Origin of the sequence: Sphingomonas sp. IBVSS2 (genome assembly GCF_002127225.1) — a bacterium.
Taxonomy (GTDB): domain Bacteria; phylum Pseudomonadota; class Alphaproteobacteria; order Sphingomonadales; family Sphingomonadaceae; genus Sphingomonas.
The window spans coordinates 615,438-672,560 of record NZ_NFUR01000002.1 but is presented as its reverse complement, the minus strand read 5'-3'; the positions used below and the strand labels follow the sequence as shown (position 1 = coordinate 672,560).

Genomic DNA, 57,123 nt, shown 5'->3' with positions numbered 1-57,123 from the left:
CTGATCGGGCTGCGGACCGGCCAGTCGATCCTGTGGCCCGATCGCCACCTCACCGTGCTGCAGGTGCACCGGCCCGGGCCGTGCTGATCCCGGCTCAGACCAGCAATTCGGCCGCCGGCGGATGCCCCAGGAACGCGCTGGGGCTCGCGCTGGCCCCATAGGCCCCGGAGGCGAACACCGCGATCCTGTCCCCCACCTCGGCACGGGGCAGCGCCACGCGGTCGGCCAGCCGGTCCAGCGGCGTGCAGAGCGGGCCGACGATCGTCACCACTTCCTCGGCCGGATCCTGCATCCGGTGCGCCACCGCCACGGGATAGTTGCGGCGCACCACCGTGCCGAAATTGCCGGTGGCGGCGAGGTGATGGTTCAAGCCGCCCTCGACCACCAGGAAGGTCTCCCCCTGGCTCTCCTTCCGGTCGACCACGCGGGCAAGGTACACGCCCGCCTCGCCCACCAGCCAGCGGCCGAGCTCCACGGCATATTCGGTGTCCAGCCCCCGGATCGCCTCGCCCAGCGCCGCGCCCACCGCCGCCACGTCGAGCGGCGCGTCGCCGGGGAAATAGGGGATGCCGAAGCCGCCCCCCAGGTTGACCAGCGGCGGCCGCGCACCGGCCTCGTCCGCCAGCCGCGCGGCGAGCGCCACCGTGGCCGCCTGGGTCTCGATCACCGAGGCGGCATCCAGCGCCTGCGATCCGGCGAAGATGTGGAAACCGCGCCATTCCGCACCGGCCTCGATCACCCGCCGCACCAGCGCCGCCGCCCGGCGCGCATCCACGCCGAAGGGCGAGGCACGCCCGCCCATCTTCATCCCCGATCCGCGCAGCTCGAAATCCGGGTTCACCCGCACCGCGAGCCGCGGCGTCACGCCCAGCCGGGCCCCGATCGCGAATGCGCGCTCGGCCTCGGCCTCCGATTCGAGATTGAGCGTCACCCCCGCGCCCAGCGCGGCTTCCAGCTCGGAATCGCGCTTGCCGGGCCCGGCGAAGCTGATGTCCGCCGCCGCCATGACGTCACGCGCCCGGGCCAGTTCGCCCGCCGAGGCCACGTCCATCCCGTCCACCAGCGGCGCGATGCGTTCGAGCAGCGGCGGGAAGGGGTTGGCCTTGATGGCATAATGAACGCCGATATTGCCGGGCAGCGCCGCGCGCAGGCGGGCGATGCGCGCCGCCACCACCGTGAAGTCATAGACATAGGCCGGGGTCTGGGCGTCCGGCCATGGCAGTTCGCGCAATGCCGCAAATTCGGGCGGGATCGGGCCATGCGGTTTCGCGGTAACGGTCATTTGTCCCCCAAATTCGCCCTGAGCGCCGCCCGGTCCAGTTTGCCATTGGCGTTGCGCGGGAGCTCCGGGCGCCAGTCGTAGCGCGCCGGCTGCATGAAGCTCGGCAGTTCGCGCCGCAGCCGCTCGCGCAGCGCGGCCTCGCGGCTGCCGTCGCCGCGCGCGATCACCATGATCGCCTGGCCCAGCCTTTCGTCCGCCACGCCGAATGCCGCAGCCTCGCCGGTCTCGCCGCCCGAGAGCACGGCTTCCTCGATCTCGGTGGGGCTGATCCGGTTGCCGGCCGATTTGATCATCTCGTCGTCGCGGCCGACGAAGCGGAGCAACCCGTCCTCGCCCAGCCGCACCGTGTCGCCCGACCACACCGCCATGCCGCCGCTCTCGGCAAAGGCGGGCGCGGGGCGGAAGCGCTGCGCCGTCCGCTCGGGGTCGCGCCAATAGCCCTGGGCGACCAGCGGACCCGCATGGACCAGTTCGCCCTGGGAGGCCGGTGCGCCGTCCGGACCGACCACGAGGATCTCGGCGAACGGAATCGCCGTGCCGATGGCATCGGGATGCGCGTCGACCAGCCGGGGATGGAGATAGGTCGATCGGAACGCCTCGGTCAGCCCGTACATCGGATAGAGGTCGGCATTGGGGAAACGCGCCCGCAGGTCGCGCACCATCCTCAGGGTAAGTGCGCCACCCGAATTGGTTAGGCGACGAAGCTTCGATGCAGTCTCAACCGGCCATTCCGCCTCGAGCAGCTGCACCCATAGCGGCGGGACCCCGGCCAGGCTGGTGATGCCGAAGCGTTCGACTGCCTTTATGACGTCGCGCGCAGTCAGGTAATCGAGCGGCACCACCCGGGCGCCTGCAGCCCAGGTGGAGAAGAGCTGGTTCTGCCCATAGTCGAAGCTGAGTGGCAGCACTCCGAGCACGCGATCCTCAGATTCTATCTCAAGATAATGGGCTACACTTATGGCTCCCAGCCATAAATTGGCGTGACTCAGCATCACGCCCTTCGGCCTGCCGGTCGATCCGGAGGTATAGAGGATCGCCGCGAGCGCATCGGGGCCAGCTTCGGAGGGCGGAAGCGTCCGCTCCGAGATCAACACGCCCTCGTCCACCGCCCGGCAGTCGGCGCCAATATCGCCAACTTCGAGGGCGGCAAGACGCGCCTGTTGGGAAACCAGCGCCCGCGCGCCCGAATCGGCGAGGATATGTGCCACCTGGGCCCGTTTGAGCACCGGGTTCACGGGCACGTGCACCAGCCCCGCCCGCGCCGCCGCCAGCGGCATCAGGCAGGCGGTCCGCGTCTTGGGCAGCCAGCTGGCCACCCGCTCGCCCGGCTCCAGCCCCAGCGCGCGGAGAGCATGGGCCATGCCGCCCACGGCCGCCTCCAGCTGGGCATAGGTGAGCGTGCCCGCCTTGTCCTCCAGCGCCACGGCCTCGGGCTTACCGCGCGACGGCAGGGCATCGAGAGGCCGGGGAACGGGGTCGAGCGGTATCACCCGCACACCCTTATACTTGGCAGCGCCCGCGCCAACCCTTACGGGAGCGAAAAACCGGCAGGGGAAGTGCATTGCAGCCCGATGGGTCGCTCCAAGTCGAAGATACCGTCCGCGGCGTGCTCCGCGACGTGCTGGGCCTGAGCGCGGAGCGCGTGGCCGATTTCCGCGCGGACACGCCGCTTTTCGGGGCGCTGCCCGAGCTCGATTCGCTTGCCGTGGCGGGTGTCCTCACCGAGCTGGAGGACCGGCTCGGCATCCTGATCGAGGATGACGAGGTGGATGGCGAGATGCTCGAGAGCTTCGGTGCCCTCACCCGCTTCGCGGCGGCCAAGGCGCTCCGGTGATCGATCACTACGACTGGGCCGGCGGGCGCGAGGCGATGCTGCGCTTCGGCCCCGCCACCGGCCCGGTCGTGGTCGCGGCGCTGCCGCTGTTCGAGGAAGCCAACCGCACCCGCGCCTTCGTGGTGACGATCCTGCGCCTGCTTGCCGCACGCGGCATCGCGGGTGCCCTGCCCGATCTGCCGGGCCAGGGCGAGAGCCTGATGCCGACCGACAAATCCTCCATCCTCAAGATGCAGGACGCATTCGGCTTCGCCTGCGACAAGTTCGATCGCGAGGGACGCAACTGCTATGCGCTGGGCGTGCGCAGCGGCGCGCTGCTCGATGCGCTAGCGCCCGTCGCCGGTCGCTGGCATTTCGCGCCTATGCTCGGCGAGAAGCTCCTGCGCGAGCTGAAGCGGGCCGCGATCGCCGCCGACCCGCAGCGCCATGACCTGGATTCGCCCATCCTCGGAGGCGACGCGCCGATCGAGATCGCCGGCAATCTGCTTGCTCCGGCCCTGCTCGGCGAGCTTTCCACTGCGCGGCCCGCGCCGGACGCCCGGATAGTCCGCCTGGCCTCGGACACCGCCTATGCAGCGCGCAGAGTGGAAGGCACCCCGCTCTGGCGCCGTGCCGAGCCGGACAACGATCCCGCGCTCGCCGTCCTGCTCGCCGACGATATCGCCGCCTGGGTCCGCACATGCGAAAGCTGATCGCGTTCCCCTGCGCCGGCGAGACATTGCTCGGCACGCTCGACGAAGCGGCCGAGACCACCGGCCTGCTCGTCGTTTCCGGCGGCAATGAGATCCGCATCGGCGCACATCGCGGCATGGCGTTGCTGGCCGAGCGTGTCGCTCGCGCCGACTATCCGGTCCTGCGCTTCGATCGGCGCGGGATCGGGGATTCTACCGGCGAGAATCGCGGGTTCGAGTCGAGTGCCGAAGACATCGCCGCCGCCGCCAGGGCCTTTCGCGAAACCGGCGTCGAGCGGATCGTCGCCTATGGGAATTGCGATGCCGCGACTGCCCTCGCCTTCTTCCACGCCCAGGCGGGCATCGATGCCCTGATCCTCGCCAACCCCTGGTCCATCGAGCCGAGCGACGAGATGCCGCCCGCCGCCGCGATCCGCGCCCGCTATGCGAGCAAGCTGCGCGACCCGAAGGAATGGCTGAGGCTGCTACGCGGCGGCGTTAATATCGCCAATCTGGTCAATGGCTTGCGCAAGATATCGCAGAAGCCATCCCAGGTGCCGGCGGATCTCTCTGCCCATATGGCCGTGGCGCTGGCCGAAACGCAGGTGCCGGTGACGATCCTGCTGGCCAGAGGCGACAATACCGCCATCGCCTTTGCCGATGCCTTCAGGGACCCGGTCTTCGACGCGGCGCGGGGGAAGGTAAGGATCGAGCAGCTCGACAGCGACAGCCACAGCTTCGCGAGCGCCGCCGACAAGCGCTGGCTGCTGGAGAAAGTGCTGGATCAACTCGCCGTCCCTGCGAAGGCCGGGATCTCAGGCGAGTAGGGCTTGCGACACGAGATCCCGGCGTTCGCCGGGATGACGGCTCCCTCACTCCGCCGCGTGCTGCACCACCGTCTCGAAATCCGCCTCGGCCAGGAAGCGCTCTGCGTCGAGCGCGGCCATGCAGCCGGTCCCGGCGGCGGTAACCGCCTGGCGATACTGCTTGTCCATCACGTCGCCACAGGCGAACACGCCGGGCACGCTCGTCTTGGTGGTGCCGGTCTCGACCCGGATGTAGCCATCGTCGTCGAGGTCGATATGGCCGCGGAACAGCTCCGTCGCCGGATGATGGCCGATCGCGACGAAGCCGCCATCGACTTCGATCTGCGACAGCTCGCCGGTCTCCATGTCCTTCAACTCGATCCCCACCAGCCCTTCGGGCTGGCCGCCGGCGATGAAGCGCTCGACCTTCTTGTTCCACAGCACGCTGATCCGCTCGTTGGCGAACAGGCGCTGCTGCAGGATCTTCTCGGCGCGGAACGAATCGCGACGGTGGATCACCGTCACGTCATGGCTGTGATTGGTGAGGTAGAGGGCCTCCTCAACCGCGGTGTTGCCGCCTCCGATCACCGCCACTTTCTTGCCGCGGAAGAAGAAGCCGTCGCAGGTTGCGCAGGCGCTCACGCCCTTGCCCTGGAGCAGCCGTTCCGAATCGAGGCCCAGCCATTTGGCCTGGGCGCCGGTGGCGATCACCAGCACGTCGCCCAGATAGACGGTGCCGCTGTCGCCGACCATGCGGAACGGCCGCTGCGAGACATCGACCTCGACGATCGTGTCCCACATCATCTGCGCGCCGACATGCTCGGCCTGGGCCTGCATCTCCTGCATCAGCCAGGGCCCCTGGATCACGTCGCGGAAGCCGGGATAATTCTCGACGTCCGTGGTGGTCATCAGCTGGCCGCCCGGCTGGATGCCCTGCACCACGATCGGCGACAGGCCGGCGCGCGCGCCATAGATGGCGGCGGTCAGGCCGGCAGGGCCGGAGCCGAGGATCAGCATGCGAGTCGAATGGGTGGCGGTCATCATGGTTTCCGAAATGGCTGAGCCCCGCATCTAGGGGCTCGGCGAGGGTCGAGGCAACATGGGTAGTGTCGCCCCGTCCGCAATGGCTGTGGACAACAGCTTTGGCTCGGCACCCGAAAGCCCCGCTAGCACCGGGCGACGCGGGAAAACGCGCGCGCCGGTGCCTGGCCTAGCTTCCGGCGACGCGATCCGGGTGCGCCGCTCTCCAGGCGTCGACGCGTTCCGACGCATTGCGCCGGATCGCCGCGTAGAAGATGCCATAGTCGCCGAGGTGATAACTGCCGAAAAGGACGCTCAAGACATCCTGGAAGCCGCGCGGCGCGGACCATGGGATATCGACGTTGAGCAACCCCGCCTCGCACGCCGCGCCGGTTAGATGCGGCGTCAGCGCCGTCAGGGTCCGGCCCGGCGCGTCGGCCCGCGCCTTCGGGAAGGGCAGGCTGCCGGGGTTGGCGGCGGCGGGGGCCGCGCCTTCGCGGCGCCAGGTCAACGGATTGACGCAGATCGCCGGCGGCTGGCCCTTGTCCTTTTCGCGGCCGCGCCACCAATAGGTCTTGTCGCGCACCAGGCGAAATGCGCCGGTCCGGCCCTTCTGGCTGGTGTTCCAGGACAGGATGCAGCCGGTCTGGCGCGCATCGTCGCAGATCGGCAGGCCGATCGTTCCGAAATCCGATGGCGCATAGGCCCCGACCACATAGGCGGCGACCAGCCGGGCCTGGAGCGGCGTACCCAGTATCTCCGCCTGAAGGAGCCGCACCGCGTGCATCGCGCCCTGGCTGTGCGCGGCGATCAGGAACGGCCGCCCGTGATTCTCATGCGCGATGAAATGGCGAAAGGCCCGCGCGACATCGGCATAGGCGAGCGCCACCGCCGGGCGGCTCTTCTCCAGCGCACGCAGCGAGGCCTGGCGATAGTGCGGCGCGAAGATGCGGCAACAGCCGTTGAACGCGCTGGCCTGGCCGAGGAGAACGGCGGGATCGAATTCGGACGGCACGGTATAGGCGACGTTCCAGACATCGCTCTGCTGATAAGTGGTCGGGTGGATGAAGAAGACATCGGCCGGCGCCGCGCCCTCCTCCACCGCGGCCATGCCCGGCGGCGTCGAGCGCTCCAGCCCGCCTCGGCCCGGAAACGCCAGCCAGGCATCGGCCCTGGCATAATCGGGTTCGGGCGGCACCTGCGCGGCATCGAAGGGCCGCGCCGGCGACCCGAAAGTCGCGATGACGGTGGCGACCGGACCCATGCCCAGCAACCCCAGCAGAACGATCGCCCCGCACCCCGCCAGGGCGAGCAGCCCCGCCCGCTTCAAGAGCAGCCTCCGACGCATCTAGAATTGCCGGCGCACGCTCATGCCGATCGTCCTGGGCCGCAGGGTGATGGCCGCCTCGATCCCGCTCACGACATTATGGTCGAGCAGCGGCGCCTTATCGAGCAGGTTGTTGACGAACAGATCGACCTGCCAGACGCCGGTATCGATCAACAGGCCGAGATTGACGACGTCATAGGCCTTTTGCCGCCGGGTGAAGTTGCTGGCCGCGACCGGACCGGCCGGCGTGTTGACGATGAAGCTGTCCTCGAACCCCCGCAGGCTCGAACTGCGATATTGATAGTCGGCCCGCGCCGTCGCGCTGACACCGCCGCCGAGCGCGACGCGATAGGCCATATTGGCGTTGGCGATCCATTTCGGCGTATCGAGGACCGGCTGGCCCACCTTGGCCGAGACCCCGGGCGCGCTCCTGGATATCTTGGCATCGGTATAGCTCGCGGCCGCGCCGAGCGTCAGGCCGCCCGTCGCGAACTGGGCGGCCAGCTCCGCGCCCTTGATCTCCGCGCCGCCGACATTGCCGCTGAACGAGAAGCCGCATCCCGGCAGGAAGACGTTCTGCTGGATGTTCTTCCAGTCGGTATAGAAGGCGGCGCCGTTCAGGGTCAGGCGGCGATCGAGGAACTGGTTCTTGCTCCCGACCTCATAGGTCCATAGCGAATCCGAGCGAAAGCTGACCGGCACCGCGGACAGGCCGAGATTGGCCAGATCGGCCTGGCACTGGCCTGGTGCCACCGCGAACGGGTTGCCGCCGCCGGGGCGGAAGCCCTTGGCCGCGCTGGCATAGATCAGATTGTCGCGGCTGGCGCGATAGGAGAGCCCGAACTTCGGGTTGACGCCGCTCTCGCGCGTGCTGGCCGCCCCGTGGGTATCCCCGCCGTTCAACACGCCGTCACCGCGCGTGTCGATCGTCTGCTTGAGATTGAAGTAGCGCAGGGCGGCAGTGGCATCCAGGCCGGGCAGGATCTCGAAGGTGAGATCGGCAAAGGCAGCGAACTGCGTCAGCTTGCTGACGGTATTGCCGTGATAGACCTTGTCGGTGCCGGTCCCGAGCAGCGCCCCGACTCCGATCGAAGTGACGGTCTGGTCGAGCGCGTCGCGCTGCCGTGCATAATAGAGGCCGGCGGTCCAGCGCAGCCGTGCCGCGGGATTGGCGGACGCCGCCCGCAGCTCCTGGCTGAACGTCCTGGTGCTGCTGTTCGACGCGTTGGGCGAGTTGACGCCGTACAGCGCCGGAACCAGCGTCGCGATGTAGAAGGAATAGTCCCGATCGAAGCGGACCGACCGATCGAAATAGGCGGTAAGCGAAGTGATATCGACGTCGCCCAGATGCTTGACCATGTTCAGCGAATAGACGCCGAGGTCGTCGTCGGTCGGCTGCGCGAGGCGGAACGAGCTCTGCAGATCGGGAAGATTGGTCCAGAAGATGCCGCTGTTCTTCTGGCGATAGGCTTGGCGGAACAGCGCCGGCGTGATGTCCAGCGACGGATCGGGCTGCCAGAGCAGCGCCGCCTTCACGGCCAGCACATGGTCCGAATTCTGGTCCCTGTCGGCCAGCGTGCTCAGCGAGGGGCGCACGAGCGGCGTCAGTGCGGCGGGCGGCGCCGTGGTGCTGGTTCGCACGTCGACGGCGGCGCCGTTCGCTACATTGTCGATAAAGCCGGCATTGTCGCGATACAGGGCTCCGGTGCGCAGCACGAGCTTGTCGGACAGCGGCAGGTTGAGCACCGCCTCGCCCTGATAGGAGATGCCGCCATGCGCGGTGCTGGAAATGCCCGCTGCGGTATCCAGCGTGGTGCTGCCCGGTTCCGGCGCGCGGCTGACATATTTGATCGCGCCCCCCATCGCGCTGCCGCCATAGAGCGTCCCCTGCGGCCCCTTGAGGATCTCCACCCGGCCGAAATCGAAGAACACGGGGTCGGCCGCGCCGCTAAAGGCGTTGGTCGCGCCGAGCAGCGAAATGTCGTCGAGATAGATGCCGACGGTGGGGCTGGGCGAAGTCGTGCTGACGCCGCGGATGCTGTACCGGCTCTGGCCCAGCTCGGCGCCCGAGAAGGACACGCCGGGCACCTTGCGCAGCACGTCCTTGAAGTCGCGGACATTGCCCTGGCGCAGTTCCGCCGCCGAAACGGCGTTCACCGAGAGCGGCGCATCCTGGAGGCGTTCGTTGCGCTTGCGGGCAGTGACCACGATCTCGTCGGGCGACGCGGCCCCCTCTTCCTGTGGCCTGGGCTGCTCCGGCAGCTGTGTCTGCGCCTGGGCCGATGCCAGCGGAATGGTGCTGCCGATCGTCGCAAGCGCTAGTGCCGTCCAGGCAGTGCCGTGGAGATGATGTCGCATTATGTCCTACCCTCCCTCCCAACCGGGCGTCCCCTGCCCTGCGCGCCGCGCCTTGTTGGGGGTCGCGTCGCCTCTATGGGAAATCAACCCGATCACTCTTCACGCCTTTTGACGAGACGTTGTTATGCGCGGACCCGGATCGCTTATGGCGCGCGCAGAAAATCGACCGGAAGCGCCGCGCCATATGCGCGATCGGTCCGATTTGGCAGGAACCGGCTTCCGTGCGAAGCTGGGGGTTGGCATGCCGCCAATCGAGGCAAGACCATGGCGACCGCAGAGCTGCAAGGAGCACAACCGCCGGGAAAAGTTCCGCACTATGTGAATGGGCGCTTCGAACAATTCCTCCGCGACGACGAGATCAGTGGCGTGGTGATCGACGGCCGCTCCCGCGGCCGGATCGACGAGCAGCTGGTCGGCGACGGCCGGCTGACCTTCAAGGTGCAGCTGACCGGCGCGGGACACTATCAGTTCAACGACGCGCCGGCCTCGGAGATCGCCGGGGAGTGCCTGGTGATCGCGCACCAGCCCCTGGGCGTCGTCAAGCGGCAGATCATTCTCGACGATACCGAGGAACGCTCGGTGACTCTGTTCCTTCCTCGCCTGGACAATGGCCGGATCGCGGGCTTCGAGGACGAGGCACGGGAAGTCCGGGCGGCCAGTGCGTTCCTGGCCCAGCGCCTGCTGTTCCGGCGCTACCAGCTGCCGCGCGCCGCCGCGCTCTGCGCCGCCGAGATCCTCGACGCCCGCCGCTCGCCCTGGACCCAGGAACGGTTCAAGCGCGCCAAGATCGACGAATTGACTTGCCTGCTGCTCGATTTCTTCATCAGCCAGTTCAACCATCCCGACAATCACGGCCTCACCGAGCGCGAAGTCCGCCGCGTGCAGCAGGTTCGCGCGATCATCGCCGAGCATCTCGACCAGCCGCTCGGCGTCGCGGAGCTGGCCAGGGCGGTCGGCACCAACCGGACCCGGCTGAACACCGCGTTCCGCGCCTATTATGGCGAGACGATCGGCCAGGCGCTGCAGAAGGAACGGATGGAAAGCGCCCGCTTCCTGCTGGGCGAGGACACGCTGTCGATCAGCGAGATCGCGGAGCGATGCGGCTATGGCCATCTCAGCAACTTCTCGCTCGCCTACAAGGCCTATTTCGGAATGAGCCCGTCGGTCGCGCGCGGCAGTGCTGCATAAGGTGCCGCATAAATAGTGCGCCCGGCATAATCGATCCGCCGCCGCCATAAGCGTGCCGCCGCCATTAGCGCCTAGGGTCGGTTCGTGCCTTCCCACAGGCGAAGGTCCGACGATTGGAGCCATCATGAACCCGGCCATGCTTCTGGATCGAGAGATCGCCCCGCTCGTGGCCGAGATGACGGCCTGGCGGCGGCACTTTCACCAGCATCCGGAGCTGGGCTTCGAGGAAGTGGAAACCGCTGCCTTCGTCGCCGAGCGGCTGCGCGCCTGGGGCATCGAAACCCATGTCGGGCTGGGCGGCACCGGCGTTGTGGGCGTGATCCGGGGCGATGCACCCGCTGCGGGTGCCGCCTTGCCGAGCATCGGGCTGCGCGCCGATATGGACGCGCTGCCGATCGAGGAGCGGGGCCAGGCGCCGCATCGCTCGGCCCGGCCCGGCCTGATGCATGCCTGCGGGCATGACGGCCACACCGCCATGCTGCTCGGAGCGGCGCGGATACTGGCCGGGCGGCGCGATTTCGCCGGGACGGTCAATCTGATCTTCCAGCCGGCAGAAGAGGGCCTGGGCGGCGCACGGGCGATGATCGACGCGGGCTTGTTCGAGCGCTTTCCCTGCGACGCGGTGTTCGCGCTGCACAATGCGCCGCCGCTGCCGCTGGGCACCGCGGCGGTGCATGCCGGGCCGGCCTGCGCCGGCGCCGCGCGCTTCCAGGTGGAGGTGCGCGGACGGGGCGGCCATGCGGCGACACCGCATCTCACGGCCAGCCCGATATCGGCGGCGGCAGCGCTCGTGCCGCTGATCGAGGCGATACCGGCGCGCCGGATCCAGGCAAGCGGCATGGCGGTGGTCACCATCGGCTCGATCAATGGGGGCGACGCGTTCAACGTCGTCCCCGATGTCGTGACCCTGACAGGAACCGCGCGCGCATTCGACGGCGCGACGATGCAGGCGCTGGAGGCGGAGCTCCGCCGCTGCTGTGCCGGCATGGGCCAGGCGCACGACGTGACCTGCGACATGCGCTTCGAGATATTGTTCCCGCCGACCGTCAACCATGCCGGCGAGGCCGGGATCGCCGCGGCCGCGCTGAGCGAGATGCTGGGCCAGGCCGCGGTGATCCGCGACATGCCGCCGGTCACCGGCTCGGAGGATTTCGCCTATATGCTGGAGCGCCTGCCCGGCGCCTATGTGCTGCTCGGCACCGGCGTCGCCAAGGACACGCCGATGCTCCACAGCCCAGACTATGACTTCGAGGACCGGCTGCTGCCGATCGGCGCCAGCTTCTTCCTCAAGCTGGTCGACCACAAGCTCCGCAGGGACCGCGAGCCGGCATGACCGAGGCCGCGGGGGAGCATTTCGACTATGTCGTGGTCGGTGCCGGCGCGAGCGGCTGCGCCGTGGCCGGGCGGCTGGCGAAACTGCCCGGAACCAGGATCGCGGTGCTTGAGGCGGGGCGCGCCGGCCGGTTGCGGATCGAAGCGATCCCCGCCGCGACGATCCACACCAACGGCCACCCCTTCTACGACTGGAAACTGGTTTCCCAGCCGGATCCCAGCCGCCTCGACCGGGCCGAGGACTGGCCCCGGGGGCTCGGCCCGGGCGGCAGCACGCGGATCAACGGGATGATCTTCGTCCGCGGCGCGCCCGAGGATTTCGATGCCTGGCGCGATCTCGGCGCACCAGGCTGGGGCTATCGCGACCTGCTTCCCTATTTCCGGCGCATCGAAACCGTCGACGGTGCAGAATCCCAGATTCGCGGCGCCACCGGGCCGCTGCACGTGTCTCCCCTGCCCTATGTCCATGCATTGACGCCGCGTTTCATCGACGCGGCCGGCGAAGCGGGCCTGCCGTTCAATCCCGACATCAATGGCGCGCGGCAGGACGGCATCGGCCATGTGCAGAGCTCGGCCAGGAAGGGCCGCCGCCACGACAGCTACACGGCCTTTCTGAAACCGGCGATTTCCAGCGGCGGCGCCAGGATGCTGGAAGGGGCACGGGCACGCCGGGTGATCTTCGAGAATGGCCGGGCGGCCGGCGTGGAATTCGAGCAGGGCGGCGTGATCCGCACGATCTTCGCGCGCAGGGCGGTCATTCTGTCCGGCGGCGCGATCCATACGCCGCAACTGCTGATGCTGTCGGGAATCGGCCCGGGCGCCCGGCTGCGCGAATTCGGCATTCCGGTGCGTGTCGACGCCCCCGAAGTCGGCCGCAACCTGATGGAGCATGCCGGCATCTGGATGGGCCTCAGGGTCTCGGTCCCCACCCTCAACCAGCAGGCTAACCTGGCTGGAATGGCACGCGCGCTGCTGCTCTGGCTGGCGGGGAAAGGCCCTGCCGCCGCGCCAACGGCCCAGGCGGTCGGCTTCGCGCGAACCCTGGCCGGGCTGTCGGCGCCGGACATCCAGATCCACTTCACGCCCTTCGGCCGCGACGCCGAACGCAAGCTGGCACCGTTTCCGATGGTCAGCGTCGTCGCTAGCGTGAACCATCCGCTGAGCAAGGGCCGGATCGACCTGGCGAGCGGCGACCCCGCCGCCGCGCCGCTGATCTTTCCCCGGTTGCTCGACGCGCCCGAGGATGTCGCGACCTTGCGTCGCGGCGTGGCGCTGTGCAGCCGGATCGTCGATGCACCGGCTTTCCGCGACTATGTCGAGGAGCGGATCGGCTGGCCCGACCTGAATGCCGACGATACCGAGGCCGAGCGCCAGATCCGCGGCCTCGCGACGCCGCTCTATCACCCGGTCGGCACCTGCCGGATGGGATCGGACGCCGCCTCGGTGGTCGATCCGGCGCTCCGGGTCCGCGGCGTCGAGGGGCTCTTCGTCGCCGATGCCTCCATCATGCCCCGCCATATCAGCGGGAACACCCAGGCCGCCGCGATGATGATCGGCGACAAGGCCGCAGACCTGATCGGAACCTCTTCATGAATTCTCCGGCCGCCCGGAATATCCCGGCATGGGATACGCCCCTGCCGAAAGCGCTGGGTCACGCCTGGATCCGGGGCGAGGCCCGGGCATTTGGCGGGAATCCGATCGTCAGCGTCGACCCGACGACCGGCACGGTGTCGGGGGACTTCAACGATGGCGGCGCGCCGGCGGTCGAAGCGGCGGTGGTCGCGGCGCGCGCGGCCTTGCGGGCGGATTGGGGCCGGATCGACGCCGCCGAGCGCGCCGCGCTGCTGCTGGCCTGGGCGGCGCGCATTGCCGAGGAAGTCGAGCACCTCGCCTGGCTGGAGACGCTGGAAGTCGGCCGTCCGGTGGCCGATGCCAGGACCTTGATCGCGCAAGGGCCGCTGCTGATCGGCCATCATGCCAGCATGATCCCGGCCCTCGAGGAGGTCGCCGAGGGCGCGATCCGGCGCCCGCGCGGCGTGATCGGCGCGATCACCCCGTGGAATTTCCCCACCGCCAATGTGCTGATCCGCGCGGTCCCGATCCTGGCGGCCGGCAACACGCTCGTCCTCAAGCCGTCGGAACTGTCGCCGCGGTCGGCCGTCCTGCTCGCCAGGCTGGCAAGCGAAGCGGGTCTGCCGCCCGGCGTGTTCAACGTGGTGCCGGGGGCCGGGCACACGACCGGCGCGACGCTCGCGGCGCATCCCGGCGTCGACATGATCGCCTTTACCGGCTCGACATCGACCGGCCAGGCGATCATCCGGGCATCGGCATCGCGGTCGCTCAAGCCCCTGACGATGGAATGCGGCGGCAAGTCGCCCCAGCTGGTATTGCCCGACATGATCGGCCAGCCCGAAATCTGGCCCGGCGTCTTTGCCGCCGCCTTCTGGAACACCGGCCAATGGTGTTCGGCGCGGACCCGGCTGCTGGTGCCCAGGGGTGGCCTGGAAGCCGCGGTAGAGGGGCTGCGCGCCGCGGCTGCCGACTGGCCGGTGGGCGACCCGCGCGATCCGGCGACGAGGCTGGGGCCGCTCGCCAGCGGCAAGCAATATGACACCGTCCAGGGCTTTCGGGAGATTGCGCGGCGCACTGCGCGGGTGGAGCCGCTATCGGCCGTGCCCGAGGGCCTGCCGGCGAACGGTTTCCATGCCGCGCCCGAACTGGTGCTGGGCCCGGCACAGGATAGCCCGCTGGTCCAGCAGGAGATATTCGGCCCGCTGCTTACGGTGCAGGAATATGCCGATCTGGACGAAGCGATCCGGCTTGCGGACGACGGCCCCTATGGCCTTGCGGCGACCATCTGGGGCGCGGACCGGGATGCGGCCGGGCGGATCGCCGCCGGCCTGCGGGTCGGATCGGTGGACGTGATCGCCACCGCCGGGGCACGGCCGGGCATGGCGCTGGGCACGCCGTTCGAGCCGCGCAAGCAATCCGGTTTCGGAGTCGAGGGCGGGCTCGCCGGCCTCGCCGCCTTCACCACGCCCCAGACGATCGCCCATGCAGCCTGACATGCCCAGGGAATCGCGGACCAGCCTGGCCGCATTGATCGTCATCGGCACCGGCGCGATGACCAGCGCCACGCTGAGCCCGGTGATGCTGGGCCTCTATATCGACGAACTTCGCCTCACCGCTTCCCAGGCGAGCCTGGCGCTGGCCGCGGAGAACGGCGCCTATGCGCTGGGGCTGCTGCTCTTCTACCTCGTGCTGCACCGGGCGCGGCGCCCGATGCTCGCCGCGATCGGTCTCGCGGTCATGATCGTCACCAGCCTGTCGACCGCCAAGGCAGGCGGCTTCGTGCCGTTGCTGACGATCCGCGCTGCCTTTGGCCTGGCGATGGGCTTCACCGCGTCGACGGTGTTCGCCGCCTATGCCGGGCGGGCCGATCCGCAACGGGTCTGGGCGATCGCCACCTTCGTCAACCTGGCGTATGCCGCTCTGCTGCTCGCCCTGTCGGGATGGATCGCCCAGACCTTCGGCCTGACCGGCATCGTCGCGATACTGGCGATGGTCGCAGCAATCGGCCTCGCCTGCACGCGATTGATCCCACCGCCGCCTCGCCCGGTGCAAGCGGCGCATGCCGGCACCATCGGGCGTGGCCCGGCGATCAACGTTCCCGCCAGTTGCGGCGCGCTGGCGCTGCTCTGCCTCTATGCCGGCCATACCACCTTGTGGTCGTTCCAGGAGCGAATGGGCCTCGCGGTCGGCTTCGATCGCAGCCAGGTGGGCGTGCTGCTCGGCATTTCGGTGCTCGGTGCGATCGCCGGCGCCTTGCTGTCGATGGCGGCAGGGCACCGCTTCGGCCAGCGCGGGCCGAATGCGCTGGCCTTTGCCGGCCTGATCGCCTCTGCGCTGCTGCTCGCGATGCCGCTGATGGCCGCCTATGTAGCCGGCGCGATCATCGTCAAGACCGCCTGGTTCTTCGGCCTGCCCTTCATCCTGGGCGCGCTGGCCCGGCTCGACCGCAGCGGCCGCTGGAGCAGCATGGGAGCCGCCCTGCTCGCGCTGGGCTCCGCGATCGGGCCGGCGATCGGCGCCACCCTGGCCGGCTATGGCGCACACATGATCGGCTTCCTCGCGGCCGGCCTGTATCTGATGAGCTTCCTGTTCACCGTGCCGCTGTTCGCTGCCGATCGATCCGCGGCACCGCGCTGAGCCATGGCGCTGTTCGCCGAAAGCTATGCGGAGGCACGGCGCGGCTTCCGGACCGCCATGAAGAGGCTGGGCGGGCGGCTCGGGTCCGCATCCCTCCCGGGGATCGGAGCCGAGGGCGAAGCGCTGACCATCGACTGGGCGGTCATCGGGCCGGCCGGCGCGTCCGGCACCTTGCTGTCGATCTCGGGGGTGCACGGAGCGGAAGGCCATGCCGGATCCGCCGCGCAGCGCGCCTTTGCCGCGATGTTCGATCCGCGCGAGCTGGGAGAGGACTGCAACCTGGTGATGATCCATGCGCTCAACCCCTGGGGCGTCTCGCATGGCCACCGGACCGATGCCGACAATGTCGATCTCTCCCGCAACTTCTGCGATTTCGATATCCCGCTGCGATCCAACCCCCATTACGCCCGCGTGCACGACACCATCTGCCCCGATCGCTGGGACGACGGCCTGTCGAGCCGGGTCGGGGCGTTGTTCCAGTCGCTTACCGAGGAACTGGGGGCTGCGGCGGCGCTGACGGCTTTCACCGGCGGGCAGCACAGCCACCCGGGCGGCATCGGCTTTGGCGGCCTCCGGCCGTCGCCATCGCACGCGGCATTCGCGCGGATCGTCGAGCGGGAGCTCTCCGCCTGTCGCCGCATGGCGTATCTCGAATGGCACACCGGCTTCGGCGACTATGGCCGCCCGCTGGTCGTCGCGCTCGATGCGCCCGGCACGGCACCGCGCAACCGGATGGCTCGCTGGTGGGCCGATCAGGGGCTGCAAGGCGAGGACGAGGCCTTCGATTCGGGCGAGACGCCGGATTGGTCCGGACTGCTCCTGCCGGGTCTGCGCCGGCTGGCACCGCATATCGAGATCACGGGAGCGCCGATCGAGATCGGCACCGTCTCGAATTTCGAGGCATTCGAAGCGGTGATGATCGACCGGTGGCTGCGCCTGGGGCTCGAACTGGGGAGTGCCGATCTGCGTTCGATGCTGCGGGCGAGATTGCGCGCGGCCTATGATCCGGCGGATCCGGCATGGCGCGCGCAGGTAGTGGAGATCGGCCGCTCGATGCACGCGGCCGCGTTGCGCGGCTTGCGTGCATGGCAAAGGGAAGTCGGTGCCGAAGCCTAGTCCAGCCCGTCGCGGCGGGCTTCGACAATGCCTCGCATCGGCATTACGGATCCCCATCCCCTTCAGAGCCAATGGAAGACCGTCCATGTCGCATGCCCCGGAAACCTACGGCCTGGCTGCCTATGCCTATCTGCGCGCGCTGATCGCGGAGCTGCAGGAGGCCGATCCGAGCCTGCACGAACGGGTGTTGCGGCGGGCGATCGCCGGCTATGGCGAGAAACCGCGCCTCGGCGACCGGCCGATCATCCAGGCATTGGAGGCATTGCGATAGGCGGCCGCTTCCGCCCCCCGGGCCGAATCCGGGAGCGCCGGTTTTTTGGCTGTCGCCTGCAACCGATCGCCGCGTTGCGATTTCATAGGGACTGGGACGGATGGCTGCCGCGCTACCGCAGGGGAGATGGGGGGTTCTGGACGTTTTCGATCTGACCAGGCAGCCCGATCTGATCCGTCCGGCCTATGCCTTCGACCTGTTTTTCCTGGCGGTCGGCCTGGGCCTGATCGGGATGGTGCTGTACGTCTGCTGGCGCCGGCCATGGAAGATGCTGCTCTACCTGCTGATCGCGCTGGTTTGGACGGCCGGGGCGGGATGGATGACCTGGCACGATATCCGGCATGCCGATGCCGTGAGAACCCTGGTCAGGAACGGCCAGTTCACCAGCGTCGAAGGGTGCCTCGATCAGTTCCATCCGGGACTGGCCAATCCGAACGAGGCGGATTCCGGCCTCGAGCGCTGGAATGTCGGGGGCCGGGAATTCTATTATGCCGCAGACGAGATCCGGCTCGGCTATCATCGGGTCGAGCCGGGGGGCGGCCTGGTCCATGCCGATTCCTGGGTCCGCGTCGGCTATGTCCCGGACGACATGCGCGGGCACAACGACATTGTCCGGCTCGAGGTGAAACAGCATGCCTGCCCGGCGGCGCCGGATCTTTGGCCGAAATGACGTCCTCAACCCCCGCATCAAGCATGGGAGTATCGATGCTTCGCACCCTTTTCGCCGCCCCGATCCTGTCGGGAGCCCTCTTCGCCGCGCCGGCATCGGCGGACCCGTTCTACGACGCCGCGCTCTGCAAGCCGCCCTACACGACGGACACGGCCACGACGCTCTATGAGGCCGCCGAGAAGCTTGCCAAACCCGATACGTCGATGCTGGGCGCCTATGTCTACAGGCTGCCGCAGGCACTCGGGCAGGATGGCTTCAAGAGCAGCGAGGTCATCTTCGCGGGCACCGCGGTGGGCGTTCTGATCGAAGGGCTCCAGGCCGATGCGCTGGCCGAACGCTATCAGTTGACGAAGGAACGCTCCACGCTGCTCGGCACCGCGACCAAGGGCTATTCCCGCGCATTGCCCCAGGGCCAGCAGCCGCAGCCCGATCTGGGCATCGTTGCGATCGTCGCGCGCGAGAGCCCCTCGCTGCCCGGCAAGACGCTGCTCATGTGCGAGTTCGTCCTCAAGGCCGATCAGGAAGCACTCGATCGCTACGAGAAGTCGCGCACCCCATAGCGATGCCGCACGACGTACGGCTCCGGCTCCCCTTTTCCGGCAAGGTCCGCCATGGTCATCCTCTCGGCAATTTCATACTTCTTCACCCATCACCCCTTCTGGGCCTGGCTGGTCCTCGTCCTCATCGGAGTGCTGCTGGGCCGTCTGCTGGCGAAATGGCGCGGAAGCGGCGGCTGGTACGGGCTGATCCTGGTCTTCTTCATCTATGGCCAGATCAACCTCTTCACCGCGCATATCTTCAATGCGCTGTTCCTCGAAGCCTTCGGAGTCGATGGAACGGCGGTCATCACCCAGTCCGAGGAAACCAGCTCCACGCTGAACGACCAGAATATCTGGGCCTATGACGCGGTGGTGAAGACGGCGGACGGCAAGGACGTGGTGACGCGATTCGATACCATGTCCGCCAGCATCTATCCCATCACGAACGCCATCATGATCCCGCCCAAGGGCGAGACGTTCGCGATCAGATATATTCCGGGGCTTCCGCGCAATTTCGTGATCATGCGCGACCTGTCGCCCTATGGGAAAGAATATCTCCTCCAGGAGGATCGCAGGCCGGTGGAGAAGGCCGCGGCGCAATTCGCGGCCAGCCCGAACAACAAGGCCTTTGTCGCGGAATATCGGCAAGCGCTGGCGGCATTCATCGCCAAGCATCGCAACGACGCCGATCCCGCGCTGATCGCGAACTATCACGCGCAGCTCGATGCGCTGCCCCAGGCGGACTGAGGCCGGACCGACCGGGAGGGCATACCTTCGTATATGTGGAAGATACCAGGATATGCCAACGGAAACGCACGTATCGATGTCGAAATTCTGCCGTTGATCTAGGAGGTTTCGTAGAAACTTCAGAGACACCCGCCCTCGGTTGCTTGGGGAGCCGACGAACATGCCATGCGACACTAGTCGAAAATCCGCGCCGCTGTCGCTGTTCGATCGAGGCTGACCTTCCGGTTGCTCGCTGACAGCGCAGCGGCGCTGCAGCGAGGTACATCATGATCATAGCGACAGAAGCGCAATACCACGCGCCGTCATCCCGCCGCCCGGAGAAGACACGATCCCGAGTGTCGCTGCGCCGTCGCCTTGTCCACGGGAGCATTCCCTGGATTCCAGGCCGCAGGATCGTGTCAGGAGCGGAACGTCCGGCTCCCACTAGCGAAAGCCAGCTGCGGGCCCTGCACTGATCGCGGCCCCGTCTCCGATCTTATCCGGAAGAATCGACATGAACCCGACGACGAAGGCCACCCTGGCCGCTCCCAAGCGCTCCCGCGACCGCAAGCTGTCGGTGCGCGCAATCCGCGAGGCGCGGAACAGCGTCGGAACGACGCTCACCAATTTCCGCGCCAGCAGTGACGGGCTGACCGAGGCGGAAGCCGCAGCCCGCCTCGCCAAGGACGGGCCGAACGAAGTAGCGCATGATCGCCGCCCGCCCATATCCCTTCAACTACTGCATGCCTTCGCCAATCCATTCATTGCAGTGCTGATGGCCCTGGCGGCGATTTCATCGGTCACCGATATCGTCATTCCGCTGCGCGAAGGCGAGACTGCGGACTATACCGGCGTCATCATCATCGTGACGATGGTGATGCTGAGCGCATTTCTGCGCTTCTGGCAGGAGTATCGCTCCGGCAAGGCCGCCGACGCATTGAAGGCGATGGTGCGCACCACTGCCACGGTGCGGCGGCGCCGGGACGACGATGCCGAGCCGCGCGCGGGCGAGATTCCCATGGCGGAGATCGTTGTCGGCGATATCGTCCAGCTTTCGGCCGGCGACATGGTTCCCGCCGACATACGCCTGCTCGAATCGCGCGATCTGTTCGTCAGCCAGGCCGCTCTGACCGGCGAAGCGCTGCCGGTGGAGAAATACGACACGCTGGGCGCGGTGGCAGGCAAATCGGCCACCGCGGCGACGGACGACGACTCCAATGCGCTCGATCTGCCGACGATCTGCTTCATGGGCACCAATGTCGTGAGCGGCACCGCGACCGCGATCGTCGTCGCGACCGGAGCCAGGACCTATTTCGGCTCCCTGGCCAAGGCGATCGTCGGCTCGCGCGCGGAAACCGCGTTCGATCGCGGCGTGAATTCGGTCAGCTGGCTCCTGATCCGCTTCATGCTGGTGATGGTGCCGGTGGTGCTGCTGATCAACGGATTCACCAAGGGCGACTGGACCAGCGCCTTCCTGTTCGCGCTCGCGGTCGCGGTAGGCCTGACGCCCGAGATGCTGCCGATGATCGTCTCGTCCAATCTCGCCAAGGGCGCGGTGGCGATGGCGCGGCGCAAGGTGGTGGTGAAGCGGCTCAACGCAATCCAGAATTTCGGCGCGATGGACGTGCTGTGCACCGACAAGACGGGTACGCTGACGCAGGATCGCATCATCCTCGAGCAGCATCTCGATATCCATGGCGAGCGCGACGACACCGTGCTGCGCTATGCCTGGATCAACAGCCACCATCAGAGCGGCGTGCGCAACCTGATGGATCAGGCGGTGGTCCGCTTCGCCAGCGAATTGCCGGAAGTGATTCGCCCGGTCGAAAGCCATCGCAAGATCGACGAGCTGCCGTTCGACTTCGTCCGCCGCCGCCTCTCGGTGGTGGTCGAGGACACCGCGGGCCGGCAGCTGATCGTCTGCAAGGGCGCGGTGGAGGAAATGCTCGGCATTGCGCACGCCATCCGCGACGGCGGCACCGTGCGTCCGCTCGGCGACGAGGCGCGCCATGCGCTGGTCGCCCGCGCCCGCATGATGAATGCGGAGGGCTTTCGCGTGCTGGTGGTGGCGACGCGGACGGTGTCGGGAGACGAACGCAAGCCGCTCTACGGGATCGCGGACGAGCGGGACCTGATCGTCGAGGGCTTCCTCACCTTCCTCGATCCGCCGAAGGAAAGCGCGGCCCCGGCGCTCGCCGCGCTCGCCGCGCATGGCGTGGTCGTGAAGGTGCTGACCGGCGACAATGAGGTGGTCACGGCGCGTATCTGCCGCGAAGTGGGGCTGGAGCCGGGGCAACCGCTGCTCGGGCGCGAGATCGAAACGCTCGACGATGCGCGGCTGCGCGGGCTGGTCGACGAGCGGACGATCTTCGCCAAGCTCACCCCGCTCCAGAAGTCGCGGGTACTCAAGGCATTGCAGGCGAACGGCCATACCGTCGGCTTCCTCGGCGACGGGATCAACGACGCCCCCGCCCTGCGTGACGCCGATGTCGGCATCTCCGTCGACAGCGGCACCGATATCGCGAAGGAATCGGCCGATATCATCCTGCTCGAAAAGAGCCTGATGGTGCTGGAGGAAGGCGTGCTGAAAGGGCGGGAGACCTTCGGCAACATCATCAAATATCTCAACATGACGGCCAGCTCGAACTTCGGGAACGTCTTCTCGGTGCTGCTCGCCAGCGCCTTCATCCCTTTCCTGCCGATGCTGGCGATACAGATCCTGATCCAGAATCTGATGTACGACGTGTCGCAGCTCGCCCTGCCGTGGGACAGGATGGACCGCGAGTTCCTCATGCGTCCGCGCAAATGGGATGCGCGCAACATCGGGCGCTTCATGATCTGGATCGGACCGACCTCCTCGATCTTCGACGTGACCACCTTCGCACTCCTGTGGTTCGTATTCGGCGCCAATTCCCCCGAGCACCAGGCGCTGTTCCAGTCGGGATGGTTCGTCGAGGGGCTGTTGTCCCAGACGCTGGTGGTGCACATGCTGCGCACCCAGCGCATCCCTTTCCTCCAGAGCGTCGCGGCGCCGGCGGTGCTGGCGATGACGGCGCTGATCTGCGCGCTCGGCGTGTTCCTGCCTTTCTCTCCGCTCGGGGCGATGGTGGGATTTCAGCCGCTGCCCTGGCAGTATTTCCCCTGGCTGGCCGGGATTCTGCTGAGCTATTGCATCGTCGCGCAATCGATAAAGACGCTCTACATTCGGCGGTTCGGACAATGGTTCTGAATCGCGGCGCCTTGGCGTTCCGGGGCCCCTTCCCGCAGGAAGGCTGGCACGGCAATGGCGGAGGCGGACGACCCGAGGGATCCGGGCCGCCGCCCGACCCCTCGTGGCGGGCGCTTCTGGCTCGGCTGGTCGCCTGGGCGATGGCCACCGGCGCGATCCGCTTGCTTGCGATGGCCGCAATGCTCGCCCGGCACGGAGCGCTCTCCCGGCGACAATGGCTGCATGCCTCGCGGTTCTGCCACCGGCTTCAGCTGGCGGCGCTCGGCATACTGCGCCGGAGCGGATGAACATGCGAGCGGGCTTTCCAGGGCGTCGCCGCAGCGGGCAGCGCAGAATGATCGACGGCAGGCGATCCGCGCGGCATAGGGAAGGAAGTCGACACGCAAGAAACAGGCATACCCGAAGGCTCCGCGATGAACTCAGGCACAATGTCGTGACGCGACGGCTCGGGAGCGGCCTGGAGCGCGGAAGGGCGGTCAGGATCGCCCTGCTGGTCGCCGCCATCGCCGCGATCTTCTTCGTCGATACCGTGACCAACTATGCCATTGCGGCGGCGGTATTCTACGTCGCCGTGATCCTGCTCGCCACACGCTGGATGCGCCCCCGGTCGGTCGTCGGCCTGGCATCGGCCTGCGGGGCGCTGACGGTGCTCAGCTTCACGCTCACCCATTCCGGGCTGTACGAGGTCGGCATCATCAACACCGGCATCAGTCTCGTCGCGATCGCGGTGACCACCTATCTCTCGCTCAAGCTGGTCGCGGCGGAGGCCGCGATCCACGACGCGCGCGAGCGGCTCACGCGCATCGCCCGGGTGACCAGCCTCGGGGAGCTTACCGCCTCGATCGCGCACGAAGTGAACCAGCCGCTCGCCGCGGTGATGACGAGCGCTGGGGCGTGCCGGCGCTGGCTGGCCACCGATCCGCCCAATATCGAAAAGGCCGAGCGCGCCGCCGAGCGGATCGCCGCCGAAGCCAGCCGCGCCAGCGAGGTGATAGCGCGCGTGCGGGGCCTTGCCAGCGGCAAGGCGCCGATCCGGGCGGCATTCGATCTCGGCACCCTGGTGCAGGAGATCGTCGGGCTGGCGCGCGGACAGATCGATCGCAACGACATATTGCTGCGGCTCTACCTGCCGGAAGACCTCCCCCGGGTTTTCGGCGATCGGGTGCAGGTCGGCCAGGTCATCGGCAATCTGCTGCTCAACGCCATCGACGCCGTGATGGCGGATCCGGCACGCGGGCATGAGATAGAGGTGATCGCTTCCCGCACCCAGGGCGGGTCGAGCGTTACCCTCGAGGTTGCCGATTCCGGCATCGGCTTTCGCGGGCAGGAAGCGGAGCGGCTGTTCGATGCCTTCTGGACGACCAAGCAGGACGGCATCGGGCTCGGGCTCACCATCAGCCGAGCGATCGTCGAGGCCAATGGCGGCCGCATCTGGGTCGAGGAAAGCGAGCTGGACGGTGCGGCCCTGTTGTTCACCCTGCCGGTCGCGCCCGCCGACGGCGAAGAGGAAACCGGCGCATGACCGATCCCGAATCCCCGATCGTCTATATCGTCGACGACGACGGCGCGGTCCGCGAGGCGCTGGAGGATCTGCTTTCCTCCGTCGCACTGGGTTCACGGTCGTTCCCCTCCGTGCAGGAATTCGTCGGCGCGGCGCGCGCGGATGCCCCGTCCTGCCTCGTGCTCGACGTGAGGATGCCGGGGCATAGCGGGATGGCGTTTCTCGCCCATATGGCCGAGTGCGGCATCGCCATGCCGACGGTGATGATCACCGGCCATGGCGACATCGCGATGAGCGTTCGCGCGATGAAGGATGGCGCGATCGAGTTTCTCACCAAGCCGTTTCGCGACCAGGATCTGCTCGACGCGGTCAATCGCGGTATCGAGATCGACCGCACGCGCCGCGCGACGGCGGCGGAAACACGGCATGTGCGGCAATTGTGGGAAGCGCTCTCCCCGGGCGAGCGTGAAGTGGCGCGGCTGGTGGTGCGCGGATTGCTCAACAAGCAGGTCGCCGCCGAGCTCGGACTGAGCGAGATCACCGTGAAAGTCCGTCGCGGCCACATGATGCGCAAGATGGAGGCGCGGACGCTGCCCGATCTCGTCCGCGCCTTTGATCGCATCCACGCCTAGGATTGGCCGCCCTCGCCGCGATGGACCGCGTGATGGATGCGGGCGTGTTCGGCATCGATCCATGCCTGCACCTTCGCCGCGAACGGGCGGTTTCGGCGACGGGGGAGCGCCGCCTCCAGCCGGATGAGCAGCCACAAATACAGACGAAGCCACAGTCGGACCGAGGCATGAGAATGATCTGATGGCATCATTTTCCTCCCACGGTCAGATTCTGGCGTTGATGCTGAGCAGGAACTGGCGGGGAGCGGAACGCATGAAGGTCTGATAGTCGCCGGAAACCGAATAACCGCCGATACCCACCGACCCGATATTGTTGCGGTTGAGTGCGTTGTTGGCGTCTATGCGGAAGGTTAGTTCCGGCAGGCGTCCAGACTTCGGCAGGCGATAGGAAGCGTGCGCGTTCACTTGCCAGTAATTGGGTACATAGATGTCGTTGGTGTAGGTAAAGGGATTGTCGAGATAGAGGGTGCTCGTCGCGCCCGCATCGAAGCGGCCGTGCTTCACCCCGATCTGCGTGACCAGCGAGACGCCCGGATAGCCCGGCTGGAAATGGCCCTTCAGCGGCGTGACGTCCCCGGCCAGGACGAGATCGCTCCGGTAGCGAAGCTTGCTGACCGAAACCGATTGCGAGATATCCAGCCAGGCGAAGGGCTTCATGCCGATGATCGCATCCGCGCCGACCAACTCCGACCGCGGCACGATCCCGACGGTGCGCACCGGATTGAATTGCGGGCCGCTCGTTCCGTTCAGCAGGCGATTGAGGATGATCCCGTAATATGCGTCGAGGCTGATGCTGACCGGGCCGAAACGGCGATAGCCGCCGACAGTGAAATTCCAGTCCTTCTCCGGCTTCAGCGTGCCAAGCGCAGCATCGAACAATTCCTGGCTGTCGGCCGCCCAGGCCGAGGACACCGGGCCGATATTGCCGCGCGGGGAAACACGATAGCCCACCGCCGTCTTGGCGATATCGAGATAGAGGGCAGTGCGCGCGTTCGGTCGCCAGTCGATCGACAGCCGCGGCAGGAACAGATCGGTGGTCGCCAGCCGCCCGTTCGGCGCGCGATCGGGGCCGATACCGCCGCCGTCGGTCGAAAAGCCCACTGCCTTGAATCCGGCGTCGATCGTCAGCGTCTCGCTCGGCTTGAAGACGTCGCGGACATAGGCCTGGAACGAATGGGTCTTCCAGCGCGAATCATTGGCGATCTGGAATGCCGGCCCATAGACATCGTACGGCCCGGTCGCTCTGAGCGGCGCGCCTTGCCCCGGCATCGGCTCGTTGTACGAGGCAAAGCGCGAGGTCGAGGAGACGCGCTCGATCCAGGCACCGGCGGAGAGGATATGGCGGTCCCCCTTCCAGGTCAGCTCGATCGTACCCCCGAAACGCCGTGGTCGCGTTTGCCATACCTGCGCGGAAAAGGGTGCGCCGGTTTGCGAGGGCGTCGAGACATCGGCAATCTCGATGTTCGACTTGCTGATCGCGGCATAGCCCATCACGCTGCCCGAGAGCCGGTCGGTCAGATTGAAGCGATGTGTGAGGTTCCCGACGAAATCGTCGGTCGCCTGCCCCGTGTCATAGGGGATGAGCGATGCCAGCTCGCCACAGCTATAGGCGCCGCAGGAGCGCCCGGCATTCTCGGGCGATGCGACGAACACCGCGCGCGCATAATCGGGATAGGAGATGTCGGTCCCGTTCCAACCGAGCTTGGACAGCATGTCGAACGAGGTGTTGTTGTAGCCCCAGATCTCCGCACGGGCGAAAGAGAGGAATGCGGTGAAATCGCCCCATGGGACGTCCTGAACCAGCTTCGCGTTCGCGCGCAGCATATATTGCGTGCCCGCGCCGGTATATTTGTCCTTCGAGATCCGCTCGATGCCGAACAGCATGCGCGGCCCTGCCTCGCCGATCCGGCCGGTGTTGACGGTGGCGCTGGTCACGAAACTGTTGTTGCCGCCGAAGCCCTGGGTGACGTCCAGCGCGAATTGCGGCTTGGGATCGGCGATCGAATAGCGCATCTCGCCACCGTTCACGGTGTTCGAGAAGGTGCTCACGCCCGCCGAGCCTGGAGAGATATTGACCGAGGCGATGTCGGTCGCGACACCGATGTTGAGCGGGGCGGTGCCGGTCACGCTGCCATAGCTGCCGTCGTTGAGCGGAATGCCCTCGAAGGTGATCGCAAGTTCGTTCTGGCGGAAGCCGCGGACCAGCAGGAACCCGTCCGAGAGATCGAGGCCATAGGCATCGGTGGAAGTGAAGGTGACGCCCGGGAGGTTCTTCACCAGCGCCAGCGCACTGGTGCCCGACAGCACGTCGGACCAGTCGCTCTTGGTCAGCGCGTAGCCGCCGGTGTCGAGCGGGTGCATGGCGCCGGAAGGCTCTCGGCGGGTCGCCGTGACGACGATTTCCGCGGCCGGCGGCGCTTCGGTATCCGGCGTGGCGGCGATATCGGAAGTCTGCGCGCGGGCGGGCGACGCCATGCTGGCAAGCAGGGCCATGGCGAGCGCGGATGTGGTGCAGCCGAAGTGGGATTTCGGGAATCGGATCACGGGAATCGCTTTCTGAAGATAGGCGCACTTCCTCTCCCCCGCCGGCGAAGCAGCGGGACGTGGCGCGCGATCGGGAAGGTTTCTTGCTCGGCAACGACGCGGCTGCGCGATCGGTGCGGCTATCGTCGGCGCCGCCCCGGGCGGCCGACCGAATGGTCAGAGTTTCATCCTTGCCTCCTCGGGAGCAGCCCGGGAGGCGACAGCGATCAGCCCGCCGCCGGCACCGCCGCGTCGAGGTCTCTCGATCTGCCGCCATCCCGATGCTGGTCGGGGCCGAGCGACGCGGGGCAAGGCACGTGCCTGCCCTCGCAATCGCCCGACGGATTGCCGGTTCGCGGGTTCATCAGATCCCCTTGGTCGCACAGGCACGGGGCAAGCCGTTCGACCGCCCCTGTCCTGCACCGCGGACTATTCCGGATGATCGGTATGGTTCAACGCTACGATGGTATAGCTGCGCTATCGAGCGACCCGCGCACCTTCGCCGGCGCGCGCGGCCTCTCTTGCTGTCGGAGGCGATATCCGGTCGATCAGGATCGCAAGCCGGCCGACAAGGCGGCTGCCCAATTTGCGGCCAGCCCGGGCAACACTGCCTTCATCGCCAGGCAACGCAACGATGCCGATCCTGTACTGGTCGCGCATTGCCGGACGCAGCCAAATACGCCGCCTCGCACGGATTCATCTCCATCCGGAAGCCCGAGCCCGGGCTTCCATCGTGGCATCCAGCGGAGCGCCCGCCATCATCTCCTGCGCCGCCGCCATCACGGCCGCGCCGGTGGAGCCTGCCTGGACATAGTCGGTCTTCGCCACGACACCGCCCGCACGGGTCTGGCGGAGGCTCCAGCCCTGCCTGTCATGACAGGCGATGCCCTCCGCGGCTTGCGAGACGAAGACGCGGCAATAGCTGCCGCCGGCGTCGCGGAAGCTAACGGGCACCTGGACCGCCCCCCGGTCGGCGGCAAGCTGGCCGTCAAGCGCAACGGCAAGCGTGCCGGCGGCGTAGAGCTGGCCCCCCCGGGTTTGCACCACGCCCCGGTCCGGCAGGCCATGCCCGATGGCGAAGCCGAGTGCGAGCGACGCTGCCACCGCCCCCCCCCAGCGCATCCATGCAGGCATGCGCGCGGCGGGCGCGCCCACCGGAAGCTCGATCACATTGGTGCGCAGCATCGCGGCAAGCCGATCGGGAACGGGCTCTTCCGCCACCGGTGCGAAATGGCCGCTCAGCCGGGCACGCAGCGCGCGATGGCGAGCGACCTCCACGCCGAGCGCCGGATCCTCGGCGATGGCGCGCTCCACGCGCCTGGCCTCGAGCGGGCCCAGCTCGCCATCGGCATAGGCCATCAGCATTGCGGGATCGATGCTCATGCCGCTTCTCCCAGCTGCGCCATCAGCGCCTGTCGCCCGCGCACCAGCCGCGAAGTCAGCGTGCCCATCGGCACGTCGAGGATCTCGGCGGCCTCCTTGTACGCAAGCCCTTCGATCAGCACGAGCGCGACGGCCTCGCGCTGCTCGTCGGGCAGCATGTGCAGCGCTACGTCGATCTCGTTAAGGGCCACGCGTGCCTCGGCTCCGCCATCCGCGCCGACCCCGAGCCCGGCATCGGGATCGACGAACGTCTGCGCCGCGCGGGCCCGGCTGCGGGCGGTGTCGATCCAGCTGTTGCGCATGATCCGGTACATCCAACTGTCCATCCGTGAGCCAGGCTGCCAGGACGCGCGTGCCAGCAGCGCCTTCTCCAGCGCGACCTGGCACAGATCGTCGGCGTCGGCAGCATCGCGGGCGAGGGCGCGGGCAAAGCGCCGCAATCGCGGCAGCAGCGCCAGCAGGTTTTCCTCGAAAGCCGCCAAACTCAGTTCCTCTTGTCTGTGGATGAAACGGACGGCGGGCGACGTTTAATCCACATGATCTTCATTTCGTGCAAGAAGGACGCGGCAATGCGCGGCACATGGCACTGGATCGGGCTGATTTCGCTGGCGATAGCGCTGCCCGCGCGCGCCCAGCTCACGCCGACCCTGCCGTCGCTGCCCTTGTTACCAAGGCCGGTGCTGGACCGCGTCGGGCAAGACCTCGAGCGCCTGACAGGAAACATGGCGCAGCAGCTCGACGATGTCCGGCGCGCCGCCGCGGCCCGGCTGGTCCGCGAGCATCCCGATCGCATCGCGCTCGATCCCGATGGCTTTCCCGCCCGCGCCGGGGAAGTGATCGTCGACGATCCCGACGACGCGCTGATCGGGAGGGCAACCGCCAGGGGCTATGGGGTGATCGCGCGCGAGGAAGTGCTCGGCGTCGGCTTCGCACGCCTCTCGGTGCCGCGCGGGCGCTCGCTGGGGCAAGCGATCCGCGAGCTTCGCAAGCTCGGCGGGCATGAGGTGAGTGCCGACCAGCTCCACACGCCGAGCGGAGCGGTCCCGAACCGCGCGACACCAGTGAATATCGGCGATGGGCCCCTGGTCGGCGTGATCGACGGCGGCGCGGCCGGCGCTGCGCTCACATCCGGCTTTGCCGTCGGCGCCCCGCGGGCCAGTGATCACGGCACCGCCGTCGCTTCACTGATAGCAGGTGCCGGCGCGGTGCGCGGTGGCCTGCCCGGCGCGCGGATCGCTTCGGCCGATGTCTATGGCAGCGACCCCGCCGGCGGCAACGCAACCGCCATCGCACGGGCGATCGGCTGGATGGCCCAGAACCGCGTGAGCGTGGTCACGATCAGCCTGGTCGGCCCGGCCAATCCCATGCTCGAGCGCGTGATTGCAGCGGCACAGGCACGTGGAACGGTGATCGTCGCCGCGGTCGGCAATAACGGCCCGGCCGCGCCGCCGGCCTATCCGGCATCCTATGTCGGGGTGATTGCGGTGACCGGCATCGACGGACGCGGTCGCCCGCTGATCGAGGCGGGACGCGCCGGCCATCTGGACTATGCCGCGCCCGGTGCCGACATGCTGGCGATGGGGGCCGGCGCGCGCGCCATGCGCGTACGCGGCACCTCCTTTGCCGCTCCCTTCGTCGCAGCGACGATCGCGCGCTTCTATCCGGCACCCGATCCCGCCGGCCTGCGGGCGGCGATGGCCAAGGTCGACGCACAGGCACGCGACGCCGGACCACGCGGCACGGACAAGCTCTATGGCCGCGGCGTGTTGTGCGAGGCATGTCGCACGCCAGCACAATGAGCTGATTTCATTATGAAAAATATGGAATCCGATTTTTTCGCCACGCTCCGGGATTAAACGCGATCCCGCCACCGTTCTCCCGATGTCAGTGGATTCTTTGGGAGAATGGAAATGATCAAGCTTCTCGGCACCAGCGCCTTCCTCGCCCTCGCCCTCGCGACGGCCCCGGCCTCGGCGCAGATCCTCGGCGGCGGTGGTGGCCTCGGCGGCAGCCTGGGCGGCAATATCGGCGGCTCGGGCATGGGCACGCTCGGCGGCATGATCGACAGTTCGACGCGTCGCTTGCCGACTGCCAGCGAAACCACCGGCAATCTGCGCGGCACATCGCACTCGGAGAGGAGCGTCGATGCCCGCAAGGGCCGTGTGAAGGCGTCGAACGAAAGCGCGCTCGATACGACCGTGGCAGACAGCGCCCGGATCGGCGACCGCACCATCGGCGGCAATGGCTCGGCCTCGGGACGCGCGAGCGGGAGCGCCGATGCCCAGCTGATCGGCACGGATGCGATGCGCGAGACGGCGCGCAATGCGGCCGGCCGCACCCGCGACACCGTCTCGAACGCTCGAGACCGGGCCGCCGCGACAACCGATCGCGTCCGCGATACCGCCGGCAACACTGTCTCGCGGGTCCGCAATGCGATGCCGAGCACCGACGGCGCCTCGGCAGCCGTTTCGGGAGCCGCCAATGGTGCCGGCTCGCTCGGCAACGGCGGTTTGGCGCTTGCCGGCTCGGCGGCGGCCAGTGGCAACGGCGCCTTCCCGGTCTCGGTCGGCATGCCGGTCACCGATGCGAAGGGCAAGCTGATCGGCACCGTCCAGTCGGTCCGCACGGCCGCGCGCGGCAAGGTCGAGCAGGTGCTGGTCAAGGTGCGGGACAAGACCGCCACGCTGCCCGCCGCGAACTTCACCGGCTCCGGCGACGCCCTGATCTCGGCCATGGGCAAGGGCGAGATCAACAAGACCGCGGAGTGATGGGCAAGGGCGGTCCATCCGGACAGCAGGATCGCGCATGCCCACGGCGCGCCCGGCACCAGCCGGGCGCGCCGCAACATGCGGGTTTCCGGGGCAACGACAAGCGCAAATCGGCCGACAAGGTGGAGGCGCCCTCGCCTACCCCCAGTGGTGGCATCAAGGCATTGGCCGGCCGCAAGCGACCGACAAATGTTGTTATATTTCAGTTGCTTAATTAGGTTTCCGATGGCGACGACGCAGCGCCCACGTCAGGAAACCATCTATTTCCAATGGCTTGCCAAGAATGGTAGCGGAGGAGGGACTTGAACCCCCGACACGCGGATTATGATTCCGCTGCTCTAACCAGCTGAGCTACTCCGCCCCAAGAGGCTGTCGCCGAAGCGAGGGGGCCCAATAGGTCCGCCCTCCTCTCAGGTCAAGCGAACATGTGACGCGAATGCATTTCCCATGGTCCGCCGCGATAATGCCAGCTCGCCAGCCCCGCGATTTCCACTTCCCGGGCGGTGAAATCGCGCGCCAACGCGGCCAGCACCGCCTTGGCGAGCACCGGCCGCACCTTGTTCTGGATGGTGACGTGCGGACGCCAGCGGCCGGCATCCTGGGGCGTCAGCAGCCCGGTGAACGCATCGACGAGCCCTTCGCGGATCGCCACCAGCTCGGGTGCCTCGATTCGATAGGCGACGCCGCCGCCCAGCGACATCAGCCCCGTCACCCTGGCCCGCGGCGCACGCACGCCGCGGGTCTCCACCGCAAGCCGGTGCTTGAGCTCCTCCGCCACCGAGGGCGGCAGCTGGTGGAACAACGTCAGATGCGCATCGAGCACATTCCGCTCGGGCGGATAATGCGCACGGCGCAGCGCGTTGAACCAGGCCTGGTCCTGGCGCCCGAACAGCGCGGTGACGACCAGCGGCGCCGGCCGCTCGCTCAAATCTCCACCTGGCTGCCCAGCTCGACCACGCGGTTGGTGGGCAAACGGAAGAACTCCATCGCGCTTTCCGCGTTGCGCAGCATCCAGGCGAACAGCTTCTCGCGCCAGATCATCATTCCGGGCCGCGCCGAGGGCAGCAGCGTCTGGCGCGCGAGGAAGAAGCTGGTCTCCATCATCTTGAACTCGGCGCCGCAGGCGTTGACCGACTTGAGCGCCGCGGGAACGTCCGCCTCCTGCATGAAGCCATAGGCCAGGATCATGCGGTGGAAGCCCTTGCCCAGATCCTCGATCATCATCCGATTCTCGTCGGAGACATAGGGCACGTCCTTGATCTTCACGGTGAGGAGGATCACCCGGTCGTGCAGCACCTTGTTGTGCTTGAGGTTGTGCAGCAGCGCATGCGGCACGCCTTCGGGCGTGGAGGTCATGAACACCGCGGTGCCGGGCACCCGGGTGGCCGTGGTGGCGGCGGAAGTGATGAAGATCTTGATCGGCATCGCGCTCTCGCGCAGCCGGTTGATCATCAGTTGGCGGCCCTTCGACCAGGTCGTCAGCAGCGTGAACACCACGAAGCCGACGAACAGCGGGAACCAGCCGCCATCGGGCACCTTGGTCAGGTTCGCGGCGAAATAGGCCAGGTCGACGGTGAAGAACACCGCGAGCAGCGGAATCGCATAGCGCTTCTTCCACTTCCACAGCCCGAACAGCACGACCGCGAGCAGGCAGTTGTCGATGAACATCGCGCCGGTGACGGCGATGCCATAGGCGGCGGTGAGGTTCGACGAGGTCTGGAACACCAGCACCAGCAGGATCACCATGATCATCAGCGCCCAGTTGATGAGCGGGATGTAGATCTGGCCGGCAGTGGCGGCGCTGGTATGCTCGATCCGCAGGCGCGGCACGAAGCCGAGCTGGATCGCCTGCTGGGTGACCGAAAAGGCGCCGGAGATCACTGCCTGCGAGGCGATGACGGCGGCCATCGTCGCCAGGATGACGAGCGGGAACTGCAGCACCTCGGGCGCGAGCATGTAGAAGGGGCTGCGCAGCGCCGCATGCCCCTCGCGCATCAGCAGCGCGCCCTGCCCCATATAGTTGAGGATCAGCGCCGGCAGCACGAACCACAGCCAGGAGATGCGGATCGGCTTGCGCCCGAAATGGCCCATATCGGCATAGAGCGCCTCGGCGCCGGTCACCGCCAGCACGACCGAGCCGAGCGCCAGGAAGGCCCGCACCGGATCCTCGGCGAAGAACAGGAAGGCATGGTGCGGCAGCAGCGCGTTGAGGATCGTCGGCGTCTGGACCAGGCTGAGCGTGCCGAGCGTCGCGATCGTCAGGAAATAGAGGAGCATGATCGGCCCGAACAGCGTGCCGACCCGCGAGGTACCGGTCCGCTGGATCGAGAAGAGCAGCACCAGGATCACCACCGCGATCGGCAGCACCAGCCTGCCGAAGCCCGGCGCGGCGACGGCGAGCCCCTCCACCGCGGACAGCACCGACACCGCCGGGGTGATCATCGAATCGCCATAGAAGAGCGCGGTGGCGAACACGCCGAGCAGCACGATCCCCTGCGTCCAGCGCTTGGGATTGCCGCTGCTGCGCGAGATCAGCGCCAGCAGCGCCAGGCTGCCGCCCTCGCCCTTGTTGTCCGCCCGCATGATGATCGTGACGTACTTCAACGTCACCACCACCATCATCGACCAGAACATCAGGCTGATCACGCCCATGATGTGGAGCGTGTCGAGCGCGAGCTTGTGATGCCCGTCGAACGTCTCGCGAAAGGCGTAGAGCGGGCTCGTGCCGATATCGCCGAAGACGATGCCGATCGCGCCGATCGCGAGCTTCCACGTCGCGTCATGGCTGTGGGCATGCGCGGCGGGCGCGTCGATCTGTGCCGGAGCCGACTCGGCGGCTCCCTCGGAAGGGGTGTTCACGGGCGCGGGTGTCGCGTCAGAGAGGAAACGGACCTGGTCATGCGACCTGCGTTCTCGATCTTCAAAGTGCGCGGGCGGTTAGCACGCGCAGCATCGGCAATCAACGAATGTCGTTACGCCGAGGTGGACGTGCAAGGGGTCGAACGGTTCCCGGGCTGCGACCGCACCGCTGATCCCGCAGGCCGGTTACCGCCCGCCCCCGAACAGTGCCTCCGCCTCGCTGCGCGTCGGCACGGCGCGCAGCACGAAGCTGGAATTGATCGTCACCACGCCGGGCAATCTCCCCAGATGCTCGCGGTGCAGACGCTCATAATCGTCCAGGTCCCGCGCGAGGACCTTCAGGCGATAATCCTGCCCGCCCGAGACCAGCGCGCATTCCACCACCCCGTCGATCTGCGCCACCGCCGCCTCGAACCGCGCCAGATCCTCCTCCACCTGCGTGCCCAGCGTGATGTCGACCAGCGCGGTGATCCGGAAGCCGAGCCGGCGATGCCCCAGCCGGGCCCCATAGCCCTGGACATGGCCCGACGCCTCCAGCGCCTGGATCCGGCGCGTGCAGGCCGACTGCGACAGCCCCACCTGTGCGGCGATGGCGCTCACCGGCGCTCGCGCATCGGCGGCCAGCGACTTGAGGATAGCTGCGTCGATCCTGTCCATGTTGCATGGATAGCCGATTTCCGTGCCCGTTGCAGCAATTCCATGCACGCAATGCACATCCCTGTCATATCTTTGCAGGGATTCCCCGCCCGCCATGCTATATTCTGCGCGCCAATAGCATTCATGGAGAGGTTCCCATGCGCATCGGCGTTCCCAAGGAAATCAAGAATCACGAATATCGCGTCGGCCTGACCCCGGCTTCGGTCGCCGAGCTGGTCCATGCCGGCCACGAAGTGCTGGTCGAGACCAAGGCCGGCACCGGCATCGATTTCGACGACGAAGCCTATGTCAAAGTCGGTGCGAAGATCGCGCCGGACGCCGCCGCGGTGTTCGCCGGCTCGGACATGATCGTGAAGGTCAAGGAGCCGCAGCCCCAGGAAATCGCGCTGCTCGAGCCGCGCCACATCCTCTTCACCTATCTCCACCTCGCCGCCGACAAGCCCCAGGCCGAGGGCCTCATGGCCTCGGGCGCGACCTGCATCGCCTATGAGACGGTGACGTCGAACTCGGGCGCGCTGCCCCTGCTCAAGCCGATGTCGGAAGTCGCCGGCCGCATGTCGATCCAGGTCGCGTCGCACTATCTCGAGAAGGAACAGGGCGGCCGTGGCGAGCTGCTCGGCGGCGTGCCGGGCGTGGCGCCGTGCAAGGTCGCGATCCTGGGCGGCGGCGTCTCGGGCATCAATGCGGCGCAGATGGCCACCGGCCAGCGCGCCGATGTGACGATCTACGACATCAACAACGAGCGTCTGGCCGAGCTCGACATGCATTTCGGCAGCCAGATCAAGACGGCCTATGCCAGCAAGGCCGCGATCGCCGAGGCGGTGAAGACCGCGCAGGTCGTGATCGGCGCGGTGCTGGTGCCGGGCGCCGCTGCGCCGAAGCTGGTGACGAAGGACATGCTCAAGACGATGATGCGCGGCTCGGTGCTGGTCGACATCGCGATCGACCAGGGCGGCTGCTTCGAGACCAGCCACGCCACCACGCACGACAACCCCGTCTACGAAGTCGACGGCGTGATCCATTATTGCGTCGCCAACATGCCGGGCGCAGTCGCCCGCACCTCGGCCTTCGCGCTCAACAACGCGACGCTGCCGTTCGTGCTCAAGCTGGCGAACCTCGGCGCCGAGGGCGCGATGAAGGCCGACAAGCATCTCGCCAACGGCCTCAACGTCTACAAGGGCAAGATCGCGTTCAAGGCTGTCGCCGACGATCTCGACCTGCCCTACCAGGCCTGGGCCGGCTGATCGCGCCTCGAACAGGATCGCGAGCCGGGGAACGCCCGTCGTTTCCCGGCTCGTTTCATTCGGGCGCGGGGTCCCGACCGCGATCGAGCTGCTTGACGTAGAGAATGGTCGTGAAGCCGCTGTCCCATTCCTCGTCGGGATAGCGCGCCTGTTCGGCATAGCCGCGGCCGAGATAGAATGCCTGGCTGGCGACGTTGAAGCTGTCGGTCTCGAGGCGCGCCGCCGCGAAGCCCTCCATGGCCATCGCGCGCTCCGCGCAATCCATCAGCAGCCTGCCGATTCCCCGTCGCCGATGGTCGCCATGAACATGGAGGCCCTCGACGAAATCGCCCTGCCAGTGCACGAAACCGGCGACGACGCCTGCGATCTCCGCGACGCGGAACGCCTCGAGGCTGTCCTCGACATAGCGTGCCCCGCGATCCTCGGCGCGATAGCGCGCCGCGGCGGCCGACGTCAGAGCCGGCAGCCAGGTGCTCTCGAAACTGTCCTGCAAGATGGCCTTCAGGCGCGGCGCATCCCCTGCAAGCGCGGGGCGAATCCGGATGGGCTGGTTGATGCTCATGGCGGTGCGCTAGCGCGGCCTCGAGCCAAGATCGAGCGTTTGGAACGTCAGCGGGCCGGCCGGCCTTCCCGCCGGGCCTGTTCCTGCAGGAACATCTCCAGCGTGAGCAGCCGCGCCACCAGCGCCGGACGATAGCTCGCCTTTTCCGGCGTCAGCGCCACGGCCTTCTCCCACCAGGGCTCGGCCTCGGCGAAGCGGTTCGCACGGATCAGCGCGAGCCCGTAGAAGAAGGGCGGCCCCGGATGTTCGGGGCTCAGCGCCAGTGCTTTGTCGAAGGCGAACTGCGCGGCCGGCGACAGCTCGTTGCCGTCATATTCGGCGAGCGCCGAGCCGAAGCCGGTCCATAGCGCGACATCCCCGGGCACCTGCCGCACGGCGCCCTGCCACACCTTCACGGCCCGCTCGCGATCGCCCTGGCGGAGCATGCCGTCGGCCAGATTGCCATAGCTCCAGGCATAGGTGCCGTATTTGCCGAACATCGCGTCCCGCAAGTCGATCAGCCCCTGGTCGACCTCGACCCGCTGTCCGCCCGGCGCGACGGGATGGCCGGGGAGCCCCGGGCTGCCCTGCCAGGCATAGCCCGCGGCGCCGAGCATGAGCGCCGTGGCGGGGACGGTCCACAGCTTGCGCGGATAGCGCAGCAGCGCGAGCGCCAGCACCGCGACGATGGCCATCGTGGCGAGCATCACCCAGCCCATCACGCCCCCTTCCTGCGGAACAGGCGCCGTGCAAGCAGCAGGCCGGTGACCAGCAGCACCACCGGCGCCATCCAGAGCGGTGCGGTCACCCAGCTGAACGGCGGATCATAGGTGACATAGTCGCCATAGCGCTGGATCAGATATCCGCGGATCGCCGCAGGTTGCTCGCCCCTGGCGATACGCTCGCGAACCATCGCGCGCATGTCCCCCGCCATCTCGGCATCGCTATCGGCGATCGACTGGCCCTGGCAGACGAGGCAGCGCAGCGTCTCCATCAATGCCCTGGCCCTCGCCTCCTGCCCGGCATCGGGCAGCTGGGTATAGGCCAGCGCCGCCGGCGGCCGGTTCGAATCCGCCGCAGCAGGGGCCGCCAGGAGCAGCGCGAGAAGCAAGGCCGCCAGCCTCATTTCGCCGCCTCCAGCTTGCGCAGTATCGCGGGAATATCGTCCGCCCGGATGTCGCCGACATGCTGGTCGACGATCTCGCCCCGGCCGTTGATCAGGAAAGTCTCGGGCACCCCCGACGAGCCGAGTGCGATCTGGGCCTTGCCGGTGGGATCGTCGCCGATCCGGGCATAGGGATCGCCGTTCCGCGCGAGAAAGGCCCGCACCGCCTCCGGCGTGTCGCGGATCGCGATCGCATCGATCTCCACTCCGGCCTGTTTGAGCTTCAGCAGCTGGGGCGCCTCGGCGATGCAGGGGATGCACCAGCTGGCGAACACATTGAGCAGTCGCGGCTTTCCGGTGGCGAAGTCGGCCGTGTCGATGCCGGGCCGTCCGGGCAGCAGCGGCTTCATCGCAAGCTCGGGCAACGGCTTGCCGATCATCGCCGAGCGGATCGTCCGATCCGCCGGCTTGATCAGCCCGGCCGCGACCAGCCCGAAGATCAGGGCGAACAGCGCCAGCGGTGCCCAGAGCAGCAGCCGCCTCATGGCGCCTCCTCCGCATCGCGCCGTTCCCGCCGCACCCGTCCGATCAGCGAGAGCAGCCCGCCCAGCGCGATCATTGCCCCGCCCGCCCAGATCAAGGTGACGAAGGGCTTCCACCAGGCTCGGATCTGCCAGCGCCCCGCGCCGTCGCCCTGGCCGATCACGGTGTAGAGCTGGCCGTCCAGCTCGGTCGCGATCGCGGCCTCGTTGGTGTTGGTCGGCGGGTTGGCGAAGAAGCGCTGCTGCGGGAAAAGGTCGAATGGCGCGCTCCCACCGCGCGTCGCCTTGAGATGCGCCTCGAGCGCCGACCAGTTGGGGCCGACCGCGGGCCGCACCTCGAGCAGCTCGATGCGGTACGGGCCGACGGTGACGTTCTGCCCGATCGAGATCGCCGCCAGCCGCTCGACCTTGAAGGCACCGTCCGCCGCCATGCCGGCGATGCTCACCGCGATGCCGAGATGCGCGACGACCATGCCATAGAGGTGCAGCGGCGTGCGGCGCAGGTTGCGGCGGATGAGCGGAAGGACGCTGGCGACGGCGAGCCCGGCGGCCAGGCCGAGCACCAGTGCCGGCAGCCACTGCGCCCCGCCCAGCGCGAAGACCAGGGCGAAGGCGATGCCCGCCACGCCGACGGGCACGAGCAGCTTGCCAAACAGCGCGTTCCACTGGTCGCGGCGCCATTTGAGCAACGGCCCCGCCGCCGTGGCCGCGACGAGCGCGAGGCCGACCGGCACCGCCGCCTTCTCGAAAAAGGGTGCGCCGATCGAGAGCTGGACGCCGGCGGCCTGGGCGACGAGCGGATAGAGCGTGCCGATGAAGACGACGCCGAGAATTACCGAGAGCAGCAGGTTGTTGAGCACCAGCGCGCCCTCGCGGCTGACCAGCTCGAAGGTGGTGCCCTGCTTCACCGTGCCGATCCGCGCGCCGAACAGCGCCAGCGCCCCGCCGATATAGAGGCCGAGCAGGGCGAGGATGAAGCCGCCCCGGGTGGGGTCGACCGCAAAGGCATGGACGCTGATCAGGATGCCCGAGCGGACCAGGAAGGTGCCGATCATCGACATCGAGAAGGCGACCACCGCCAGCATCACCGTCCAGGCGCGCAGGCCGTCGCGGGTGGCGAGCACGCTCACCGAGTGGAGCAGCGCAGTCGCCGCCAGCCACGGCATCAGCGAGGCATTCTCCACCGGGTCCCAGAACCACCAGCCGCCCCAGCCGAGCTCGTAATAGGCCCAATAGCTGCCGGCGGTGATGCCGATGGTGAGGAATATCCAGGCCGCCAGCACCCAGGGCCGCATCGCCCGGGCAAAGGCGGGGCCGACGTCGCGCATCAGCAGCGCGCCCACCGCGAAGCTGAACGCGACCGACAGGCCGACATAGCCGAGATAGAGCGTCGGCGGATGGAAGGCGAGCCCCGGATCCTGCAGCAGCGGGTTGAGGCCCCGCCCGTCGAGCGGCGGCGGGCTCACCCGGACGAACGGGTTGGAGGCAAAGGCGAGAAAGGCATAGAAGCCGATCGCGATCGCCGCCTGCGCGCCCAGCGTGGCGGCAAGCGTGCCCCGGGGCAGCCGCTTCTCGAACAGCGCCACGCCTGCCCCCGATATCGCCAGCACGGTGACCCACAGGAGCATCGAGCCCTCGTGATTCCCCCAGGCGCCGGCGATCTTGTAGATCAGCGGCTTCATCGAATGGCTGTTCTCGACGACGAGCAGCACCGACATGTCCGACTGCACGAACAGGACCACCAGCAGGACGAAGGCGACGAGCGCCAGCAGGCCCTGGACGATCGCGACGCGGCGAAGCGCCGTCATCACCATCGGCCCGCCGGCCTGGTCGGCGCCCTTGGCCGCGCCCCAGGCGAGCAGCACCTGCACGAGCGCGAAGCCCGTCGCGAGCCACAGCGCGGCGAGACCGGCTTCGGCGATCACTGCCCATCCCTCATTTGGCTAGCGTCTTCGTCTCGTGCATGTTGCCCGCGGCCTGGGGCGGCATGTAGCGCTCGTCATGCTTGGCGAGAATATTGTCGGCGACGAAGCTGCCGTCCGGCTGGAACCGCCCTTCCGCCACCACGCCCGATCCTTCCTTGAACAGGTCCGGCGTCACGCCGCGGAAGGCGACCGGCACCACCGCCTGCCCGTCGGTCACCGCGAAACGGATCGAAACCCCATCGGCCGCGCGCCGGATCGAACCCTTCTCGACCATGCCGCCCAGGCGGACATGCCGGTCGAGCGGCAGCGGTTTCCCCTTCACGTCGCCGGGCGCATAGAAGAACGCCGCCTGGTCGCGGAGCGCCGACATGGCGAGCGCCGACGCACCGAGGATCGCGCCCAGCGCGAGCAGCACGAGGACCAGCCGCTGATGCTTGGGCTTCATTCGCCGCCGCCCCGCAGCGCCGCGGCCGCCGTCTCGGCGCGGCGCATCGCGGCATAGCTGAACGCCGCGAGCCCGCCGGTGCCGAGCAGCACCACCAGATAGGCGGCAGTGATGAACGGCCAATGGTTCATGCCGCCGCCATCCGCCGCAACCGCGCCTCGACCTTCTGCGCCGCCAGGATCGCGCGCATCCGCATCAGCACCACCCCGGCGAAGACCAGGGTGAAGCCGCCCAGCGTGAAGAAAAGCGGCCAGAGCAGCGCGGGGTGGATCTTGCCCGCCAGCACGCTTTCGCCCTGGTGGAGCGTGTTCCACCAGATCACCGAATAATGGACGATGGGGAGCAGCGCGCTGCCCGCCACGCCGAACAGCGCCGGCACCCGCCCGTCGCCCGATCGCTCGGCATCGGCGCGATCCAGCGCGATCCAGGCGATGTAGACGAAGAAGAGCAGCAGCATGCTGGTCAGCCGCCCGTCCCACTCCCACCAGGTGCCCCAGGTCGGGCGCCCCCAGATCGAGCCGGTGAGCAGGCAGAGCGCCGCGAAAGTGGCCCCCGCCGGGGCGATCGCCCGCGCCGCGACGCTGGCCAGCGGATGCCGCCAGACGAGATAGCTCAGGCACGCGATCGCCAGCCCGCTCCACCCGCCCATGCCCAGCCAGGCGCTGGGCACATGGATGTAGAGGATGCGTGCGCTCTCCTTCTGCACCGCGTCGGGCGGCGTGAGCGTGAGCCCCGCCCAGCAGCCGAACGCCACCAGCGCCACGCCGAGCCAGAACAGGATCGGCGTCAGCGGCCGCGCAATCTTGAGGAAGCGCGCGGGATTGGCGAAGGCATGCAAGACGGGCACGCGCGATGACTAGCGAGGTTCCGGGCGGGAATCCATGGCCTCGCGATATCCAGCGACAGACGCCCGGCCGCGGCGCGAAACGTCGCGAACGTCGCCCATGGCGAGGGATGAGTCCCCCACCGATTTTCCCCGATTTCCCGCAAACGGCGCGCATCGCGCAACTTCCTTGCGCGAGCGTGATCCTATTTTCCCAACCGCTCAAAGAGCGGCCGGAACGATCCGGCCGGGTGAGGGAAACAGACGAAATCCTACATTGCAAGGCGCAGCCCAATTCCTCCCCGAGCAAGCTCGGGGAGGAATTCAGATCAATGCACCGCCCCCAGATGCCCGAGCTTGTCCGGGTTGCGCATCACATAGATGCCCACGATCCGGCCCTCCTCGATCGCCAGCGCGGTGGTTTGCAGGACGCCGCCCGGCTCGATCGTGACGAAGCCCGGCAGGCCGTTGATCATGCCGTAGCGCACCACGCGCGACATCTCCTTGGCGAAGAAGCGGGCGAGCGAGCTGTGGAGCTTGATCATGTCCTCGATGCCATGGATCGGCTTCAGGCCCGCGGGCACCTTGCCGCCGCCGTCCGACCAGAGCGACACATCGGCCGCCAGCAGGCCGCGCAGCGCCCCCATGTCGCCGCTGCGCGACGCGGCGAAGAAGGCGGCGGCGATCTCCAGCCCCTTTTCCTTCGGCAGGTCGTAGCGCGGCCGGGCGGCACGGACATGGGTGCGCGCCCGGCTGGCGAGCTGGCGCGCGGCGGCGGGATCCCGGCCGATCGTCTCGCCCACCTCGTCGAAATTCACGCCGAACACGTCGTGGAGCAGGAAGGCCGCGCGCTCCAGCGGCGAGAGGCGCTCCAGCGCCATCAGCAGCGGTAGCGTCACATCCTCCACTTCCTCCTCCGCCTCGACGACGGGTTCGGGCAGCCAGGGGCCGACATAGGTTTCGCGCCGGGCACGGGCGGACTTGAGCTGATCGAGGCACAGCCGCGTCACCACCCGGCGCAGGAACGCCTCGGGCTCGCGGATCTGGTCGCGATCGGTGGCGAGCCAGCGCAGGAACGCATCCTGCACCACGTCCTCCGCGTCCGCGACCGAGCCGAGCATGCGATAGGCGATGCGCGCCAGCCGCGGACGCAGCGGATCGAAGCTCGCCGCTGCGTCCGCGCCGCTCACGCCGCCGCCACCGCGGGCTTGCCCTCGTAGAAGAGGTTGAAGGCCACCGCGAGCCGGTTCCAGCCGTTGATGGTGTTGATCATCAGGGTCAACTGCACCTGCTCCTCCTCGTTGAACTCGAAGGCGAGCTCCCGATAGAGATCCTCGGGCGCCCGCGCCGTGGATACCAGCGTGAGCGCATCGGTCCATGCCAGCGCAGCGCGCTCGCGCGGCGTATAGCATGGCGCCTCGTGCCAGGCGCTGAGCAGATAGATGCGCTGCTCGGTCTCGCCGGCCTTGCGCGCGTCGGCGGTGTGCATGTTGAGGCAGTTGGCGCAGCCGTTGATCTGCGAAGCCCGGATCTTCACCAGCTCGAGCAGGCTGTGCTCGAGCTTGGGCGCGATCTTGAGCGACATCTCGTACCACGCCTTCATCTCGGCGGGGGCGGCGGCGAACAGGTCGAGTCGGGCAGTCATCATGCATCTCCTTGGTTGGACGCATGCATGACGAGACGGGCGCTCCGGATGTGACATGCCCAGGCGATTTTTTCGCGGACCGGGGGGAAATTCCGGATCCGGGCGCTCCGGCCGAAGCCGGGGCCTTGGCCGAACCGCACTGCCGCACCGGATCCCGGCCCTTGCCGGGACCCGGGTTCGCGCTAACGCCCGATCAGCCGCTGGGCGATGCGATCGGCCACTTCGCTCTGCGGATCGCCGGTGCGGGCGCTCTCATCCCACACTTCGACCAGGCGCTCGGGGATCTTCTCCACGCGCGCCATCACTTCGGCCATGTTGCCCTGGCCCAGATATTCGAGGCCGACATTGATGATGCCGCCCGCGTTGATCACATAATCGGGCGCATAGAGGATGCCGCGATCGTGAAGCCGCTGGCCGTCCGCCCGGGTGGCGAGCTGGTTGTTCGCGCCGCCGGCCACCACCGTGGTCCTGAGCGCGGCGATCGACTGTTCGGTGAAGATCGCGCCCAGTGCATTGGGGCTGAGGACGTCGGTCTCGATGCCGAGGATGTCCGCCGCGTCGATCGCCTCGCCGCCGAGCTCCGCCGCCAGCGCCTTGGCGCGCTCGGCATTGACGTCGGCAAGGGTCAGCTTCGCGCCGTCCTTGGCGAGCAGCCGGGCGACGCCGCCGCCTACCGAGCCGACGCCCTGGATCGCGACGCGCACCCCGGCCATCGAATCGGCGCCGAGGCCGCGCTTCGCCGCCGCCTTCACGCCCAGATAGACGCCGCGGGCAGTGATCGGACCGGGATCGCCGCCCGCCCCGCCTTCCGCGACGGGCAGGCCGGAGACGTGGCGGGTCTGAGTCGCGACGACCTTCATCCGCGCCTCGGACATGCCGACATCCTCGGCGGTGACATAGCGGCCGCCCAGCGATTCGACCGCGCGGCCGAACGCCTCCAGCTGCGCAGTGGTGACGGTCGCGCCCGGCTCGCTCGCCAGGATCACGCCCTTGCCGCCACCGAGCGGCAGATTCGCCATCGCATTCTTGTAGCTCATGCCGCGCGACAGGCGCAGCGCGTCGGTGATCGCGGCGCGGGTGTCGGCATAATGCCAGAAACGCACACCGCCGGCCGCCGGGCCGAGCTTGGTCGAATGGACTGCGATGATTGCGCTCAGCCCCGACTCGCGGTCGCTGAACAGGTGGACGCCCTCATGGTCGTCGAAATCGGGGAAGCCCCAGTCGGTGATCACGCGCTAGATTCCTGCGGAGGGTGCCGCACGTCTATGTGCCGCGCGCGGTCACTAGGGGAAGAAATGGGGCGGATGACGGGACTTGAACCCGCGACCCTCGGTACCACAAACCGATGCTCTAACCAACTGAGCTACAACCGCCGTGAAGAAGGCGCGCTTAGCCGGGGCCGATACGAAGCGCAAGATAATTGCGGGCAATTATCCGCGTGAAATGCGTACGGCCTCTTCCGGCGTGGTCAGCCCCTCGCGCACCAGCGCCCGCGCCGCCGACCCCAGATTGGGCGCACGCAGGAAGGCGTGACGCGCGAGAATGGCCTCGTCCCCGCCATCGTTGATCAGCCGGCGGATCGCGCCATCGGCGACGATCGCCTCGAACACGCCGGTCTCGCCGGTGAAGCCGGTGCCCTCGCAGTTCTCGCAACCCACCGGCGCATGGACGATCGCGCCCGAATCGAAACCGAGCAGCGCCGAAACCGATCCCTGAGCCTGCACCGGGCGGCGGCAATCCGCGCAGAGCCGCTGCACCAGGCGCTGGGCGAGCACCGCGGCCACGGTGGAAGCGAGGCGAAACGGCTCGACGCGCCAGTCGCGCATCCGCCGGATCGCCGAAACGGCATCGGGCGCATCGATCGCGGCGAGGACGAGATGCCCGGCCTCCGCCGCTTCGGCCACCGCGGCGGCGGCTTCGCGCCCGTCGAGACCATCGAGCGCGATCACGTCCGGATCCTGCTCCAGCGCGGCGCGGATCGCGGCCGCGCCGGCACATCCCTCGATGCGCGTCGCGCCTTCGACGGGCAAGGTGCCGATCGTCGCGATGTGGCGAGTCGAGCCCGAGAAATGCCTGAGCAACGCCGCGATCGTGGTGCTGCGGCCCGATCCCGCCGGCCCCGCGACGAGCACCAGGCCGCCCCGGCGCAGGGCCGGCAGCAGCGTGTCGACGAGTGCGCGGCTCATCCCGATCGCCTCGAACGCCCGCTCGCGCCGCTCGCCGCCGTCCAGCCGCAGCACGAAGCGTTCCGCTTCGCCCTGTGCCAGCACCGATACCTCCGCAAGGCTGCGGAAGGCGGCGGCGAGCGTGCGATCGGCAGGATGGTGGCGCGGCTCGGTGAGCTGGCCGGCGACGCGCATGCGCACCGTGGCGCCGGCCGGGCCGATCTCGAGATGGATGTGCGAGGCGCGGCGGCGGCGTCCCTCGGCGATCAGCGCTTCCGCCGGAGATCCGGCATGGGGGTCCGGAAAAAGCGGCGGCTGGGGCGTATCCGCCACCGGCACCGGCGCTTCGGTTTCCATGTCCATAGGGTCCCCTCTGCGAAGCGTCATGCGCTAGGCACATCGTGTGACATGACGCTTGCGCTTTTATGACGATTTAGCGTCGTGCTGGCGCTGCGGCATGGCTTTTGGCAGAAAGCCGCGATGCAAGATGCCGTCTCCCCGCTCCTCAATCTCGGCGCCGGCCACCCGTCCGAGCCGGTCGTCGACCACATCATGCGCTGGCCCGGCGTACAGCGCGTGCCGCATCCCAAGATCGCGATGTTCATCGCCAAGAACTTCCTCGAACCCGAGCTCTGCCAGCTGCTCATGATCAAGATCGATGCGGAGCGGCGCCCGTCGACCATCGCCGACGCGAACGACGACTATGCTTTCCGCACCAGCGAAACCTGCGACTTCAATTCGAACGACCCGGTGGTGATGGAGTTGAAACGGCGGATGACGGCATTCACCGGGCTCGATCCCACCCATGGCGAACCGATGCAGGGCCAGCGCTACGACATCGGCCAGGAGTTCAAGGCGCACACCGACTATTTCGAGCCGCAGGGCCGCGATTTCGAGAAATATTGCGCGGTCGCCGGCCAGCGGACCTGGACGGTGATGCTCTATCTCAACGAAGTCGAAGCCGGCGGCGCGACGCGGTTCAAGGCAATCGACAAGATCATCCAGCCCGAGACCGGCAAGGTGATCGCCTGGAACAATTTGCGGCCGGACGGCACGCCCAACCCCTCTACCCTCCACCATGCGATGAAGGTGCGCGCGGGGCTGAAATACGTCGTCACCCAATGGTATCGCGAGCGCCCCTGGGGCTGGTGAGCCGTACGGAACCGCGCCCAAGGTCGAAACCCGATCAAGGCTTTGATTCTATTCGCCGTATCGATCTCCTTCGTCATCCCCGCGAAAGCGGGGAACCATCTCCCCGATTTGCCGCCAGCTTCACCGGATAGGTGGGGAGAACGCACGAGATGGGTCCTCGCTTTCGCGGGGACGACGCGGTTGCCGATTGGATCGCGACCCCAGGGTCGGGACTCGATCCACAAACCGCGTCCACCCTGCGCGGACAGGGATCCAGGGCAGCGCAGCGTGCAACGACGCCACGAGGCGAGCGCTCTCCGGCGAGCGCTGGGCTCGACCGTGCGCGACCTGCCCCTGGCCTGGGTCCCCGCCCGCGCGGAAGGACGAAATAGGAGGCCTGGATTCCAGGTTCCCAAGCTGGAGGCAGATCGAAGAACGGCCGGCGGGGCTCACACCCCGCCGGCCGCTTCGTTTCCGGACCTCGGGTCAGAAGGTCGTGCTGACGCCGAGCGTGAAGACCCGGCCCAGATTGTAGCGATTCACCAGCACGACACTGCCGTTCGGGAAGGTCTGCCGCTCGTCGAAGCGGGTGCGGGTAAGGTTGCGCCCCTCCAGCTTGAGCTCGAACTTGCCGCCGGCCAGCTCGAAGCCCTGGCGCGCGACGATGTCGAAGCGGATGCCCGGGCGCTCGATGATGTCGGGCTGGAACCCGTTGCCCGACAGGTTCGAGGGGCCGCGATTGGTCACGCGGTCGCTCGCATAGTTGAACAGGAACGTAAGCTGCGACAGGCTCTGCGTGTCCTCGATGCCGAGCTGCAGGTTGACCAGGTGATCCGACTGGCCGGTGAGCGGCGCCCCGTCGCGGAACTGCAGCCTGGCCGGGCCGAAGCCGGTGGCGCAACCCGCCAGCGTCTGGTTCAGCACGTTGGGCGCGCAGCTGCTATCCGCGGTGATCGACGAATGGGTGTAGGTGTAGTTCGCGATCACCAGCGCGCGCCGGGTGCTGAAGAAGCCGCCCAGCGTATCGAGCGGGAAATATTTCTGCAGCTCGACTTCGCCGCCATAGAGCTTCGCCTTGGGCAGGTTGGTGAAGCCGGTCTGCAAGCGATCGTCGGCGCCGGTGTAGAAGCCCACCTGCTCGATCGGATTCTCGATCCGCTTGTAGAAGCCCGCCAGCGTGAAGCGCTGGTCGCGCGCGAAGAACCACTCGAAGCGCGTCTCGAAATTGTAGAGTTCCGAGTCGCGCAGCAGCGGGTTGCCGAAGAACAGGCGGTCCGAGTCCGGATCGCGAAACTGCTGCGGCGCCAGTTCGCGGAACTGCGGGCGCGAGATGGTCTTCGAGAAGCTGTTGCGCAGCTGCATGTTCTCCGCAAAGTTCCAGGTGACCGTGATCGCCGGCAGGAAATAGTCGTTGTTCAGGCGCTTGCCGGTCGTGCCGATCGGCGTGACGCTCTGCTCGGCCTTCTCGTAGCGGACGCCCGCCACCGCGCGCAGCCCGTCCAGCGCCTCGGTCTCGGCCTGGAAATAGCCCGCGTTGATGCGCAGCTTCGCATCATAGGCATAGGCGCCGAGCGGCGTGTTGAACTGCATCTCGATGGTGCAGGCGCCGCGGCCGACCTGCGGGCAGGCATTGTTCACCACATCGGGGCTGAGCAGATAATCCGGACGCAGCAGGTTGTACGGATAGCCCGGCGCGGTGCCGCCGCCGGCGCTGGTCTGGTAGTTGAACTGCAGGCGCCGCGAGAAGCGGCTGGTATCCGAATAGAAATAGCCCGCCGACAGGGTGAGCGGAATCGGATCGAGCTTGTAGACCAAATCCGCCTGGCCGGTCCAAAGATCCTCGTTCAGGTCCGAGAAGATGATCGAGGCGAACGGCGAGAAGCGCTGCGTGACCTGGTACACGCCATCGCACTGCATGCCGCCGATGCCGTTGCCGCCGTCATATTTGGCCGGGGCGCCGGTCGTGGTGGTCGGCGAGCAGAGATAGTCGAACTGGCGCTCATAGGGCGCGTTGCGCTTCGAATTGGCATAGGCGCCGCGCAGATCGAGCCGGAGCGCCGGCGAGAAGCGAAGCTCGCCGACCAGCTGGCTCTCGAACAGCTGGCGTTCGAACCAGTTGGTGTTCTGCTGGAATCGCAGCCCGCTGGCATTGTTGTAGATCGTCGCCGCCGAGCCGCGCCCCTGCTTCAGCACGTCGCGGATATAGACGTTGGTCCAGCGGATCGTGCTGTCGCCGAACGAATAGCCGAGGCCGAGCAGCGCGTTGCCGATGATGCGGTTGTCGGTGAGCAGCGTGTGGAAGTCGTTCCGGATCGCGCCATTCTGGGTGACGCTGTCCTGCTGGCGGATCGAACGGGTCCGGAAGGTATTGCTGTAGCCGACCGAGGTGATCACGCCGAGCCGGTCCGACCCGAGGTCGAACGCCATGCCGGTGCTGATCTCCCCCGACCAGTTGGCCGGAAGATGGTCGTTGCGCTGGAGCAGCGTGGTCGAGGCATTGGAGAGCTGGAGCACCTGCCCGGCGGGGATCAGGCCCGAGCCGGCCGGGGCGTTGCGGATGAAGTCGGGCACGCTGCGCGTGCCCTTGTCGAAGCCCAGCCAGTCGGTCTTGCTGCCGAAATAGGTATAGCCGAGTTCGCTCGTCGTCGCCGTGTCGGCCGAGATCGACCCGCCGATCGTCACGAAGTCCTTGTCGGGAATCGCCTTGGTGGTGAGGTTGATGACGCCACCGCCGAACTCGCCCGGATAGTTGACCGAATAGGTCTTCTGGACGAGCGCGGACCCGACGATCGAGGTCGGGAAGATGTCGAGCGGCACCGAGCGGCGCAGCGGCTCGGGGCTCGGCAGGGCCGAACCGTTGAGCAGCGACGAGGAATAGCGATCGCCGAGGCCGCGGACATAGACGAAGCCGCCGCCCACGACGCTGAGGCCGGTGACGCGCGTCAGCGCGCCGGCGATATCGCCCTCGCCCGTGCGCGCGATGTCCTCGCTCGACAGCACCGACACCACTTGCGGGGTGGCGCGCACGACGTTCGGGATATGGCGCCCGACCACGACGATGTCGGTCATGTCCATGTCCACGCCCGGCGCGGAGACCTCGGGGGTCTTCTGCTCCGCCTGCGCATCGGTGGTGGACGGCGCGGGCGCCGCCTGCCCCGTCGTCTGGGCGAGCGCGGCCGGAGAGACGAGTTGAGACGTCAGGAGAAGAAGCGTGGCGTAAGCAAGGCGTCGCTGCATGGCCGTGTCACCCAGTAGAATTTATGAGCAATGTCGGGGCAGCGGATCTCGCCGCCCCGACAGTTTCCGCACGAGCTGCAGGGGCCTCAGCGGCCGTTGCAGCTGAAATAGACCGAGTTGAACACCGGCGGGCCCTGATCCTGGAGCGCCGGGTTGGCCGGGCGGATCGTCGAACGGTCGCTGGCGCTGGTCTCGCCCGCCACCATGTTGACGCAGGCCACGTTGGCCGGGGTCTTCACGATGCCGTTGACGAAGTTGAAGTCGGCACCGCCGCGGATGCGGATCGCAGCCGGCGCCAGCGCGGTCTGGATGAAGGTGAAGTTGGCGTAGCGGCCCCAGGTGCGGGGCAGCAGGTCCTCGCCGCCGTTCGAGTCGATCTCGGTCGAGAAGGAGTCGGCGGTCGCGCCCGACACCTTCTGCGCGGCGATGATGAACTGCATGAAGCCGCGCCAGCCATTGTCGACGTCGAAGCCGTCGTCGTCGGCGCCGGTCACCGCGAAATACTTCAGGTTGGTGGTGCCGCCAAAGATCTCGACGCCATCGTCCGCCGAATTGTGGCTCTGGACGTGGTCGATGATCGTGCCCGAGCCGGTCGCGCCCAGGGTCAGGCCCTGAAGCTCGTTGCCGTCGGAAATGGCGATGCCGGTGTAGCGGATCTGGACGAACGACATCTGGCCGCTGCTGTCGGCTTCGTTGGTGCCGCCATAGAAGCGGCCCGTCACGCCCTCGATCGCCTGCTGGCAGGGCGTGCCGCTGCTGCCGCCGGTGCCCGAGGCGCAGATCGCGGTGGTCGAGCGGCCGAGCAGGATGATGCCGCCCCACTGGCCCTGGGTCACGTCGCTGACGCCGTTGTTGGCGAGGTTCTGCTGCGAGGTGAAGATGATCGGCTGGGTGACCGTGCCGACGGCCTGGATCTTCGAGCCGCGATTGACGAGCAGCAGGTCGTTGGTCGCCTCGGTCGAGTCGGCCGCGATGACGACGCCCGCCGCGATGGTGAGCGTCACGCCGGCACCGCCGGTCGCGCCCTGATCGGTGCCGACTTCGGTCTGGCCCCGCAGGCGATAGACCACGCCGGCGATCTTCGGCAGCGTCAGATCGGTGGTGATCGCCTGGGGCAGGCGGCACAGGCGGAACGTCTGGGTCAGGCCGTCATCGGTGGTGCCGGCCGGGCACACCGCGCTCGAGCCGCCGCTGCCGATCGCCGGAACGGACGTGCAATTGGCGCTGGTCGCACCGAAATTGGCCGTGGTCGAGTTGCAGGTCCAGCCGTCGAACGCCGTGTCGGTCGGGCCGTTGAGCGCGCCGACATAGTTGGTGCTGACGAAGAAGGGATTGAGCGTCGCCGGGTTGAAGGCCGGCGTCAGCGACGTCGCGCTCACCGGGAAGATGCCGTTCAGCTGGTTGGTGCCGTTGACGTTGTTGTTCGAGCCCGCATTGACGATGTCGAGCTGCTCCTGCGCCGTGATGCTGAGGCCGTTCTGCGTCGTGACCGCCGCGAACTGGGCCGCGGTGATCGGCGCCGTCGGCGTCGGTGTGGGCGTCGCCGGCGGAGTCGGCGTCGGCGTCACGATGACGACGCTGCCGGCGCCCGGGGATGCCACATTGCCCGCGCCGTTACACGCGGAGAGTGCCGCAGAGGCGGCTGTCGTCATGAGAATGAGGCCGAAGCGCTTGAAGCTCGCCATCGCGCAAAAACTCCCGGTCGTATCGTTGCTGATCCGGGCGCGCGGCTATCGAAACGATTGCCCCCTTTGCGCCCGGGCCGGAGTTAGGCCGGGATAATGACACGTACATGAGTCACGAGAGTCTGTTCGATTACAGAACAAAGACAATAATATTACAGCGCACCCGGCGATGCCGGCCGGGCGATGCGGCAAGGGCCGAACGCTTGCGCTTTCGTTTCATGAAGCGCCGATGAAAGCATCATGTCATTCGCCGGGCGCCCGGACAAGATGGCCGCGCTGCATCACCATGGCCACCCCCTCGAGCGCACCGATGTTGCGGGCGGGATCGCCGGTGACGGCGACCAGATCGGCGATTCGCCCGGGCGCGATGGTGCCGATCTCGTCGCCTAGCCCGAGCAGCGCCGCGTTCCCGGCCGTCGCCGTCCAGAGCGCGTCGAGCGGCTTCATCCCCCACGCGGCCATCAGCGCGATCTCGCGCGCGTTGGTGCCGTGGGCGAACACGCCCGTGTCGCCCCCGACGCACATCGTCACGCCCGATTTGAGCGCGGCGGCATAGCTGGCGCGCTTGGCGCGGACCGCCTCGGGCTCGGGCGTGCCCCCGCTCCAGCCGCCATAGCGGGCAATCGCATCGGTGGCGGCAAGCGTGGGGCAGAATGCCACGCCCCGCGCCTTCATCAGGGCGAACACCGCCGGCGTGGCGTCATTGCCATGCTCGATCGTGTCGGCCCCGGCCAGGATCGCGCGGCGCATCCCCTCGGGGGTGCTGGCATGCACCGCGACCTTGCGCCCGGCATCGTGCGCAGCGGCAATGCCGGCGGCGAGTTCGTCGATGCTGAAGGTCGCGCGGCTGGGCTCGCCCGGGCCCCAGCGATAATCGGCGTAGAATTTCACCCAGTCCGCGCCGTGCGCAATCTGCCGGCGGACCGCCGCGACTATCCCCTCTCCGCTCGTTTCCTCGGCGCCCTGCGGCACGTCATAGGCATAGCCCTTGGGGCCATAAGCGCCGGTGGCAACCAGCGCCCGGCCCGCAATGAACAGGCGCGGGCCGGGCACGATCCCCTGCTGGATCGCCTGTTTGAGGCCGGCATCCGCCTCCCCCGCGCCTTCGGTGCCGAGATCCCGGACCGTGGTGAAGCCGGCCATCAAAGTCGCGCGGGCATGCGCCACCGCCCGGGCGGTGCGGAGCGCCAGCGGCTCCTTCATCACCTGGTCGTTCCAGCTCGTCTCGTCATAGGGGTGGAGGAAGAGATGGACGTGGAGATCGATCAGGCCGGGCAGCAACGTGGTGCCGGGCAGCGCCCGCGTCTCGGCGCCGGCAGGCGCGGCGACGTCGGGGCCGACCGCCACGATCCTGCCGTCGGCGACAAGGACCTTCCAGCCCTCGTGCATCACGCGATCGGTTGCGGTGAAGACGCGATCGGGGACGAGCAGCACCGCCGCCTTCTGCGCAAAGGCAGGGCCGGGAACGAGCAGCAGAAGGGCGGCGAGCAGGCGGCGGGGCTTGGTCATGCCGCGAGACTGGCAAAGGCGGCAGGCCCACGCCAGCCCTTCCTTCGGCCCTTCCCCGGAGGGGAGGGTTCTCAGTACATTGCCGTCATCGCCACGCCGCCGGTGATCAGGATCACGCCGAGTATCTGGCGCAGGCTCAGCGCCTCGCGAAACAGCCGGTGACCGGCGGCCGCGGCGATGGGCATCTCGATCACGCCGAGCGCACGCACCGCGGCGGCCGGCGCCAGGTTGAGCGCGAGGAACCAGCCCGAGGAGGCAAGCGCGCCGAACAGGCCGGCACCCAGCGACCGGCGCCAGCCGGCGATCACCGCGACGAGCGCAGCCCGATCGCGCAGGGCAAGGTAGAGCCCCAGCCCCGCCGCCTGCACCGCCTGGACGATCGCGACACAGGCCATCGCCGAGAAGAAGGGGTGATGCGGCTCCAGCCGCAGCCCGGCATGGCGGAACGCGTTGAGCGCGAAACCGAACAACAGGCCCGAGGCGACCCCGAACGCAATGCCGAGCACCGGATGATGCGCGCCCTCGATCCGCTTCGGCCAGACCAGCACCGCGAGCCCCAGCGTCGTCACCGCCACGCCCGACCAGCCGAGCACCGAAAGATCGTCGCCGAAGACGAGCAGGCCGACAGTGGCCGCAAGCGGGACCGAGCTCTGCTGAAGCGCGGTGCCCACCGCGAAGCCGGCATGGTGCATCGCAAGCAGCAGCGCGGCGGTGGCGACCACCTGCGCCAGCGCCCCGGCGAGCGCCGGCCACCAGAACGCCCAGCCGAACTGGGGCTCGACATGCGGCGTGACCGCCACTGCGATCGCAGTGAAGACGAGCGAGAAAGGCAGGCCGAACAGGAAACGCACGAGCGTGGCGCCCCAGGGGCCGGTGTTCGACATCATGCCGCGCTGAAGCGCGTTGCGGCCCACCTGAAATGCCGCCGCCGCCACCGTCGCCACCGCCCAGAGCACGCGCCTACTCCACCCGATCCCCTTGATTCGCGCCGCCTTACCGTCTTCCCGCATCTGCGCGAACCGCATTCTCGCCAAGGCCGGGATGGCGATGGCCGGCAAGTGGCTTCATGCCTTCCTTCGGCCATCAATCCAGCCAATGGTTCCGCAAAAGAAATGGTGGGTTGCACGTGCGCCGCCCGGCGGATCATTTCGCCGGCATCGAACCAAGGAGCCCAGGATGAAGCCGATCCATCTCGCCGCGCTCGCCCTGCTCGCCGCCGGGCCCGCGCCCGCGGTCGCGCAGCAGCAGAATCCCACTACCGCCGCCACTGTCGCCACTCCCCAGGGCAAGCGCGTGCCCCGCCCGATTCGCGCCGCCTCGCCCTCTCCCCTCATCCTCGCCAAGGCCGGGATGGCAATGGTCGGGAAATGGCTGCGGGCTTTCATCCATTAATCCAGCTAATGGCTCTTCCGAGAAATGGTGGTTTGCGCGCGCGCTGCCCGACGGATCATTTCGCCGGGCATCAAACCAAGGAGCCCAGGATGAAGCCGATCCACCTCGCCGCGCTGGCCCTGCTCGCCGCCGCGCCCGCGCCGCAGCAGCAGGACGATCCCCTTACGCGCCCGATCGAACCCCAGGCCGCCGCCAAATGGATCGGCCCGCAAGCGCCGATCCGGGTCCATGGCAACAGCTATCTGGTCGGCTTCCAGGGGATGAATGTCGGCCTGATCGACACCGGCAAGGGGCTGATCCTGATCGACGGCGCGGTGCCGCAATCGGTCCGCGCGCTCGAGGCGAACCTGAAGACGCTCGGCTATCGCATCGAGGACGTGAAGCTGATCCTCAGCACCGAGCCGCATTTCGATCATGCCGGCGGGCTCGCCGCCCTGGTGCGCGACAGCGGCGCCACGGTATTGGCGAGCGACTGGGCCGCGGCATCGCTCAAGCGCGGCATGAGCAGCGCGGACGATCCGCAAGTGGCGTGGCTGGTGCCCTTCCCCGCCGTCTCGCGGGTGCGGGTGGTGAAGGATGGCGAGGCGATCCGGCTGGGCAGCGTCACCGTCACCGCGCGCGCCACGCCGGGCCATACGCCGGGAAGCATGAGCTGGACCTGGCGAAGCTGTGAGGGCCGCGCGTGCAGGACGATGGTCTTCGCCGCGAGCCTCAACCCGGTCGCCGCCGACGGCTATCGCTTCACCCGGCATCCCGAAGTGGTCGCGAGCTTCCGCGCCTCTCAGGCCAGGTTCCGCGCCATGCCCTGCGACATCATGTTCAGCGCCCATCCCGACAATTCGGGCGGCGTCGAGAAATATGCGCGCTTCGCCAGGGGCGCACGGCCGAACCCCTATTTCGATCCCGGCGCCTGCCGCGCCTATGCCGCCCGCTCCGCGACCGCGCTGGCCAAGCGGCTGGCCGACGAGAAGGCGGGCAAGGCGCGCTAGGGCCGATCGCCATTCGGGCCAAGGGGGTGGCTTGGCCGGCCGGAACGCTTCGAACCGACCTCCTTCGTCACCCTGAACTTGTTTCAGCATGACGGAAGGGAAAGAGGCTTCGACATCCAGCTTCCGCCCCCCGTCACCGGGAATGGAAGGGGCGGACCTGAATGTCGATCTGACCCAGCCGTCTTGCATGCACGAAAAGGCCCGCCGGCCAGGCGACCGGCGGGCCCATCTCACCTCACCAGATGCGCACCCGCTCCGCCGGTGCGACATATTGCTTCTGGTCCGGCCCGATCTTCCACGCCGCATACCAGGCATCGACGTTGCGCAGCGGGTTCACCGCGCGGATCTGGCCCGGCGAGTGCGGATCGCTGACCAGCTGCTGGCGCAGCGCCTCGGTGCGGAACAGCGTGCGCCAGACCTGGCCCCAGCCGAGGAAGAAGCGCTGGTCGCCGGTATAGCCGTCGATCAGCTTCGCCTTCTTGCCGCCCAGCGACTGGTGATAGGCGTCCAGCGCGATCAGCACGCCGCCCAGATCGCCGATATTCTCGCCCATCGAGGCGCGGCCGTTGATATGGACGCCGGGGAGCCCGTCGAAGCTGTACGCCTCATATTGCGCGCCGAGCCGCGAGGCCTGCGCCTCGAACTTGGCGGCATCCTCCGCCGTCCACCAGTCGCGCAGCACGCCGTTGCCGTCGGACTTGCGGCCCTGATCGTCGAAGCCATGGCTGATCTCGTGGCCGATCACGCCGCCGATGCCGCCATAGTTCACCGCATCGTCGGCCTGGGGATCGAAGAAGGGCGCCTGCAGGATCGCGGCCGGGAAGACGATCTCGTTCTTCACCGAGTTGTAATAGGCGTTCACCGTCTGCGGGGTCATGCCCCATTCGGCCTTGTCGACCGGCCCGCCCAGGCGGTTGCGGCGATAGTCCCATTCGAAGCGGCCGGAACGCTCGGCATTGCCCACCAGATCGCCCGGCTTCACTTCCAGCGCGGAATAATCGCGCCATTTGTCCGGATAGCCGATCTTGACGGTGAAACCCTTGAGCTTGGCCTGGGCCTGGGCCTTGGTGGCCGGGCTCATCCAGGCGAGCTTGTCGATCCGGCCCGCAAGCGCGACGCGCAGGTTCGCCACCAGCGTGTCCATCTTCGCCTTCGAAGCCGGCGGGAAATAGAGCGCGACATAGTCGCGGCCCACGCCCTCGCCCACGCCGCGCTCGACGAACGCCACGCCGCGCTTCCAGCGCTCGCGCTGCTGGGGCTGGCCGTTCAGGAACTTCGCACGGAACTCGAACTGCGCATCGACGAAGCGCTTCGAGAGCAGCGGCGCGATATCGTCGGTGGTGCGGAAGGCCTGCCAGGCCTTGAGCGTATCGAGATCGGTATCGGCGAAGATCTTGGCGATCACCGGAATCGCGCTGTTCTGCGCGACGATCACCCGATCGGCCTTGCCGAGGCCCGCGGCCGCCCAGAAGGCGTCCCAGCCAAAGCCTGGCGCCTGCGCCTTGAGCTCGGCGATGCCGGTGGGGTTGTAGGTCTTGTCGCGGTCGCGGCTCTGCGCGCGCGTCCAGTGCGCCTTGGCGATCCCGGTCTCCATCGCGACGACCTTGGCCGCCGCCGCATCGGCATCCGCCCAGCCGGCCATGCTGAGCAGCTGCGCGACATATTGCCGATAGCGCGCCAGCTGCGGCGCGAACTTGGCGTCGAGATACAGGTCGCGGTCGCCGAGGCCCAGGCCCGACTGGCGCAGATAGAGCGCATAGACGTCGGGGTTCTTGGCGTCATCGTTCACGCCTACGCCGAAGAAGCTGGCGCCGAAGCCGCCGACCGAGGCGCCCATCAGCCTG

At 67.9% G+C, this 57,123-nt stretch carries 52 protein-coding genes and 2 tRNA genes (2 of these 54 running past the window's edge); 23 read left to right on the top strand and 31 right to left on the bottom strand.

Features of this window, described 5'->3' with window-relative positions:
• Positions 1-87, top strand: partial view of a nucleoside diphosphate kinase regulator gene (rnk, locus tag CAP40_RS09200; RefSeq protein WP_086129058.1) — the final stretch only. Its footprint begins 312 nt before the window's first position; the window shows 87 of its 399 coding nt (coding positions 313-399); its start codon lies off the left edge, out of view; its stop codon occupies positions 85-87.
• A gap of 7 nt (positions 88-94) precedes the next feature.
• On the opposite strand, the gene CAP40_RS09195 is transcribed toward rnk, so the two are convergent.
• Positions 95-1,282, bottom strand: coding sequence for a pyridoxal-dependent decarboxylase, exosortase A system-associated (locus CAP40_RS09195; RefSeq protein ID WP_086129057.1), 1,188 nt, complete (start codon positions 1,280-1,282; stop codon positions 95-97).
• The gene (locus CAP40_RS09190) at positions 1,279-2,772 is read right to left on the bottom strand and encodes an acyl-CoA ligase (AMP-forming), exosortase A system-associated (protein ID WP_179188014.1); all 1,494 of its coding nucleotides are present in this window, start codon (positions 2,770-2,772) and stop codon (positions 1,279-1,281) included. The genes CAP40_RS09195 and CAP40_RS09190 overlap by 4 nt, the downstream gene beginning before the upstream one ends.
• 71 nt (positions 2,773-2,843) lie before the next feature.
• Between CAP40_RS09190 and CAP40_RS09185 the strand changes: the two genes are divergently transcribed.
• The 3 genes from CAP40_RS09185 to CAP40_RS09175 are packed head-to-tail and all read left to right on the top strand — an operon-like array spanning position 2,844 to position 4,614.
• Complete coding sequence (locus CAP40_RS09185; protein WP_086129056.1) at positions 2,844-3,116, top strand: acyl carrier protein; 273 nt, start codon at positions 2,844-2,846, stop codon at positions 3,114-3,116.
• On the top strand, positions 3,113-3,808 hold the full coding sequence (locus CAP40_RS09180) for a hypothetical protein (protein WP_086129055.1): 696 nt from the start codon (positions 3,113-3,115) through the stop codon (positions 3,806-3,808). The genes CAP40_RS09185 and CAP40_RS09180 overlap by 4 nt, the downstream gene beginning before the upstream one ends.
• Positions 3,796-4,614: a hydrolase 1, exosortase A system-associated gene (locus CAP40_RS09175; protein ID WP_086129054.1), complete on the top strand. Its 819-nt coding sequence runs from the start codon at positions 3,796-3,798 to the stop codon at positions 4,612-4,614. Before CAP40_RS09180 ends, CAP40_RS09175 begins: the two co-directional genes overlap by 13 nt.
• A gap of 45 nt (positions 4,615-4,659) precedes the next feature.
• On the opposite strand, the gene trxB is transcribed toward CAP40_RS09175, so the two are convergent.
• From trxB to CAP40_RS09160, 3 genes are all read right to left on the bottom strand, one after another.
• Positions 4,660-5,634, bottom strand: a complete 975-nt coding sequence (trxB, locus tag CAP40_RS09170; protein WP_086129396.1) for a thioredoxin-disulfide reductase — start codon at positions 5,632-5,634, stop codon at positions 4,660-4,662.
• 169 nt (positions 5,635-5,803) lie between these two features.
• Positions 5,804-6,961, bottom strand: a complete 1,158-nt coding sequence (locus CAP40_RS09165; RefSeq protein ID WP_086129053.1) for a DUF3089 domain-containing protein — start codon at positions 6,959-6,961, stop codon at positions 5,804-5,806.
• Positions 6,962-9,298: a TonB-dependent receptor gene (locus CAP40_RS09160; RefSeq protein WP_086129052.1), complete on the bottom strand. Its 2,337-nt coding sequence runs from the start codon at positions 9,296-9,298 to the stop codon at positions 6,962-6,964.
• A gap of 318 nt (positions 9,299-9,616) precedes the next feature.
• Here CAP40_RS09160 and CAP40_RS09155 point away from each other — a divergent pair, with 318 nt between their 5' ends.
• The 13 genes from CAP40_RS09155 to CAP40_RS09095 all read left to right on the top strand — a co-directional run bounded on the left by CAP40_RS09155 (position 9,617) and on the right by CAP40_RS09095 (position 24,711).
• Entirely contained in the window at positions 9,617-10,486 is an 870-nt protein-coding gene (locus tag CAP40_RS09155) for an AraC family transcriptional regulator (RefSeq protein ID WP_179188012.1), read from the top strand.
• Positions 10,487-10,622: 136 nt separating this feature from the next.
• Positions 10,623-11,819, top strand: coding sequence for an amidohydrolase (locus CAP40_RS09150; RefSeq protein WP_086129394.1), 1,197 nt, complete (start codon positions 10,623-10,625; stop codon positions 11,817-11,819).
• Entirely contained in the window at positions 11,816-13,411 is a 1,596-nt protein-coding gene (locus CAP40_RS09145; protein WP_086129051.1) for a GMC family oxidoreductase, read from the top strand. Before CAP40_RS09150 ends, CAP40_RS09145 begins: the two co-directional genes overlap by 4 nt.
• The gene (locus CAP40_RS09140) at positions 13,408-14,883 is read left to right on the top strand and encodes an aldehyde dehydrogenase (RefSeq protein ID WP_086129050.1); all 1,476 of its coding nucleotides are present in this window, start codon (positions 13,408-13,410) and stop codon (positions 14,881-14,883) included. The genes CAP40_RS09145 and CAP40_RS09140 overlap by 4 nt, the downstream gene beginning before the upstream one ends.
• A 1-nt stretch (position 14,884) precedes the next feature.
• Entirely contained in the window at positions 14,885-16,027 is a 1,143-nt protein-coding gene (locus tag CAP40_RS09135; RefSeq protein WP_086129049.1) for an MFS transporter, read from the top strand.
• A 3-nt stretch (positions 16,028-16,030) separates the two neighbouring features.
• Complete coding sequence (locus tag CAP40_RS09130) at positions 16,031-17,143, top strand: DUF2817 domain-containing protein (RefSeq protein WP_086129048.1); 1,113 nt, start codon at positions 16,031-16,033, stop codon at positions 17,141-17,143.
• An 85-nt stretch (positions 17,144-17,228) separates the two neighbouring features.
• A complete protein-coding gene (locus CAP40_RS09125; protein ID WP_086129047.1) occupies positions 17,229-17,414 on the top strand; it encodes a hypothetical protein in 186 nt (61 codons plus the stop codon).
• Positions 17,415-17,514: 100 nt separating this feature from the next.
• Positions 17,515-18,084, top strand: a complete 570-nt coding sequence (locus CAP40_RS09120; protein ID WP_086129046.1) for a hypothetical protein — start codon at positions 17,515-17,517, stop codon at positions 18,082-18,084.
• A gap of 35 nt (positions 18,085-18,119) precedes the next feature.
• Positions 18,120-18,644, top strand: coding sequence for a hypothetical protein (locus CAP40_RS09115; protein WP_086129393.1), 525 nt, complete (start codon positions 18,120-18,122; stop codon positions 18,642-18,644).
• A gap of 51 nt (positions 18,645-18,695) precedes the next feature.
• Positions 18,696-19,370, top strand: coding sequence for a hypothetical protein (locus tag CAP40_RS09110; RefSeq protein ID WP_086129045.1), 675 nt, complete (start codon positions 18,696-18,698; stop codon positions 19,368-19,370).
• 493 nt (positions 19,371-19,863) lie between these two features.
• On the top strand, positions 19,864-22,578 hold the full coding sequence (mgtA, locus tag CAP40_RS09105) for a magnesium-translocating P-type ATPase (RefSeq protein WP_086129044.1): 2,715 nt from the start codon (positions 19,864-19,866) through the stop codon (positions 22,576-22,578).
• Between the two features lie 433 nt (positions 22,579-23,011).
• Positions 23,012-24,100, top strand: a complete 1,089-nt coding sequence (locus CAP40_RS09100) for a sensor histidine kinase (RefSeq protein ID WP_256924096.1) — start codon at positions 23,012-23,014, stop codon at positions 24,098-24,100.
• On the top strand, positions 24,097-24,711 hold the full coding sequence (locus CAP40_RS09095) for a response regulator transcription factor (RefSeq protein WP_086129042.1): 615 nt from the start codon (positions 24,097-24,099) through the stop codon (positions 24,709-24,711). Before CAP40_RS09100 ends, CAP40_RS09095 begins: the two co-directional genes overlap by 4 nt.
• Positions 24,712-24,915: 204 nt before the next feature.
• Here the strand turns inward: CAP40_RS09095 and CAP40_RS09090 are convergent, their stop codons facing one another.
• The 4 genes from CAP40_RS09090 to CAP40_RS09080 form a co-directional block, all read right to left on the bottom strand.
• Positions 24,916-27,204, bottom strand: coding sequence for a TonB-dependent receptor (locus CAP40_RS09090; protein ID WP_086129041.1), 2,289 nt, complete (start codon positions 27,202-27,204; stop codon positions 24,916-24,918).
• 257 nt (positions 27,205-27,461) lie between these two features.
• On the bottom strand, positions 27,462-27,599 hold the full coding sequence (locus CAP40_RS20430; RefSeq protein ID WP_179188010.1) for a hypothetical protein: 138 nt from the start codon (positions 27,597-27,599) through the stop codon (positions 27,462-27,464).
• Positions 27,600-27,930: 331 nt separating this feature from the next.
• The gene (locus tag CAP40_RS09085) at positions 27,931-28,617 is read right to left on the bottom strand and encodes an anti-sigma factor (protein WP_086129040.1); all 687 of its coding nucleotides are present in this window, start codon (positions 28,615-28,617) and stop codon (positions 27,931-27,933) included.
• Complete coding sequence (locus CAP40_RS09080) at positions 28,614-29,105, bottom strand: RNA polymerase sigma factor (RefSeq protein ID WP_086129039.1); 492 nt, start codon at positions 29,103-29,105, stop codon at positions 28,614-28,616. Before CAP40_RS09080 ends, CAP40_RS09085 begins: the two co-directional genes overlap by 4 nt.
• 48 nt (positions 29,106-29,153) lie before the next feature.
• Between CAP40_RS09080 and CAP40_RS09075 the strand changes: the two genes are divergently transcribed.
• Positions 29,154-30,416: a S8 family serine peptidase gene (locus tag CAP40_RS09075; protein WP_086129038.1), complete on the top strand. Its 1,263-nt coding sequence runs from the start codon at positions 29,154-29,156 to the stop codon at positions 30,414-30,416.
• A 111-nt stretch (positions 30,417-30,527) separates the two neighbouring features.
• Positions 30,528-31,385 (top strand): hypothetical protein, encoded by an 858-nt coding sequence (locus tag CAP40_RS09070; protein WP_144034293.1) that lies wholly within the window; start codon positions 30,528-30,530, stop codon positions 31,383-31,385.
• Positions 31,386-31,669: 284 nt separating this feature from the next.
• Here the strand turns inward: CAP40_RS09070 and CAP40_RS09065 are convergent.
• The 4 genes from CAP40_RS09065 to CAP40_RS09050 form a co-directional block, all read right to left on the bottom strand.
• A tRNA-Met gene (locus CAP40_RS09065) sits at positions 31,670-31,746 on the bottom strand.
• A 54-nt stretch (positions 31,747-31,800) separates the two neighbouring features.
• Positions 31,801-32,313, bottom strand: a complete 513-nt coding sequence (locus CAP40_RS09060; protein ID WP_086129036.1) for a 2'-5' RNA ligase family protein — start codon at positions 32,311-32,313, stop codon at positions 31,801-31,803.
• Positions 32,310-34,199 (bottom strand): potassium transporter Kup, encoded by a 1,890-nt coding sequence (locus tag CAP40_RS09055; RefSeq protein ID WP_086129392.1) that lies wholly within the window; start codon positions 34,197-34,199, stop codon positions 32,310-32,312. The genes CAP40_RS09060 and CAP40_RS09055 overlap by 4 nt, the downstream gene beginning before the upstream one ends.
• 231 nt (positions 34,200-34,430) lie before the next feature.
• Positions 34,431-34,901, bottom strand: coding sequence for an Lrp/AsnC family transcriptional regulator (locus tag CAP40_RS09050; RefSeq protein WP_086129035.1), 471 nt, complete (start codon positions 34,899-34,901; stop codon positions 34,431-34,433).
• A gap of 137 nt (positions 34,902-35,038) precedes the next feature.
• Here CAP40_RS09050 and ald point away from each other — a divergent pair, with 137 nt between their 5' ends.
• The gene (gene ald, locus CAP40_RS09045; protein WP_086129034.1) at positions 35,039-36,145 is read left to right on the top strand and encodes an alanine dehydrogenase; all 1,107 of its coding nucleotides are present in this window, start codon (positions 35,039-35,041) and stop codon (positions 36,143-36,145) included.
• Between the two features lie 55 nt (positions 36,146-36,200).
• On the opposite strand, the gene CAP40_RS09040 is transcribed toward ald, so the two are convergent.
• The 13 genes from CAP40_RS09040 to CAP40_RS08985 all read right to left on the bottom strand — a co-directional run bounded on the left by CAP40_RS09040 (position 36,201) and on the right by CAP40_RS08985 (position 45,693).
• On the bottom strand, positions 36,201-36,707 hold the full coding sequence (locus CAP40_RS09040; protein WP_086129033.1) for a GNAT family N-acetyltransferase: 507 nt from the start codon (positions 36,705-36,707) through the stop codon (positions 36,201-36,203).
• Between the two features lie 47 nt (positions 36,708-36,754).
• Positions 36,755-37,405 carry a hypothetical protein gene (locus tag CAP40_RS09035; RefSeq protein ID WP_086129032.1) on the bottom strand — a complete coding sequence of 217 codons (651 nt, stop codon included), beginning with the start codon at positions 37,403-37,405 and terminating at the stop codon, positions 36,755-36,757.
• Positions 37,405-37,812, bottom strand: a complete 408-nt coding sequence (locus CAP40_RS09030) for a cytochrome c-type biogenesis protein (RefSeq protein WP_086129031.1) — start codon at positions 37,810-37,812, stop codon at positions 37,405-37,407. The genes CAP40_RS09035 and CAP40_RS09030 overlap by 1 nt, the downstream gene beginning before the upstream one ends.
• Positions 37,809-38,336: a DsbE family thiol:disulfide interchange protein gene (locus CAP40_RS09025; RefSeq protein WP_086129030.1), complete on the bottom strand. Its 528-nt coding sequence runs from the start codon at positions 38,334-38,336 to the stop codon at positions 37,809-37,811. The genes CAP40_RS09030 and CAP40_RS09025 overlap by 4 nt, the downstream gene beginning before the upstream one ends.
• Positions 38,333-40,258: a heme lyase CcmF/NrfE family subunit gene (locus tag CAP40_RS09020; protein ID WP_086129029.1), complete on the bottom strand. Its 1,926-nt coding sequence runs from the start codon at positions 40,256-40,258 to the stop codon at positions 38,333-38,335. The genes CAP40_RS09025 and CAP40_RS09020 overlap by 4 nt, the downstream gene beginning before the upstream one ends.
• A gap of 10 nt (positions 40,259-40,268) precedes the next feature.
• On the bottom strand, positions 40,269-40,703 hold the full coding sequence (ccmE, locus tag CAP40_RS09015; protein WP_086129028.1) for a cytochrome c maturation protein CcmE: 435 nt from the start codon (positions 40,701-40,703) through the stop codon (positions 40,269-40,271).
• Positions 40,700-40,834, bottom strand: a complete 135-nt coding sequence (locus tag CAP40_RS20760; RefSeq protein ID WP_256924095.1) for a hypothetical protein — start codon at positions 40,832-40,834, stop codon at positions 40,700-40,702. Before CAP40_RS20760 ends, ccmE begins: the two co-directional genes overlap by 4 nt.
• A complete protein-coding gene (gene ccmC, locus CAP40_RS09010; RefSeq protein WP_086129027.1) occupies positions 40,831-41,550 on the bottom strand; it encodes a heme ABC transporter permease CcmC in 720 nt (239 codons plus the stop codon). Before ccmC ends, CAP40_RS20760 begins: the two co-directional genes overlap by 4 nt.
• Positions 41,551-41,855: 305 nt before the next feature.
• Entirely contained in the window at positions 41,856-42,716 is an 861-nt protein-coding gene (locus tag CAP40_RS09005) for a sigma-70 family RNA polymerase sigma factor (protein ID WP_218822125.1), read from the bottom strand.
• Positions 42,713-43,171 (bottom strand): carboxymuconolactone decarboxylase family protein, encoded by a 459-nt coding sequence (locus tag CAP40_RS20645; protein WP_218822124.1) that lies wholly within the window; start codon positions 43,169-43,171, stop codon positions 42,713-42,715. The genes CAP40_RS09005 and CAP40_RS20645 overlap by 4 nt, the downstream gene beginning before the upstream one ends.
• Before the next feature lie 182 nt (positions 43,172-43,353).
• Entirely contained in the window at positions 43,354-44,403 is a 1,050-nt protein-coding gene (locus tag CAP40_RS08995; protein WP_086129024.1) for a Glu/Leu/Phe/Val dehydrogenase dimerization domain-containing protein, read from the bottom strand.
• Positions 44,404-44,467: 64 nt separating this feature from the next.
• Positions 44,468-44,544 (bottom strand) — tRNA-His (locus CAP40_RS08990).
• 57 nt (positions 44,545-44,601) lie between these two features.
• Complete coding sequence (locus CAP40_RS08985; protein ID WP_256924094.1) at positions 44,602-45,693, bottom strand: GspE/PulE family protein; 1,092 nt, start codon at positions 45,691-45,693, stop codon at positions 44,602-44,604.
• A 123-nt stretch (positions 45,694-45,816) separates the two neighbouring features.
• Here CAP40_RS08985 and CAP40_RS08980 point away from each other — a divergent pair, with 123 nt between their 5' ends.
• Positions 45,817-46,488, top strand: a complete 672-nt coding sequence (locus tag CAP40_RS08980) for a 2OG-Fe(II) oxygenase (RefSeq protein ID WP_179188006.1) — start codon at positions 45,817-45,819, stop codon at positions 46,486-46,488.
• A 465-nt stretch (positions 46,489-46,953) separates the two neighbouring features.
• On the opposite strand, the gene CAP40_RS08975 is transcribed toward CAP40_RS08980, so the two are convergent.
• From CAP40_RS08975 to CAP40_RS08960, 4 genes are all read right to left on the bottom strand, one after another.
• Positions 46,954-49,704: a TonB-dependent receptor domain-containing protein gene (locus CAP40_RS08975; RefSeq protein ID WP_086129022.1), complete on the bottom strand. Its 2,751-nt coding sequence runs from the start codon at positions 49,702-49,704 to the stop codon at positions 46,954-46,956.
• Between the two features lie 86 nt (positions 49,705-49,790).
• Positions 49,791-51,389, bottom strand: coding sequence for a hypothetical protein (locus CAP40_RS08970; RefSeq protein WP_086129021.1), 1,599 nt, complete (start codon positions 51,387-51,389; stop codon positions 49,791-49,793).
• A gap of 243 nt (positions 51,390-51,632) precedes the next feature.
• Positions 51,633-52,898, bottom strand: a complete 1,266-nt coding sequence (locus tag CAP40_RS08965; RefSeq protein ID WP_086129020.1) for an amidohydrolase family protein — start codon at positions 52,896-52,898, stop codon at positions 51,633-51,635.
• Positions 52,899-52,969: 71 nt separating this feature from the next.
• On the bottom strand, positions 52,970-53,854 hold the full coding sequence (locus CAP40_RS08960; protein ID WP_086129019.1) for a DMT family transporter: 885 nt from the start codon (positions 53,852-53,854) through the stop codon (positions 52,970-52,972).
• A 220-nt stretch (positions 53,855-54,074) separates the two neighbouring features.
• On the opposite strand from CAP40_RS08960, the gene CAP40_RS08955 reads away from it, so the two are divergent.
• A complete protein-coding gene (locus tag CAP40_RS08955) occupies positions 54,075-54,290 on the top strand; it encodes a hypothetical protein (protein ID WP_086129018.1) in 216 nt (71 codons plus the stop codon).
• A gap of 89 nt (positions 54,291-54,379) precedes the next feature.
• The gene (gene bla, locus CAP40_RS08950) at positions 54,380-55,279 is read left to right on the top strand and encodes a subclass B3 metallo-beta-lactamase (protein ID WP_086129017.1); all 900 of its coding nucleotides are present in this window, start codon (positions 54,380-54,382) and stop codon (positions 55,277-55,279) included.
• A 235-nt stretch (positions 55,280-55,514) separates the two neighbouring features.
• On the opposite strand, the gene CAP40_RS08945 is transcribed toward bla, so the two are convergent.
• Positions 55,515-57,123: the 3' portion of a M13 family metallopeptidase gene (locus CAP40_RS08945; protein ID WP_086129390.1), read on the bottom strand. 434 nt of this gene lie beyond the right edge of the window; the window shows 1,609 of its 2,043 coding nt (coding positions 435-2,043); its start codon lies off the right edge, out of view — the gene reads right to left on this strand; the stop codon is at positions 55,515-55,517.

Excerpts from the sequence above, each read along its gene's own strand:
- CAP40_RS09040 (WP_086129033.1), bottom strand. The coding sequence starts at position 36,707 with ATGAGCATCAACCAGCCCATCCGGATTCGCCCCGCGCTTGCAGGGGAT.
- CAP40_RS09175 (WP_086129054.1), top strand. The coding sequence starts at position 3,796 with ATGCGAAAGCTGATCGCGTTCCCCTGCGCCGGCGAGACATTGCTCGGC.
- CAP40_RS09140 (WP_086129050.1), top strand. The coding sequence starts at position 13,408 with ATGAATTCTCCGGCCGCCCGGAATATCCCGGCATGGGATACGCCCCTG.
- CAP40_RS09025 (WP_086129030.1), bottom strand. The coding sequence starts at position 38,336 with ATGAGGCGGCTGCTGCTCTGGGCACCGCTGGCGCTGTTCGCCCTGATC.
- CAP40_RS09130 (WP_086129048.1), top strand. The coding sequence starts at position 16,031 with ATGGCGCTGTTCGCCGAAAGCTATGCGGAGGCACGGCGCGGCTTCCGG.
- CAP40_RS09085 (WP_086129040.1), bottom strand. The coding sequence starts at position 28,617 with ATGAGCATCGATCCCGCAATGCTGATGGCCTATGCCGATGGCGAGCTG.
- CAP40_RS09090 (WP_086129041.1), bottom strand. The coding sequence starts at position 27,204 with ATGGCCCTGCTTGCCAGCATGGCGTCGCCCGCCCGCGCGCAGACTTCC.
- mgtA (WP_086129044.1), top strand. The coding sequence starts at position 19,864 with ATGAACCCGACGACGAAGGCCACCCTGGCCGCTCCCAAGCGCTCCCGC.
- CAP40_RS09160 (WP_086129052.1), bottom strand. The coding sequence starts at position 9,298 with ATGCGACATCATCTCCACGGCACTGCCTGGACGGCACTAGCGCTTGCG.
- CAP40_RS09165 (WP_086129053.1), bottom strand. The coding sequence starts at position 6,961 with ATGCGTCGGAGGCTGCTCTTGAAGCGGGCGGGGCTGCTCGCCCTGGCG.
- CAP40_RS08980 (WP_179188006.1), top strand. The coding sequence starts at position 45,817 with ATGCAAGATGCCGTCTCCCCGCTCCTCAATCTCGGCGCCGGCCACCCG.
- CAP40_RS08955 (WP_086129018.1), top strand. The coding sequence starts at position 54,075 with ATGAAGCCGATCCATCTCGCCGCGCTCGCCCTGCTCGCCGCCGGGCCC.
- CAP40_RS20645 (WP_218822124.1), bottom strand. The coding sequence starts at position 43,171 with ATGACTGCCCGACTCGACCTGTTCGCCGCCGCCCCCGCCGAGATGAAG.
- CAP40_RS09035 (WP_086129032.1), bottom strand. The coding sequence starts at position 37,405 with ATGGGCTGGGTGATGCTCGCCACGATGGCCATCGTCGCGGTGCTGGCG.
- bla (WP_086129017.1), top strand. The coding sequence starts at position 54,380 with ATGAAGCCGATCCACCTCGCCGCGCTGGCCCTGCTCGCCGCCGCGCCC.
- CAP40_RS08965 (WP_086129020.1), bottom strand. The coding sequence starts at position 52,898 with ATGACCAAGCCCCGCCGCCTGCTCGCCGCCCTTCTGCTGCTCGTTCCC.
- trxB (WP_086129396.1), bottom strand. The coding sequence starts at position 5,634 with ATGACCGCCACCCATTCGACTCGCATGCTGATCCTCGGCTCCGGCCCT.
- ccmE (WP_086129028.1), bottom strand. The coding sequence starts at position 40,703 with ATGAAGCCCAAGCATCAGCGGCTGGTCCTCGTGCTGCTCGCGCTGGGC.
- CAP40_RS09120 (WP_086129046.1), top strand. The coding sequence starts at position 17,515 with ATGGCTGCCGCGCTACCGCAGGGGAGATGGGGGGTTCTGGACGTTTTC.
- CAP40_RS09115 (WP_086129393.1), top strand. The coding sequence starts at position 18,120 with ATGCTTCGCACCCTTTTCGCCGCCCCGATCCTGTCGGGAGCCCTCTTC.
- ald (WP_086129034.1), top strand. The coding sequence starts at position 35,039 with ATGCGCATCGGCGTTCCCAAGGAAATCAAGAATCACGAATATCGCGTC.
- CAP40_RS08985 (WP_256924094.1), bottom strand. The coding sequence starts at position 45,693 with ATGGAAACCGAAGCGCCGGTGCCGGTGGCGGATACGCCCCAGCCGCCG.
- CAP40_RS09125 (WP_086129047.1), top strand. The coding sequence starts at position 17,229 with ATGTCGCATGCCCCGGAAACCTACGGCCTGGCTGCCTATGCCTATCTG.
- CAP40_RS09135 (WP_086129049.1), top strand. The coding sequence starts at position 14,885 with ATGCCCAGGGAATCGCGGACCAGCCTGGCCGCATTGATCGTCATCGGC.
- CAP40_RS08970 (WP_086129021.1), bottom strand. The coding sequence starts at position 51,389 with ATGGCGAGCTTCAAGCGCTTCGGCCTCATTCTCATGACGACAGCCGCC.
- CAP40_RS20430 (WP_179188010.1), bottom strand. The coding sequence starts at position 27,599 with ATGAACCCGCGAACCGGCAATCCGTCGGGCGATTGCGAGGGCAGGCAC.
- CAP40_RS09030 (WP_086129031.1), bottom strand. The coding sequence starts at position 37,812 with ATGAGGCTGGCGGCCTTGCTTCTCGCGCTGCTCCTGGCGGCCCCTGCT.
- CAP40_RS09145 (WP_086129051.1), top strand. The coding sequence starts at position 11,816 with ATGACCGAGGCCGCGGGGGAGCATTTCGACTATGTCGTGGTCGGTGCC.
- CAP40_RS09195 (WP_086129057.1), bottom strand. The coding sequence starts at position 1,282 with ATGACCGTTACCGCGAAACCGCATGGCCCGATCCCGCCCGAATTTGCG.
- CAP40_RS08975 (WP_086129022.1), bottom strand. The coding sequence starts at position 49,704 with ATGCAGCGACGCCTTGCTTACGCCACGCTTCTTCTCCTGACGTCTCAA.
- CAP40_RS09150 (WP_086129394.1), top strand. The coding sequence starts at position 10,623 with ATGCTTCTGGATCGAGAGATCGCCCCGCTCGTGGCCGAGATGACGGCC.
- CAP40_RS09110 (WP_086129045.1), top strand. The coding sequence starts at position 18,696 with ATGGTCATCCTCTCGGCAATTTCATACTTCTTCACCCATCACCCCTTC.
- CAP40_RS09070 (WP_144034293.1), top strand. The coding sequence starts at position 30,528 with ATGATCAAGCTTCTCGGCACCAGCGCCTTCCTCGCCCTCGCCCTCGCG.
- CAP40_RS09050 (WP_086129035.1), bottom strand. The coding sequence starts at position 34,901 with ATGGACAGGATCGACGCAGCTATCCTCAAGTCGCTGGCCGCCGATGCG.
- CAP40_RS09095 (WP_086129042.1), top strand. The coding sequence starts at position 24,097 with ATGACCGATCCCGAATCCCCGATCGTCTATATCGTCGACGACGACGGC.
- CAP40_RS20760 (WP_256924095.1), bottom strand. The coding sequence starts at position 40,834 with ATGAACCATTGGCCGTTCATCACTGCCGCCTATCTGGTGGTGCTGCTC.
- CAP40_RS09075 (WP_086129038.1), top strand. The coding sequence starts at position 29,154 with ATGATCTTCATTTCGTGCAAGAAGGACGCGGCAATGCGCGGCACATGG.